Source organism: Chloroflexus sp. MS-G, from assembly GCF_000735195.1.
Taxonomy (GTDB): domain Bacteria; phylum Chloroflexota; class Chloroflexia; order Chloroflexales; family Chloroflexaceae; genus Chloroflexus.
This window is the reverse complement of record NZ_JPIM01000026.1, coordinates 1-45,890: the sequence shown is the minus strand read 5'-3', so window position 1 is coordinate 45,890 and position 45,890 is coordinate 1. Positions and strand designations below refer to the sequence as shown.

At 53.0% G+C, this 45,890-nt stretch carries 37 protein-coding genes and 1 tRNA gene; 16 read left to right on the top strand and 22 right to left on the bottom strand.

The features are described 5' to 3' along the window. Positions 1 to 278 precede the first annotated feature (278 nt). Positions 279 to 1,292, top strand: a complete 1,014-nt coding sequence (locus tag JE47_RS0106880) for an ATP-NAD kinase family protein (RefSeq protein WP_031459049.1) — start codon at positions 279 to 281, stop codon at positions 1,290 to 1,292. Between the two features lie 436 nt (positions 1,293 to 1,728). Next, the gene (locus tag JE47_RS0106875; protein WP_031459048.1) at positions 1,729 to 2,865 is read left to right on the top strand and encodes a M20 family metallopeptidase; all 1,137 of its coding nucleotides are present in this window, start codon (positions 1,729 to 1,731) and stop codon (positions 2,863 to 2,865) included. A gap of 212 nt (positions 2,866 to 3,077) precedes the next feature. Here JE47_RS0106875 and fahA read toward each other — a convergent pair whose 3' ends face one another. The 3 genes from fahA to JE47_RS0106860 all read right to left on the bottom strand — a co-directional run bounded on the left by fahA (position 3,078) and on the right by JE47_RS0106860 (position 5,859). Continuing rightward, positions 3,078 to 4,337, bottom strand: a complete 1,260-nt coding sequence (gene fahA, locus JE47_RS0106870) for a fumarylacetoacetase (RefSeq protein ID WP_031459047.1) — start codon at positions 4,335 to 4,337, stop codon at positions 3,078 to 3,080. Between the two features lie 207 nt (positions 4,338 to 4,544). Next, a complete protein-coding gene (locus tag JE47_RS0106865; protein WP_031459046.1) occupies positions 4,545 to 5,711 on the bottom strand; it encodes a homogentisate 1,2-dioxygenase in 1,167 nt (388 codons plus the stop codon). 72 nt (positions 5,712 to 5,783) lie between these two features. After that, a tRNA-Arg gene (locus JE47_RS0106860) sits at positions 5,784 to 5,859 on the bottom strand. Positions 5,860 to 6,255: 396 nt separating this feature from the next. On the opposite strand from JE47_RS0106860, the gene rpmG reads away from it, so the two are divergent. Both rpmG and JE47_RS0106850 read left to right on the top strand, forming a co-directional pair. Continuing rightward, positions 6,256 to 6,420: a 50S ribosomal protein L33 gene (rpmG, locus tag JE47_RS0106855; protein WP_015941946.1), complete on the top strand. Its 165-nt coding sequence runs from the start codon at positions 6,256 to 6,258 to the stop codon at positions 6,418 to 6,420. A 128-nt stretch (positions 6,421 to 6,548) separates the two neighbouring features. Then, positions 6,549 to 7,937, top strand: a complete 1,389-nt coding sequence (locus JE47_RS0106850; protein WP_051871086.1) for a DUF4129 domain-containing protein — start codon at positions 6,549 to 6,551, stop codon at positions 7,935 to 7,937. A gap of 542 nt (positions 7,938 to 8,479) precedes the next feature. Here the strand turns inward: JE47_RS0106850 and glmS are convergent. Then, on the bottom strand, positions 8,480 to 10,342 hold the full coding sequence (gene glmS, locus JE47_RS0106845; RefSeq protein WP_031459044.1) for a glutamine--fructose-6-phosphate transaminase (isomerizing): 1,863 nt from the start codon (positions 10,340 to 10,342) through the stop codon (positions 8,480 to 8,482). Positions 10,343 to 10,816: 474 nt separating this feature from the next. Continuing rightward, positions 10,817 to 11,377, bottom strand: a complete 561-nt coding sequence (locus tag JE47_RS0106840) for a disulfide bond formation protein B (protein ID WP_031459043.1) — start codon at positions 11,375 to 11,377, stop codon at positions 10,817 to 10,819. 415 nt (positions 11,378 to 11,792) lie between these two features. Between JE47_RS0106840 and JE47_RS0106835 the strand changes: the two genes are divergently transcribed. Then, a complete protein-coding gene (locus tag JE47_RS0106835; RefSeq protein WP_035419131.1) occupies positions 11,793 to 14,336 on the top strand; it encodes a GAF domain-containing protein in 2,544 nt (847 codons plus the stop codon). Positions 14,337 to 14,557: 221 nt separating this feature from the next. Beyond that, on the top strand, positions 14,558 to 16,576 hold the full coding sequence (locus JE47_RS0106830) for a VanW family protein (protein WP_031459041.1): 2,019 nt from the start codon (positions 14,558 to 14,560) through the stop codon (positions 16,574 to 16,576). Between the two features lie 240 nt (positions 16,577 to 16,816). On the opposite strand, the gene murI is transcribed toward JE47_RS0106830, so the two are convergent. The 9 genes from murI to radA all read right to left on the bottom strand — a co-directional run bounded on the left by murI (position 16,817) and on the right by radA (position 26,113). Beyond that, positions 16,817 to 17,605: a glutamate racemase gene (murI, locus tag JE47_RS0106825; protein WP_031459040.1), complete on the bottom strand. Its 789-nt coding sequence runs from the start codon at positions 17,603 to 17,605 to the stop codon at positions 16,817 to 16,819. Between the two features lie 41 nt (positions 17,606 to 17,646). Next, on the bottom strand, positions 17,647 to 18,405 hold the full coding sequence (locus tag JE47_RS0106820; protein WP_031459039.1) for a gamma-glutamyl-gamma-aminobutyrate hydrolase family protein: 759 nt from the start codon (positions 18,403 to 18,405) through the stop codon (positions 17,647 to 17,649). 15 nt (positions 18,406 to 18,420) lie between these two features. Beyond that, a complete protein-coding gene (locus JE47_RS0106815; RefSeq protein ID WP_031459038.1) occupies positions 18,421 to 19,173 on the bottom strand; it encodes a gamma-glutamyl-gamma-aminobutyrate hydrolase family protein in 753 nt (250 codons plus the stop codon). A gap of 191 nt (positions 19,174 to 19,364) precedes the next feature. After that, a complete protein-coding gene (locus JE47_RS0106810) occupies positions 19,365 to 22,016 on the bottom strand; it encodes a GAF domain-containing protein (protein WP_236631154.1) in 2,652 nt (883 codons plus the stop codon). 16 nt (positions 22,017 to 22,032) lie between these two features. Further along, positions 22,033 to 22,611 carry a SpoIIE family protein phosphatase gene (locus JE47_RS0106805; RefSeq protein WP_031459036.1) on the bottom strand — a complete coding sequence of 193 codons (579 nt, stop codon included), beginning with the start codon at positions 22,609 to 22,611 and terminating at the stop codon, positions 22,033 to 22,035. 9 nt (positions 22,612 to 22,620) lie between these two features. Then, complete coding sequence (locus tag JE47_RS0106800; RefSeq protein ID WP_031459035.1) at positions 22,621 to 23,031, bottom strand: anti-sigma regulatory factor; 411 nt, start codon at positions 23,029 to 23,031, stop codon at positions 22,621 to 22,623. Between the two features lie 110 nt (positions 23,032 to 23,141). After that, complete coding sequence (gene dtd / locus JE47_RS0106795) at positions 23,142 to 23,618, bottom strand: D-aminoacyl-tRNA deacylase (RefSeq protein WP_031459034.1); 477 nt, start codon at positions 23,616 to 23,618, stop codon at positions 23,142 to 23,144. Beyond that, positions 23,618 to 24,709, bottom strand: a complete 1,092-nt coding sequence (locus JE47_RS0106790) for a PIN/TRAM domain-containing protein (protein ID WP_031459033.1) — start codon at positions 24,707 to 24,709, stop codon at positions 23,618 to 23,620. Before JE47_RS0106790 ends, dtd begins: the two co-directional genes overlap by 1 nt. A gap of 3 nt (positions 24,710 to 24,712) precedes the next feature. Further along, positions 24,713 to 26,113: a DNA repair protein RadA gene (radA, locus tag JE47_RS0106785; protein ID WP_031459032.1), complete on the bottom strand. Its 1,401-nt coding sequence runs from the start codon at positions 26,111 to 26,113 to the stop codon at positions 24,713 to 24,715. A gap of 290 nt (positions 26,114 to 26,403) precedes the next feature. Between radA and JE47_RS0106780 the strand changes: the two genes are divergently transcribed. After that, on the top strand, positions 26,404 to 27,141 hold the full coding sequence (locus tag JE47_RS0106780; protein WP_031459031.1) for a winged helix-turn-helix domain-containing protein: 738 nt from the start codon (positions 26,404 to 26,406) through the stop codon (positions 27,139 to 27,141). A 387-nt stretch (positions 27,142 to 27,528) separates the two neighbouring features. Here JE47_RS0106780 and JE47_RS0106775 read toward each other — a convergent pair whose 3' ends face one another. Further along, positions 27,529 to 27,864 (bottom strand): DUF4491 family protein, encoded by a 336-nt coding sequence (locus JE47_RS0106775; protein WP_031459030.1) that lies wholly within the window; start codon positions 27,862 to 27,864, stop codon positions 27,529 to 27,531. Between the two features lie 48 nt (positions 27,865 to 27,912). After that, complete coding sequence (locus JE47_RS0106770) at positions 27,913 to 28,326, bottom strand: DUF4491 family protein (RefSeq protein WP_031459029.1); 414 nt, start codon at positions 28,324 to 28,326, stop codon at positions 27,913 to 27,915. Positions 28,327 to 28,581: 255 nt separating this feature from the next. On the opposite strand from JE47_RS0106770, the gene rdgB reads away from it, so the two are divergent. From rdgB to JE47_RS0106750, 4 genes are all read left to right on the top strand, one after another. Beyond that, positions 28,582 to 29,184: an RdgB/HAM1 family non-canonical purine NTP pyrophosphatase gene (gene rdgB / locus JE47_RS0106765; RefSeq protein ID WP_031459028.1), complete on the top strand. Its 603-nt coding sequence runs from the start codon at positions 28,582 to 28,584 to the stop codon at positions 29,182 to 29,184. A gap of 183 nt (positions 29,185 to 29,367) precedes the next feature. After that, positions 29,368 to 30,288: a branched-chain amino acid transaminase gene (locus JE47_RS0106760; RefSeq protein WP_031459027.1), complete on the top strand. Its 921-nt coding sequence runs from the start codon at positions 29,368 to 29,370 to the stop codon at positions 30,286 to 30,288. A gap of 434 nt (positions 30,289 to 30,722) precedes the next feature. Then, entirely contained in the window at positions 30,723 to 31,430 is a 708-nt protein-coding gene (locus JE47_RS0106755) for an ABC transporter ATP-binding protein (RefSeq protein WP_031459026.1), read from the top strand. Between the two features lie 126 nt (positions 31,431 to 31,556). Beyond that, positions 31,557 to 31,754: a hypothetical protein gene (locus JE47_RS0106750; protein WP_031459025.1), complete on the top strand. Its 198-nt coding sequence runs from the start codon at positions 31,557 to 31,559 to the stop codon at positions 31,752 to 31,754. 73 nt (positions 31,755 to 31,827) lie between these two features. Here the strand turns inward: JE47_RS0106750 and pknB are convergent, their stop codons facing one another. Together pknB and JE47_RS0106740 are read right to left on the bottom strand one after the other, a co-directional pair. Continuing rightward, complete coding sequence (gene pknB / locus JE47_RS0106745; protein ID WP_031459024.1) at positions 31,828 to 33,627, bottom strand: Stk1 family PASTA domain-containing Ser/Thr kinase; 1,800 nt, start codon at positions 33,625 to 33,627, stop codon at positions 31,828 to 31,830. Positions 33,628 to 33,669: 42 nt separating this feature from the next. Further along, positions 33,670 to 34,176 (bottom strand): ribonuclease H-like domain-containing protein, encoded by a 507-nt coding sequence (locus JE47_RS0106740; RefSeq protein WP_031459023.1) that lies wholly within the window; start codon positions 34,174 to 34,176, stop codon positions 33,670 to 33,672. Positions 34,177 to 34,614: 438 nt separating this feature from the next. Between JE47_RS0106740 and JE47_RS0106735 the strand changes: the two genes are divergently transcribed. After that, the gene (locus JE47_RS0106735) at positions 34,615 to 35,571 is read left to right on the top strand and encodes a nucleoside hydrolase (protein WP_031459022.1); all 957 of its coding nucleotides are present in this window, start codon (positions 34,615 to 34,617) and stop codon (positions 35,569 to 35,571) included. A 59-nt stretch (positions 35,572 to 35,630) separates the two neighbouring features. On the opposite strand, the gene murJ is transcribed toward JE47_RS0106735, so the two are convergent. The 3 genes from murJ to JE47_RS0106720 form a co-directional block, all read right to left on the bottom strand. Continuing rightward, a complete protein-coding gene (gene murJ, locus JE47_RS0106730; RefSeq protein WP_031459021.1) occupies positions 35,631 to 37,196 on the bottom strand; it encodes a murein biosynthesis integral membrane protein MurJ in 1,566 nt (521 codons plus the stop codon). A 9-nt stretch (positions 37,197 to 37,205) separates the two neighbouring features. After that, positions 37,206 to 38,318, bottom strand: a complete 1,113-nt coding sequence (locus JE47_RS0106725) for an LCP family protein (RefSeq protein ID WP_031459020.1) — start codon at positions 38,316 to 38,318, stop codon at positions 37,206 to 37,208. 223 nt (positions 38,319 to 38,541) lie between these two features. Beyond that, positions 38,542 to 39,363 (bottom strand): biotin--[acetyl-CoA-carboxylase] ligase, encoded by an 822-nt coding sequence (locus JE47_RS0106720; RefSeq protein ID WP_031459019.1) that lies wholly within the window; start codon positions 39,361 to 39,363, stop codon positions 38,542 to 38,544. A gap of 170 nt (positions 39,364 to 39,533) precedes the next feature. Here JE47_RS0106720 and JE47_RS22415 point away from each other — a divergent pair, with 170 nt between their 5' ends. From JE47_RS22415 to JE47_RS0106700, 4 genes are all read left to right on the top strand, one after another. Further along, positions 39,534 to 39,668: a hypothetical protein gene (locus JE47_RS22415; protein ID WP_269077988.1), complete on the top strand. Its 135-nt coding sequence runs from the start codon at positions 39,534 to 39,536 to the stop codon at positions 39,666 to 39,668. A 352-nt stretch (positions 39,669 to 40,020) separates the two neighbouring features. Beyond that, the gene (locus JE47_RS0106710; RefSeq protein ID WP_051871085.1) at positions 40,021 to 42,375 is read left to right on the top strand and encodes a hypothetical protein; all 2,355 of its coding nucleotides are present in this window, start codon (positions 40,021 to 40,023) and stop codon (positions 42,373 to 42,375) included. Next, positions 42,372 to 43,322: an ABC transporter ATP-binding protein gene (locus tag JE47_RS0106705; protein ID WP_031459017.1), complete on the top strand. Its 951-nt coding sequence runs from the start codon at positions 42,372 to 42,374 to the stop codon at positions 43,320 to 43,322. The genes JE47_RS0106710 and JE47_RS0106705 overlap by 4 nt, the downstream gene beginning before the upstream one ends. A 30-nt stretch (positions 43,323 to 43,352) precedes the next feature. Then, a complete protein-coding gene (locus JE47_RS0106700; protein WP_031459016.1) occupies positions 43,353 to 44,429 on the top strand; it encodes an ABC transporter permease in 1,077 nt (358 codons plus the stop codon). Between the two features lie 472 nt (positions 44,430 to 44,901). On the opposite strand, the gene lexA is transcribed toward JE47_RS0106700, so the two are convergent. Continuing rightward, complete coding sequence (gene lexA / locus JE47_RS0106695; protein ID WP_031459015.1) at positions 44,902 to 45,552, bottom strand: transcriptional repressor LexA; 651 nt, start codon at positions 45,550 to 45,552, stop codon at positions 44,902 to 44,904. Positions 45,553 to 45,890 lie beyond the last annotated feature (338 nt).

The window sequence follows — 45,890 nt, the reverse complement described above, 5'->3', positions numbered from 1 at the left end:
AGCTTGTACCTGAATATTCCCTTCTCGAAGGGCATTTTGCTTCATCTCCTTCCACCAGGGAAGAGGAAGGAGACATGGGCAAGATCGGGTCTACCCGCCACGATCTGCGAAGCCATGCCCTGATGAGTGTAGTCAGACAATAGCTCATCAGGGAGTTATCTGCTCGCGTGTATGCGTGGGTTGGGGGACGATGCTGCCAGGTAATAGGGGTACCTTTCAGACACGCTCTTAATAATTGTGTAATGGAGCGCGGGGCGCCTAGCCCCGCGATGTATTCTATGGTTACTGTTGGTATCATCGCGAATCCGGCCTCTGGTAAAGACATTCGTCGGTTGGTGGCGCATGGTTCTGTGTTTGATAATGAAGAAAAGGTAAGTATTGTCAGGCGGGTGCTCTTAGGTCTCGAAGCTGTAGGAGTGCAGCGGGTTTGGATAATGCCTGATCGTTTTGGGATTGGTCTGAAAGCGCTTGATAATCTGCCGTTGACAATTGAAGCGACGTTACTTGATATGCCGGCCTGGTTTACCCCTGACGATACGCTACGCGCTGCGCGCTATATGGCTGAACATCGTGTAGGGTGCATTGTCACACTTGGCGGGGATGGGACCAATCGCTTGGTGGCTAAGGCTTGTGGTGATGTACCATTGATGCCTATTTCAACCGGAACAAATAATGTGTTTCCGTTGATGATTGAAGCGACTACTGCCGGTCTTGCCGCCGGCATCGTAGCGTGTGGACGCGCTAATGATGCAATCATTCGAGCGCCACGCATCGATGTCTACCGCTTGTCTGAACAACGGACAGGTGAGCAAATTGACGGAACTCCACCCGATGATATAGCCCTGGTTGATGCTGCTGTCTATGATGAACGGTTCGTTGCAGCGCGAGCTATTTGGGACAGTTCGCGGATCACTGATCTGGTTCTGACTCGCGCTGAGCCGGGTAATATTGGTTTGTCATCAATCGGTGCGCATTTTCTGGCCGGTGACTATCCGCCGGGTCATGGTCTTTACCTGCGCCTTGCTGCCGACGGTACACCGGTACGGGCGCCAGTTGCGCCGGGTTTAATGCAGACAGTTTATGTCTCTGCATATCAGATATTACCTCCTGATGCAGGAGTGACAGTATGTCGTGAGCGGCCCACAGTATTGGCTTTTGATGGTGAACGTGAATTGGAGCTACATGCCGAAGAATCGGTATTGTTACGCTTTAATCCCCATGGTCCTCGCATCGTTGATCCACGGCGAGCCATTGCGCTTGCGGCCAGTGCTGGATTCTTTAAGCACGTTTAACTTGCTTTACTGTATTTCAACTCGGCTTTATCTACTGAGAAAACAAAACCGAAAAGACAGACCGTACTTGTTTCACTTCGTCCGTCTCTACAACACCGTTCGCTGCGACTACGATCATGGGGCCTGACCCACGCCACGCACACAATTACCTAGGTGCGCGCTGTAAACCCATCGGATGGCGCATCAGTGCACCATCCGAGCGATTGCCTGAGAATGCTGGCCTCTGGCCCGAGTTGCGCAGTGCGCTCCGGAAACCCATCGATTGGTGCATCAGCACACCATCACCCTCCAGCAGCTCCCACTTGCGGGTGTGAACTCGTCCCTTCTCCTCTTCCCTCTTACCTCCATCCCGCTGGCGGGAATGGTGGAAACGTTGAAAATCCTACTTATTACGCTATACTACCTACACAACCATTGCTTAGCTAACGAGGCTGTTATGCTTGATTGTGCAACGATTGCTATTCACGAAGCTCATCTGCTCGACCTGATTGCCCGTCTCGTTCACGCTGAATCACCAAGTACCGACAAACCGCTTCTCGATGCACTGGCCGATGATTTGGTAACGCTGTTTGCCCGTGTCGGTACTGTGGAACGGATTGCCAATCCAAGCGGTGGTGATCATGTACGAGTGATGGTAACGAATGCCGTTGAACCAACGCTGCCCCCAACGCTCGTCTTGTGTCATTACGATACAGTCTGGCCAGCGGGAACTGTTGCCCAACGTCCGTTTACGATCACGGCTGATCGGGCATTTGGGCCGGGTGCTTACGATATGAAGGCCAGCATTGCGATGATCTACGCCGCGCTCGGTGGGTTTGGGCCACCTGCGCCAGTGTTGCGTCGGCCACTAGTGTTACTCCTTACCTCCGATGAGGAGATCGGTAGTCCAACCTCGCGCACGCTGATCGAAACAACCGCAAAGCAAGCAGCTCATGTCCTGGTGCTCGAACCACCAACCGAGCCAGACGGCGCTCTGAAGACGGCACGGAAAGGCGGCGGAGCATTTCGCGTGACAATCACCGGTCGGGCAGCCCATGCCGGGGTTGAACCAGAGAAAGGGATCAGTGCATTGACCGAACTGGCACATCAGATATTGGCCGTAAATGCCCTGGCTCATCCTGCTGTTGGTACAACTGTGAATGTTGGTGTTGCCGAGGGTGGTACGCGACCGAATGTGGTACCGGCTGAAGCGTGGATGGATGTTGATGTACGAGTTTGGACCCAGGCCGAAGCTGAACGGATCGAGACCGGTATGTTAGCGCTCAAACCGGTTACGCCGGGCGTGCAAATCGCAGTCACCGGCAATGTTCGTCGTCCACCTATGGAGCGGACGGCGGCTAGTATGGCACTTTTTACGCAGGCGCAAAAACTTGGTACTGCACTCGGTTTAACCATCCGCGAGGGAAGTACCGGCGGTGGCAGTGATGGCAATTTTACCGCTGCACTCGGCATTCCAACCCTCGACGGATTGGGGTGTCCAGGAGCCGGTGCCCATGCCGAACACGAGCAGATCAGTCGCCAGGGCCTGATTGAACGTACCGCTTTGCTGTGTGCGCTGCTCGAGACTTTGTAACTGCGGTAGGCGAGAGTTCCCGACCGGGACGGTTGTAGGGCAATTCCCTGCGCGGAGGGCGGGTTCCTGACCCCCCTCCTGTTTTGATAGAGGCAATCATCTACAGGTATATGCGCCCAACACTATTGCCGGGAGGTGGATTGATACTACCGTGTCCGACAATCGCTCAAGATCGTGGCAGGAAGGCATTCGGCGCATGCTTCTCTCTCAACCTAATGCACCACCGGATATTCAGCAGGCACAATTGTGCCCGTAACTGCACCAAACCCAATCCGGTACCCTTCACCCTGTGCCCAACCGCGCATCGTCACCGTATCACCATCTTCCAACCAGCGGCGCAAAGAACCATCGGCCAGCCTGATCGGCTCACTTCCCCGCCAGGTCAGTTCCAGTAAACAACCACGTGACTCCCTGGTCGGCCCGCTAATAGTCCCAGAGGCAAGCAAGTCTCCGGGCCGTAGGCTACAACCATTAACGGTGTGGTGAGCAATTTGTTGCGCAAAGCTCCAGTAGAGATAACGACTATCGGTCTGGCAAATCCGAGTGCCATTGAGCCAGACTTCAAGGGTAATTGCAAAATGACCGGGTTGCACCGATTGCAAATATGGCAATGGTGGCGGTTCTTGTGGCTCGCCAGCACAGCGAAATGGGTTCAAGGCGGCCAGCGGCACAATCCAGGGGCTTATCGAAGTGGCAAAGTTTTTTGCCAGGAATGGGCCAAGCGGCTGGTATTCCCAACCCTGAATATCTCGTGCGCTCCAATCATTCACCAATACAAATCCGAAAATATGTTCTTCAGCTTGAGTGATCGGAATTGGTTGGCCTAACGCATTCCCTGGCCCGATAAACATCCCCAGTTCCAGCTCGAAATCGAGCGCACGGGTCGGGCTGAAGATTGGCGCCGGACTGTCAGACGGTTTGATCTGGCCATAGGGACGACGAATGGCCGTACCGCTCACCACTACTGTACTCGCCCGTCCATGATAGGCAACCGGGAGATGTCGCCAATTTGGGAAGAGTGGCGGACTATCGGGGCGCAGCATTTTGCCGACGTTGCTGGCGTGATGCAGAGACGAATAAAAATCGGTGTAATCGCCAATCCGAGCTGGCAGCAACAGCTCGATGTCCGATTGCGGGATAAGTGCGGCATCGCGCAAAGCTGGCGCATCGCGTAGGATCGGTTCATCAGCAGCGAGCAACCGTTGCAATACAGTCCGTACTGCCTGCCATGCCGTTGGACCAGCAGCCATAAAAGCGTTGAGCGAGTCTTGGTTGAAGAGGCTACATTTACTGACTGGTGTCGCTGCTAGCAAGCCAGCCTCGTCGATCACTGCCAGATCGAGAACATAATCACCAATTGCGACTCCTACTCGTGGCGAACCACCACTACGGGGTCGAAACACACCGTAGGGCAGATTTTCGAGCGGAAAATCGCTGTTAGGTGCAACGGGTACAAAGCTGGTGAGTGGCATCATGCTGATGTAAGCGGATCGCTAGACCAAGCACGGCTAGCGATCATTTCTTCCAAGGGCTGTTCTCTTCCATTGGATGAGCAACGGTACGTTTACTGGTACGAATATGTTCAATTCGCTTTCCTGTCTGCGGCGTTACATCACTCTGGGAGGTGGGTCTCGAAATCCACCTCCCCATGGCGTGCTCATACTGTGGCTATGTATTGACTACCCCTCTGGTCCGCCAACACTCCACGAATCCATATACCCGGCTTTTTCCAATTCCAGCGCGGCTGTAGTGACGTGCAATGGGTGGAACGTATCAATCATTACTGCCAGCTCACGAGTCTCTTTAGCCCCGATACTAGCTTCAGTGCTGCCAGGCTGAGGACCGTGCGGCAAACCGGCAGGATGTAACGTTATGTCGCAACGTTCAATCCCGCGTCGCGACATAAAATTACCGTCACAGTAGTAGATCACTTCATCGGAGTTCACGTTCGAGTGATTGTACGGTGCTGGGATAGCCTCAGGGTGATAATCGAACAGCCGTGGCACGAACGAGCACACCACGAAATTGTGTCCTTCAAAGGTCTGATGAACCGGCGGCGGTTGATGAATCCGACCGGTAATTGGCTCGAAATCATGGATCGAGAAGGCCCAAGGATAGAGATAGCCATCCCAGCCAACCACATCGAAGGGGTGATGGTCAAGAATATGACGGGTAAGCTGATTACGTACCTTCACCCGCACCTCGAATTCACCGGTATCGGTAAAGGTCAGCAACTCTGTCGGACCGCGAATATCACGTTCGCAATACGGTGCATGCTCAAGCAACTGACCAAACTGATTACGGTAGCGTTTAGGTGGGGCAATCTGACTGGCCGACTCGATCACAAGGAAACGGGCCGGACTGTTAAGCTGCATCTGCCAGGTAGTACCGAAAGGGATCACCAGATAATCACCCTCGCGAAACGGAAGGCGTCCGAATTGCGAGCGTAATTCCCCACTACCTTCGTGGGTAAACCAGACCTCATACGCCTGGGCATTGCGGTAGAAGTAGGTCATACTCTCGGTAGGGCGACTAATCCCGATCGTCACATCATTGTTACCAAGGAGCGTGATCCGGGCGTTCACCGGGTCACCGCCAGCCGGGACATTCGCGGTTGCAAATGCACGGTGGCGGATCGGACCAAACTCAGCGTATGCTGGCTGCATCGAGCCTATCAATTCGGCACGGATGACTCTGGGTGGTAAAAAGTGATGATAGAGGATTGACTGAATACCGTGGAAACCTTCCAACCCCATCACTTCTTCGCGATAGAGTTTACCATCGGGCTTACGGAACTGCGTATGACGTTTGTGAGGAATCTGCCCCAGGCGCTGATAAAACGGCATCGCACACCTCCTTGTGCTGCGAGTGTCGTCCTGACAATAAACGTTCGCCCGACGGCAGATCGTCGGGCGAGGTGGCGACCCGGGAGGGACTCGAACCCCCAACCAACGGTTCCGAAGACCGTTGCTCTATCCATTGAGCTACCGGGCCATCGGCTTCAATAGTTTAGCATAGCTGGCGCAGTTATGCAACATCAGTGCGGAAAGCGAAAAGAGGAATGAGGAAGCAGAAATGCGGAACAAGCCAGGATGATGGATAACGAAGACCATCGTTCAGACGCCGATACGGCCTTCCCGCACTGTAGACGTATACCTCTCTTCCAGCCACAACGCAGCGTTCAGACATCGATCACGCCCTTCACCACACTGTAGGGATAGGTTCACGACCGTCGGTGCGAGTCCTCCCCTTTCTCGCCTTTGGTGGGAAAGGAAGGAGCCAAGGGGAAGATGAGGGCTACAGTTGCCCATCGCTCAGCGATATGGTATACTTGCGAGTAGTGCGCCGTGAGGCGCAATTTCGTGTGTAGCTCTAGGAAGAGGAAGTGCCATGGCCAGCAAGAAGGGAAACCGCATCGTCATTAAGCTGAAGAGCACCGAGAGCGGTCATACTTATACAACTGAGAAGAACCGGCGTAACGACCCGAACCGTCTTGAGTTGCGCAAGTACGACCCGATCGTTCGCCGTCACGTGCTCTATCGTGAGACGAAGTAAATCCGTTTCGTTTACCGGGGGCGTCGTCGGCGCTCCCGGTATTTTCTTTTCGGACACGATGTCCGCTGCATCACTGCTTGCCCTCTGCTACTTGTCATGTCTTGGCCTACCGCTGAACAGTTGCGCCTATGACACGCCTGTTACGACTCGGTTTTTTAACCGCTTTTGAAGCGACCCTTGTTGGACTACCATTACTGGCTCTGACCACGATTGTGTTGTCATGGCCGGGTTTGTGGAGCGCGGTTATCTTGGGGCGACTTGCCGATGAAATTGGTCATCGTCTACCTCGGTCCCTTCATCGCCTGTTGCTCGTTGCCGCACCTTTCGTTGCTGCCTGCTGGCTGAGTTGGTTGACGTTCGGACTTGATCCGCACCATACGTTAGCTGCGTTGCCACCAGGCCAGCCCCAGAGTGGACTGATTTATCTGACGGTACTAGTCGCCTTTTTTCTTGTCTGGCGTGGTGTGAGGATGGCCGAACACGAGCATGCCACAATCTTAACGCTCGCCGGACGTGGGCTGGTAGCGACGATTGCCGCACTCGTGCTTGGGCCGCTGTTACGGGCAGGCGCGCCGGTTGCGAACGATCTGTTGCTGCTTTACATTGTCGTGTTTGTCGGCAGTGGCCTCAGTTCCCTGGCGCTCAGTTATATGCTTGAAGCTACCCCTGACCAGACCCACACCTTGAATGTCCGTTGGAGTCTGCTCTTGCTGTTGGTCATTGGTGGGGTGCTGATGCTTGGCATAGCACTAGCCGCCTTACTCAGCGGTGAGTTGGCATTCATCGGGATCGTTACACTCTTGCAATGGCTCCTCTTACCGTTCGCGTTGATTGGCGCACTGTTCGTCTATCTGTTTACAGTCATCTTCGACGATATGATCCGAGCGCTCTTTGCGGCATTTGGTCAGGTCTTGGCCCGTATGAATTTACGGCCTGAACCCCCGCCAACTCCAGATACGACAATCATCGATACTAACCCAGTAGAGACAGTGGTCATTATTGCGCAACAGGCCACCTTCGTTCTGGCGTTGATTCCGTTGGTACTGTTGGTGATATTCTTACTCCTCTGGCGACGACGTACCCGACGCGCTGATTCCGATGAAGAGCACCAATCGCTCGATGTCGGGCAGAGTTTGTTAAGCGACCTCCATGATTTGCTTGGTATGCTGCGCCGCCCTTTTCAGCGTCGTTTAAGTGGTCTACATGCGGCATTGGTTGCTCTGCGCAACGCTGATGCGGTAACACGGGTGCGTCGGGCATACGTGCAAGCGCTTATCATGCTCGAAGCACGTGGTTGGCGGCGATCACCAGATCAAACACCGTCTGAGTGGTGTGCAAGTATGGCAGCGGTGTTGCCTGAACCGAAGCCTTTTACCGACCTCACTGTCAGTTATGAACGAGCGCGCTACCGACCAGATGGTGTCGATGAGACCGAGGCCGAGGCTGCTGAGGATGCTTTGCAAGTGTTGCGAGCAGTTTTACCACCCCCAGAATCACGACGTGATGTTAAAGCGTGATCGTGCAAATGTTCGTTATTGAGTGCCTAATTCGGAATACCCTGTCGCAGAAGAAGATTCGGTTGAGGTGCAGCGGCACTGAGCCCGTACATCTATCAGGTTTCATCCGCCATGCCGTGAGACATTGCCTGTGTATAGAGATGTTACCCTTTTTGCGATCCGTATTTTTCTTTCAGACCTGCACAAACGTGGGTTTGGTCTGGGGTAAACATTGCTGTAGCCCGATATTAGGGGTTTTCGGTATTTTCATCTTTTGTTCTTATGAGAGGCAATGCGTCGCAACTAAATGGAGGGACACAACGATACATCTCATCCAGGTGCCTAAAATGCCCCTAACCTACGCAGTCACCTGAATGCGCGGCAGGAACTATCGTGTGTCGCATCAGCAAGCCATCGCGGACGAAGTTCTAGCCCTGTTTCACGCTCCCCCTTCCGCTCCCTGGATGGGAGCGGAAGGGGCTGGAGGAAAGGCGAGGGGTGCCAAGCTTGCACTGATGTCTACGCAGTTACCTACACTCTTGACGTACCTACCGTTCAGTTTCTTACTCGACAGTGACGCTCTTGGCAAGATTACGCGGTTGATCGACATCGCATCCGCGTAACACAGCTACGTGATAGGCAAACATTTGTAACGGTATCACGTTAAGCACCGGTTGCAACAGGGGATGGGTAGTCGGTACACCGATAACGTGGTGGGCCTTTTCGGCCAGCAATTCATCGCCCTGATGACCGATGGCTATCACCTGACCGTGACGCGCACGTACCTGCTCAATGTTGCTGATCATCTTCTCGTAGATGTGATCGTGCGTCGCGATGCAGATAACCGGCATATTCTCATCGATCAACGCAATGGGACCATGCTTCATTTCACCAGCAGGGTATCCTTCCGCGTGAATGTAACTAATCTCTTTCAACTTGAGAGCGCCTTCGAGGGCAATAGGATAGTTGATCTGGCGGCCAAGAAATAGGGCATTACTGACATGATAGTAACGTTCGGCCAGTTCGATGCACAATGGTTTTGTTTGTTCAATCACCTGTGCTGCCTGTCCTGGCAATTCGATCAGCGCCTGGATGTGCTCGCGAATCTGCTGTGGTTTGAGCGTTCCACGAGCCTGGGCCAGCCGGAGAGCAAACAGATAGGCAGCTACCAACATCGATGTGAAGGCCTTGGTCGAGGCCACCCCGATCTCCGGCCCGGCGTGCAAATAGATTGGGCCACCATCGGCCACGCGGGCTGCCTGACTGCCAATCGCATTGACGATAGCGATACTCGGCGCACCCTGCAAGCGAGCCTCCTCCATTGCCGCCAATGTATCAACTGTTTCGCCACTTTGCGTTATTGCCAGTACCAGGGCATCGTGCTCACCATTGCTCTGCAAGACAGGGTTACGATAACGGAACTCGCTCGCGTAATCTACTTCAACTCGCACCCGTGCCAGATGCTCAATCATAAACTTGGCTACTAGTGCCGCATGCCAGGCCGTACCACAAGCGGTAGCGTAGATGCGGCGAATCCGGCGTAAATCGTGGTCGTTGAGACGGAGGTCTTCCAGATAAATGCGCCCATGCTCCTGATCAATCCGGCCACGTAAAACATCCATCAGCGCCCGTGGTTGCTCGTCGATCTCCTTCTGCATAAAATGGCGGTAATCACCCTTGGCTGCTGCGACCGGGTCCCAGGCGATTCTGTGGATTGGTCGTTCCACCGGAGTCCCATCGAGGCGCATAATGGTCACGCTATCGCGGCGAACGACTGCAATATCCCGATCCTCCAGGAAGATCAGATCGCGGGTATAATCGAGAATGGCCGGAATATCTGAAGCGATAAATCGTTCGTCATTCCCGATACCAATGGCGATTCCGCCTGCATTGCCCAGGCGCGCAGCGACGAGTTGGTCTGGTTCGTGGATGCAAAAAGCTACTATCGCGTTCCCACCACGAAGTTCTTGCAGGGTACGGTGCATTGCGCGACCAAGATCGCGCAATTCGTTATAGTAATGACCGAGGAGTTTTGCTATCACCTCAGTATCAGTCTGCGACTCAAACTGATAGCCCAGTTCGAGCAGCCGCCCCTTCAGCGCGAGATAATTCTCCACAATCCCATTTTGAATGACTACAATCGCGCCACTGGCATCGCGATGCGGATGAGCGTTGATTTCGGTCACGCCACCGTGAGTGGCCCAGCGGGTGTGACCGATTCCGATGTGACCATGCGTTGGTTCGTTCAGCAGTCGTTGTTGAAGATTGCTCAATTTGCCGACGCTGCGGCGTAATTGTAAACCGATGACTGGATCGTAAATCGCTACTCCTGCCGAGTCATACCCTCGATATTCCAACCGTTGTAAGCCGTGCAAGACTACCTCAGTCGCTTCTCGTGCTCCGACGTAACCCACAATACCACACATAACGTACTCCTTAGCAATAACTGGCAACACCAACCCATAGCGGCAATCGGCTGAGTTGGAACGCAGCAACACAGATCGCCGCTCTGGATGGATTGCGGCAGAGAATATCAGTTGCAAGAGTGGGGGAAATTGTTGGTGGGTCGTTGCCGACAACGTTGCCCTAGTCGTCACCGACAGGTGTTGAGTTGTCTGCTTGACCGGCGACGCCCAGCGCCGGGGAGGCTTCCGCTGATCTCTCGATGTTCCGGGTTTTTGACACCCGTTAGCTCCGGCTCGCGCCGGGAACCTCCGTCCTCGTCAACTTCACTCTTCGTGAAGTCCATGCGCTTCAATCTGTTGTCACGTGTCGCTGGTACCGCTCTTTCCTCCTGGTTGCGCCCCCGCACAACCCTGTCCTGATTCTCATTGGTAGCCGGAGTATACCATACTTCAGGCAATCGTCTGATGAAAGTTTGCTTATGTGCCGATTAACAATTAAATCATCAGACCTAAGCCGATAAAGGATAGCGCCGTTGCAACGACGATAACGGTAGCGGTAATACGGGCCAGTCGACCACACGCTGGAGCATTTTCGGCTAGGGCCAGGTTTGCCATCATCACACTGATAATTACGAAGGCGATCAGGGCCAGAAATGGTATTTTGATAAAACTCAAAGCGCCAGGGATGTTGATGTAGTCGAAGGCACATGGAACAGCGCCAGCACAAGGAGCCGGTGGGATGATCAGCATGACCATCAGGTAATGATACAGTGAAACGGCAATGCCCATCAACGATAATGGTAGTACGTACAGATATACTTTGCGATCATCACGCCAGATACCGACAAAAAGCAGCACGGTCAACGGGTACATGAGAATGCGTTGATACCAGCAGAGTTCACAGGGAATCCACCCCAACACTTCACTGAAAAACAGACTACCACCAGTCGCCAGCATCGCTGCCAGCAACGCAACATGACGGCAACTCAGCGTAAGCCAATCTAGTAAGCCGGTTGGGGTTATGGCCGTCAATTCTATCGATTGTGCACGATCCATTACAGTGCTCCATTGGTGTATTGCGATTACTATTCGACAGTATTGTATCACCATAGTGGGTTCTCATACCAATTCCGTCTGTGTAAATGGTGTATGATGCTCCGACCTCGTTCTTACGTCCAGGCACTCGTTGATACGCCGATCATGTCCGTCGCCCCCAAACTGGTGGCTAATACCTTCGCGTCACGCACTTGGTGATAACGAGCATCGAAAGTCACTAGCGCCGGAGGTGTGCGGTTCATCAGTGTCGTGACATTATTCGGTCATCAACGGTGACCCGAATCTGACAACGTTGAAAACTTCCATACCATGAGCCGCGAGCAATTGCTTGAAGTCGCAATTAAAAAGATGTATACTTAGAAATATCTCTCAGAGTGAAACGGGTACTTTCTACTGAATAAAATTAGAGCCGACGATGACACGACGATGGACGGCTTCTCAAACCCGTTTGCTCGCCGATGTAGGTGATCTTCTCGTCTCTCTGAATCGGATCGAGGCGCTGCAACAGGTTGCCCATCACCTTGTTCCTCTACTTGCTAACTGGTGCGCCATCATTATTCGCGATGAACGTCAACGACCATGTCGAGTAGCAATTGCTGCTGCTAATCCGGCTAACCAGCCCCTAGCCGACTATTTAACCCAAAAGGCATTGTTTATTGAGCCGATGTCGGTACCGGCACAGGTTTTGACCAGTAATCGTCCTCTTTTGCTAACTGATCTTAATGAGAAATATATTGAGAATCCACAATTTTCACCTGCATATCGCGAGATTTTGCGCAGAATCCGACCACGCCACATTTTAGGGGTACCTATATCCTTCCAGGAAGTAAATGTTGGTGCTTTAGTGTTAACAATTTCTACACCCTCGCGCCGTTGCTTTTCTACAAACGACATTGAGCTGGCTACTGAGCTGGCTCGTCGGATGGCGATCAGTGTTGAGAATATCCTGCTCTACCGATCCACCCAGCGTCGTCTCGAACAATTGCTGATTGTACAGCGAGTAGCAGCATTGGTAAACTCAACCTTACAAACTGATCGGATTTGTCACCTGGTAGTAGAGCAATTACACACCGTGTTTGGGTATCATTTAGTCAGTATTTATCTCTTGCAGGAAGGAGCGTTGCATCTACAGGCTGCGATTGGATATGATAACGGTTTATCAGTGATCCAGTTGCACGAGGGAGTTGCCGGGCGCGTTATGCGCAGCGGTCAGGCTGAGTTTGTCCGCGATGCCAGCCTCGACCCTGATTTTCTGGAGGTCATACCAGGTACCACTCAGTGTATTATTGTTCCCTTACGATACGAACATTCACCGCCAGTCGGTGTTATTATTATCGAGTCGACCGGTGAGCCGGTTTTAGATGATGAAGATTTCTTTCTGCTTTCCCTCCTGGCCGATCAAATCAGCGTAGCCTTTTTCAACGCAACGCTCTTTGATCGCCTGTATGAGGCGAATGACCGGTTCCGCTCACTGATTGAGCTGGCCGGAAGTCTGGTGATCTACCTTGATGCTGAGCTGAGGATTACAGAATTCAACCCAATGGCCGAGCAGATGTTCGGCCGTACCCGTGCGTCGGTGATAGGTCAATCTTTCGCTACAACGTTGCTCAGTATGGCAGAACAACCATTGTTTGCCGCACTGGTTCGTGAGGTTGTTGCCAGTCGTAGCCGTCGTTCGTTCGAAAGCTCCTTTTGGCTTCATGGGCAAAAGCATTGGGTCGAATGGTCAATGGCCTGTCGCTGTGATCCAAACGGCAAGGTGGTGGAATTCGTGCTCGTCGGACAGGATATTACCGGTCAACGCGAGAAGGCGTTGGCGTTGATTCGTGATGAGCAGCGGTTTCAGATGATCGAGCGGCTTGAAAGCATAGCGATTATGGCTGGCGGTATTGCTCACGATTTTAACAATCTGCTCAATATTATCCTCCATAATGCTGATACATTGCAGACCACCTATTCGGCCCAAACGCTGATTGGTCAACATCTGCAACACATTATCAGTGCCACCCAGCAGGCTGTTGATCTCGTGCAGCAGTTATTATCGCTTGCCGGTCAGCGTTCATCGGTGGTGCAACGCATAAATTTGAACTCGTTGATCAATGAGGTTGTTTCGCCGTGGCAGTCATCGCTGGGAAAAAATATACGAGTTCAACTTGAGCTTGAACCTGCATTGCCGGAGATTATGGTTGATCTGGTGCAGATACGTCAGGTCTTGATGAATCTGTTGGTCAATGCGGCTGAAGCATTACCCGAAGGGCATGGAACCATTTGTATTCAAACCGGTCTCCGACTGCTTACAGTGAATACAATACGGCGCATGGTTCCTCCACAGAACATCGAACCTGGTCAGTATCTCTTCTTGTCCGTCCACGACGATGGTATCGGGATCGATCCGACCATTCTTTCGCGCATTTTTGAGCCTTTCTTTACGACCAAACAACACGGTCATGGTCTAGGACTGGCAGGCGTATTTCAGATCGTGCAGCGACACAACGGTGCACTGACCGTTGATAGTCGACCTGTCCAGGGAAGTACGTTTACCGTTTGGCTGCCGGTTTCCTCGTCAACCGCAACGAGACCGACTCTTGGTGTGGAGAGCAACCACACAATATTGGTCATTGATGATAATCCCGAAATCCGAACACTAACTGAACGCATCTTAACCCGCGCCGGTTATCAGGTGCTAGCATTCAACAGTGGTCGTGATGCCCTGAAAGTGATCGCAGAACGCACCATTGCCTGTGCTTTGGTTGATGTGACCCTGGCTGACATGCATGGCTATGAGGTTTGCCGCCAAATAGCGGCTTTGAACCCAAATATCCCGTTGGCTCTGGTGAGTGGTTATCTGGTGGATGCAGCTCATCTAGTTGATGTGCCGGTTGTCGCTACCTTGCAGAAGCCCTTTCGTGCTGAAGAATTGCTAACATTGGTACGACGATTGATCGCAAAAGACGAGTAACACTCATTCCTCGCTGACACGAGTGCTCTCGTTGGGTGAAGTGCCGATGAGATGGAAACAAGCCCTAAGTTGGGTGAGAGGATAGGGCGAAGCGTTGTCTTTGCTAAAACAGCTTAAAATGCAACAATCAATCAATTTGTCAGGTTTGTTTTATTGACATCCATAATTGGCAAGAGTATATTAGGTTGTCGGGCAAATTGCACGTGGCGAGGAGGATTTTGGTGTCGGCTCAGCATTCACAGCCTTTCGATCCAACGTATGAGGGCACTGAAGGTAAGGTATTCTCTCCTGACACAGTTGATGGAACTGCTCGCGAGGGACACGTGCCGTCAGCGCGGCGTGGTACCAACCAACATTCCCGACGTAAAGGGGAATGGAGATGGCGTTGGTTGCTGTTTGTCTTGTTTAGTAGCGTTGCGCTGATCGTTGGTGGATGGCTCTATCTTGATCGCTTCTATGCTGGTCGTGTATTCCCGAATGTGAGTATCCAGGGCGTGCCTGTCGGTAGTCTCACCCGTGAAGAAGCACGGGCCGCGATTGAAGCTCGCTTCGCCTCTTTTTTGGCGCAACCGGTTATATTGACCTACAGCGGACGAACCTGGACTCCCACGCTGGCCGAGTTAGGGGTCACACTGGCAATTGATGAGGCACTCGATGCTGCCCTGGCTGTTGGCCACAGTGATAATCTCTTCACCAATCTTCGGCAGATAAGTGCAATTTGGCAACAAGGGAGTGAAATTCCTCTCCGCCTTCTGATTGACCAGGATGTTATGCAGCGCTATCTGTTGGCCCGAGTTGCCGAAGTAGAGCAACCGGCACTTGACGCCCGGTTAGTGCTTCATGGAACAACCGTAGAGGTTATGCCTGGTACCGTTGGTCGTCAGGTGTTGGTGGCTGAGACGTTGCAAGAGATGCTAGCCGCACTTCAAGACTTGAACCCCGATACCGTGGCGTTGCGTACTCGGACGCTCGAACCGTCACTGCGTGATGATGCCGCCTTTGCCGCTCAAGATCAGATTGCGACCATTCTGGCCGGGCCGGTAACCTTCATCATCGGTAATCGGCCATTTGTCTGGTCGCTTGATGACCTGGTGCACCTAATCCGGGTTGAGCGTGTTTCCGATCCAGCCGGTGATCGCCTGGAAGTGCAGATTGATCGCGATCTCGCTATGGAACGCATCATTGCTCTGGGTGATGCAACAGAAGTGAAGGGTACCAACCCACGGCTTAACTGGAACGTGGGAAAACTAGAAATCTTTCAGGAAGGAAAACCGGGTAGGCGGATCGATGAAGAACAGACGTTGGCAGCAGTGCTTGACGTATTGAATAAACCAGCCGATCAGCGCACAATAACAGTGAAATTTCGAGAGATTCCACCTCCGGTTACTGCTGATAATCTCGATCAGTTAGGGATTACGACCCTCCTTGGGGTTGGCCGTAGTGATTTCACCGGTTCTGCGCCCTACCGGATTACGAACATCCAGGCCGGCATGCGCTTGCTGCACGGTATCTTGATTGCTCCTGGTGAGGAATTTTCGTTCAATCAAACCATTGGACGTATTGATAGCTCAAATGGCTTTGTTGAGGGGTATGCCATTGTGCAAAATCGAACCCAGCTCGAGTGGGGTGGTGGGATCTGTCAAGACAGTACTACCGTCTTTCGGGCTGCATTTTGGGCTGGCTTACCGATCACCGAGCGTTGGGGTCATTCGTTTTATATCAGTTGGTATGATCGGTACGCTTTTGGGCCGTATGGCGATGGGCCAGGTATGGATGCCACCATCTTCACCGGTGGTCCTGATCTGAAGTTTCTTAACGACACCGGTGGGTGGATTTTGATGCAGACGCTGGTCGATACTCGCCGGAATCTGGCCGAAGTACGACTCTATGGCCCAGAAACCGGTCGTAAGGTGTTGCTCGAAGGACCTGTTATTACCAATCGCACGCCACCACCAACCGAGCCAGTTTACGTGGCCGTTCCCGAACGCCCGGTAGGTCAGCCGCGGCAAAGCGACAAGGCTCGTGGCGGGATGGATATTCACTTCACACGCATTGTCCTCGGCCCTGATGGGAAAGAGATCGAGCGCCGTGAATTTGTAACGCGCTTCAAGCCCTGGCCTGACATCTTCGAGTACAATCCGGCTGATCTTGGCCCTGACGGTAAGCCGTTGCCAACACCGACACCACCGTCTCAATCTGAGCCGCTGCCAACGGAAATACCAGACGGGACGACAGGATAACAGCACAGAATCGGCATGTGAATGTTCCCCATTCCTGGGTACGCGGGCCGCTGGCCCGCTTCCGCACGTCAACGAGTGGAATCCTTGTCATTTCTGGGTACGCGGGCCGCTGGCCCGCTCCAGTGTAAACGCACGGCATCCTCGAATGCAGGTTATCTGACGATGCTCTACGGCAACCTCACCACCACAGGAGGGCGACTCCTCGCCTGCACCGTTCGAGTACCGAAACAGCCATGACGGCTATTTGATGATCACATCTGTTGCCTCGATCTGGACGCCACTCAGTGGTAAAGGCGCACCCCAAACCCGATGAAGCGCCGGCGCAATCTGTGCTGGATCGCCGGTAGTGACACAACGAATGTTGCCACTCTCTGAGGGGTGATTGATCTGTTGCGCGATCCGTGCCGTTTGAGCTGCTACTGCCGGGCTGGTATCAATGATAACAACCCCCGGTTCGACACACGTCTCAATGAGTGGTTTCAGCGGAGGGAAGTGCGTACAGCCTAATACAAGCACATCAGCTTCGGGTGCGGATGCAAGATGCTTAAGAATCAGACTCCGGGTGTGCTCACTCGTTAACTCGCCAGCCTCGACCTGTTCAACCAGATCAGGACACGCCAGCGGGTACACTTCAACATCCGCTGCGTAGGCATGAACCAGGCTACGAAAACGCTCGCTGGCGATAGTCCCACTGGTCGCCAGCACGGCAACTTTCCCTCGACGAGTAGCCGCTACCGCCGGTTTTACACCCGGTTCCATGCCCACAACCGGTACCGGTAATGTGCGCCGTAAGAGTTCCACTGCTGCGGCGGTTGCAGTATTACAAGCTATCACCACAATGTGCGCACCGTGATCGACCAACCAGCGTCCGCAAGCCAATGCCCGATCACGGATTTCATCGATAGGACGAGGCCCATAAGGGCAGTAAGCACTATCGGCCAAATAGAGCAGATCGGCGGCAGGGAGCCTTTCACGGATGGCTCGCATCACCGACAGTCCACCCAGTCCAGAGTCAAAAATGCCAATCATATGTAGTTCAGTTGTATCGGATATCAACAGCCTTACGCCGACTACCCATGCTGGGTCGGGCGTTGCCGACATGCAGAAACAAAATCAGTGAAGAGTGCTCGCCAGCGCGGTTCACTGCTATCCCATAGATGTTCGGGGTGGCATTGTACAGCCATCAGGTAGTGACCATCGGTTGTTTCAAAGGCCTCGATGATACCGTCAGGCGCATGAGCGGTGATCTGTAAACCAGGTGCGAGCTGCTTGATGGCCTGATGATGCATCGTATTGCAGCCGATATGCGTGGTTTGCAAGATTGCGGCCAGCCGTGAGTCGGGGCGAATAGTCAGTGTATGGGCTAGCTCGGTCCAGGCCCGAGTGCGGCTGTTTGCACGATGGTCGATGGATGTGTCAAGCTGAGCAGGAATATCCTGGTAGAGTGATCCACCGAGAGCCACGTTAATGACCTGCAAGCCTCGACAAATGCCGAGCAGCGGTTTGCGATCTGCTCGCGCCCAGCGGGTTAATGCGATCTCAACTGCATCGCGTTGGCGATCAACATTTCCCAGCCTGGGGTGCGGTGCTTCGTCATAGTAAGCCGGATCAACATCATCGCCACCTGGTAGCAAGATACCGGCACAGAGATGGTACAAGTGGCGAATCGCCTCCAAATCATCGCTCAGATAGATGATAAGCGGAATACCACCGGCAGCTTCGATGGCGCGCAGGTACGTTGGACGCACAGCTTGCAGATCACGCCCATCGGTACTGTTGCCGACCGACATTGCGGTAATGCCGATCAAAGGACGGAGTTGAGTATTCATAGGTGTTCAATATGGTTATGCGGCGCGACTCTGACGGTGATGATCGCCACAGCTCTGTACAAACGCAGCAAAGAGATGCTGCCAGCGCGGATCAACGGTTGCCTGCAAGGCTTCAGGATGGCACTGCACGCCAATGATAAAGGTCGGCCCTTCACTCTCTAGCGCTTCGATCACGCCATCGGGTGCCCAGGCAACAGCACGTAAGCCGGTCGCCACACGGCGCACTGCCTGATGGTGCAGAGAATTGATCATCAGATGCGTTGTTCCCAACATCCGGGCCAGGCGCGAGTCAGCAGCAATCGTGATCGAATGTGCCAGAAACGTCCAATCTTCGTGCGTATATGACAGATTGTGATCAATAGTTGTGTCGATCTGTGAAGGAATATCCTGGTACAGCGATCCACCGAGTGCTACGTTAATCAACTGCACGCCACGACAGATGCCAAGCAGAGGTTTTCCTTCAGCAGCGGCCCAGCGTGCCAGGCGCAGTTCGGTCAGATCACGGGGTGGATCGATTGTTCCGAGCCGTTCATGCGGTTGATCACCGTAGTGATTTGGTGCAATATCACCACCACCGGCGAGTAGGACACCATCGAGTCGTTCGTAGATGGTGCGCAATGTCGCAGCGTCAAGGAGCGGGGGAATTAAAAGGGGTGCGCCGCCGGCCTGCAAAACAGCGTCGATATATGTTTGGCGATGACCGTATGATGGCGGACACCAATCGCGATCATGGAAGGTACCGCACGATATTCCGATCAAAGGTGTCATCTACACTTCCTCCATATTTGAGGTATTGTTCGTATTATGAATGGGCATTATATCACAGCACGGTGAAATTTCCTCAGCCGGAAGATTGGTTATCCGTGATAAGGACTGTACAGGTTTTCATCCTACCCGGCAGTGGGATGGATGTAATGAATAGCAGCAAACACGGCTAAAAACTGCAATCTTCGTGAACTCTAGCTGTGATCGCCAGCCACCGGGAGGACGAGCGAAAAGGTGCTACCGACACCCACCGTACTCTCCACCCATATCCGGCCACCGAGCAATTCCACCAGCGGTTTGACAATCGACAGACCGAGACCTGTACCACCGGCTTCTACCTTGAGCGGGTTATCGCTACGGAAGAAGCGATCAAAGATACGTGGCAGATCCTCAGGGCGGATGCCAACGCCGGTATCGCTGATGCTCAGCAGGAGATAACGACGGTTATCGCTCAGTGTACTTCGTATTGGTTCGGGCAGATCGACATTCATCACTTCGCGGGCTGCGATAGTGATCGAGCCGCCAGCCGGTGTATACTTCACCGCGTTGGAGAGGATATGAAACAAAATCTGGTGCAGGCGCATCGAATCGGCCCGGATCAGAGGCAGGCCCGGCGGGAGCAAGATAGTTAGTTGATGGCGTCGCTGTGTGATTTGAGGTTGCAGTTCGGCAATGACACCGCTAAGCGCTTCAGCAAGATGCAGCGCACGCCATTCGAGATCAATGCTCCCCGACTCAATTTTGGTAATTTCGAGTACGTCATTGATCAGGTTGATCATACGCTCGGTGTTGTTGTAAATCGTGTTCACAAATTCGCGCTGCGTATCATTCAACTGACCGAGGCCCCCCATAGCCAGCAACTGGGTGAATCCCTTGATCGCAGTCATTGGAGTACGCAGCTCGTGAGACATCGTGCCGATAAACTCATTCTTCATGCGATCAGCTTCAACTTCACGGGTAATATCGCGCAATACCAACAGTGCACCGAGCAGCTCGTCATCGTCTTTGAGTACCGGACTGAGCGCGAAATTGATCGTTTTCCCCGCAATAACCGCAGTCGTAGTAAACGTTCGTGCTGCACCGTCAACGGTTAACGGTCGGCGTAAGAGATCATCAAGTGGCAATTCAGCCGCATGGTTACCGAGGTAGCGATGAATGATGTCATGCAGGTTCCAAAGCAGTAACTCTTCCAATGGTCGATGGAGGATGCGACTGGCAGCCTGATTGATGCTGATCACACCACCGTAGAGATCGCACACGATCACACCATCGAGTAAACTTTGCAAGATTGCAGCGATCTGACTAGTCTCTTTTTGCTGGCGATCAAGAAGTTCGTAGCGACGTTCGGCTTCGGCACTGATCATGCGGAACAGATTAGCGTTATTAATGCCAATCGCAATTGCGCCGGCGCAGGCATTGAGCAACCGCACATGCCCTTCGCTGAAGAAATGGGTCTGTGGGTGCGAGAGGGTCATAACGCCAATGACCTCACCCTGCACAAAAAGCGGAACGGCGATCATCGATCCCTCCCGCTTCCGGCTACTGCCAGGAATGGTGATCCACCGCTCATCTTTTGCCACATCATGCACCAGGACGGTTTGCCCGTGTTGGGCTGCCCAACCGGCAATGCCCTGACCAATCGCAAAGCGTACCGTGTTGTCGGGGGTTACCTTTTTGCCGAGAATAGCACGTGTGACCAGCAGGCTGGGATTATCTTCTTCGGTGAGCAGAATTGAGGCATGTTCGGCTTGCACAATGCGCGCCAACATCGTCAGTGAGTTATTGAGAATCTGATCGAGGTCGAGGGTCTGATTGACCTGAGCAGCGATTGCGTGCAGTGTCGCCAGACGGTTCTTCTCTTCTTCCAGCTCACGAGTGCGTTCAATCACACGCTGTTCAAGGTCGGCATTGAGAGTACGAATCGTGTGATACAACTCTGCATTCTGGAGAGCAATGGCAGCCTGGCTGGCAATGCTCTGGGCCAGGTCTTGCATAAAGCGTAGATCGAGCGGGTTTTGCAGTTCTTGAAGGGTGATAGCACCGATCAAGCCAGTCCCACCTGTCATCGGGATGATCAAGACACCGCACCCGGCGATCAGCCAGTCGTGCGTAGGATCGGCAGACGGAGCAGGCCAGAATACACCGTTCTGAAATGCAGTCTGGAAAACGGGGTTTGTCTCAGGCAAGACGTAGCCGATGGTTGGGCCATCACCATTACCACGGGTGGCAACGACCTTGAGCCGTTGTTGTTCGTCAACCAGCCAGACGGCGACATGGTGTGCTTCGGTCAGACGATACAGGCTATCGATCACAATTTCGAGTAGCTCATCACGGTCGAGCGTTGCTGAAAGACGCTGTGAAATATCGTTGAGTGCCTTCAGTTGCAATGCACGCTGATCGGCTGCTGCTGAAGCAGAATCGAGGCTAGCAGCAATAAACTCGCGTTCCTGGATGAGCTGATTGGTGTGTTCAGACCAGATTTCGATCAGAATAGTTGTGGTTTGCTCAAAGAGATCGGCCAGGGCATCGACGATCGTCAGCTCGGCTGGTTCACGCAGTAATGTCGTGCGTAAGGTACGGTGCAGATAGTGGAGACTCCGTACCATTGCCGGTACATCAGGTTCGGTCTCGCCTGTTATCCAATCGGTAAACAGCTCGCGCAATGGCAACTCGTTGCCTTCCGCCGCAGCAATGAGAGCTAACACAAAGCGTTTTGTGTCAATGTGTGATTGTACCGCTACCGGGCTGGCAGCAGATTCAAGCTGATTTGACCAGTGCTGTAGCAAGGCGGTCTGTTGGTTGTCGAGCCATTGGCTGAGTGTGTACTTCATGATGCGCAAGGCCAACACTATCTGCTCTGTGCTATTCGCAGCGGATCACCACGACTGTTGCATCGTCGTTGTCCTTACCGAAGCGTTGCAAAATCTCGTCGGCAATCTGCTGCGGTGGCTGATAGAGATCGGGTGATTGCTCGGTTGTGAATCGACTCGAAATCCCATCACTATATAAAACGAAGATGTCACCCGAATTGTAAGTATAGGTCATACGCAAGAGTTGTGGTAGGCGATAGCCCACGATTCCGTTTTTCGATATTGGCTTGATCAGCAAATCACTATAGACTTGCACACCAATGTTTCCCACTCCTACAAACTCAGCGGAACGGTCTCTGGCATCGAGACGCAGCAGTGCCATCACTGCGCCACGACTACCGGCAAGTGCGCGATCCGCCTGATGCATCAATTCTGTTAGTTCCAGAGTAGGCTGACGTTTAAGAACACTCACTGCACGCTGCGCAGCTTCGGCAGCCGCTTCTCCACCGCCAAGCCCGTCAATGACCGCTGCTAAGAGGTGGTTGTCCGCGAACGGAAGAATGACATACGCATCGCCACTAACACTTTGCCCCGCTTTCGGGCGGATAGCTGCTCCCCACGAAAATTTCATAATTCCTCATCACTGACGCAATGATCGCCACTTCACTGCACGGACGGTTGTCCCGATCCCTGGGGTTGAACGAATCTCAAACTCATCCATGAGCCGGCGCACACCGGGCAAACCGGCTCCTAGCGAATGAGTCGTGCTATAACCATCGCGGAGTGCCAGTTCAATATCAGGGATGCCCGGCCCATTATCGCGTGCCTCAACCGCTATCCCCACGGTCGTGTTGTCACGCTGAAGACGGGTAAGCACTATTTCGCCGCCACCGGCATGCCGGATCAAGTTGTGAGCCAGCTCGAGAATGCAGATTTCAACGCGCGTGCGGTCGGTCTCACTGAATTGTAGCTCGGTAGCGAGTCGGCGACCACTGCTAAGCGCAACGTAGACATCTGCTTCACGCTGGACGCGAAACGTCATCGATTCCATACTGTCACAATTATACCCGATGGCGCTTAACGATATGTGACCGTACATTTGATTGTGGGTCGGTTTGAACGAGATCATCACTGCCGACAGGGAAAGATACAGACTCCTGCCTAGCTCGATGATCGGGCGCGGCGCGGCATTTGGAGGTCTCCACTATCAATGACCAGGGTTACCGGGCCATCATTGATCAAGGCAACCTGCATCATAGCCCCAAAGACACCAGTCGCAACACGGATGTTATGGGTGCGTAAAGCATCAACAAAGGCATCCACAAGCGGCGCGGCAAGTTCAGGACGGGCCGCAGCCGTAAAACTGGGTCGGCGACCCTTGCGGGTGTCAGCGTAAAGGGTGAACTGCGATACAACTAATGCCTCACCACCAACATCAAGCAAGGAGAGATTGAATTTTCCCTCCTGGTCGCTAAAAATGCGGAGTTGCGCAATTTTAGCGGCCAGCAGTATCGCATCGGTTGCTGTATCGGTATGGCTCACGCCAAGGAGAATCAATAACCCACGACCAATTGCGCCCACAATGTGACCATCGACCGTTACTGATGCTTCACTGACACGTTGAATAACTGCACGCATTACGTTTCCTCAACAGGAACTGCAAAGACCAGACGACCGGTTTGCGTCTGATGAATCCGGGTTACCACGACCTCAATCGTCTGTCCAATCAGATGCCGCGCATTCTCGACGATCACCGGTGTTCCATCATCAAGAAACCCAACTCCCTGCTGACGGGCGTTACCTTCGTTACGGATCAGAATCTGCAATCGTTGATCCTGCGCCACTGGCGGACGCAGGGCATCGCTCAATTGATTGATGCTCAGCACGGTTACCCCTTGCAAACCGGCTACGCGATGGAGATTGTAATCGTTCGTAATGATCGGGCAGCGATGCCGACGGGCCAGCTCGATCAATTTATCGTCAACACGAAGTGCGTCAGGGAGATCATAGTGAACAATCTCGATGGGTAGGGGCGAAGATTGTTGCATCTGGTTCAGTAAATCAAGGCCGCGCCGTCCTTTCTGGCGCCGTAAATCATCGTTCGAGTCGGCCAGCATTTGCAATTCGGTTAAGACGAATGAAGGGATGAGGAGTGTTCCTTCAATAAAACCGGTACGTGCCACGGCTGCGATCCGACCATCGATAATCGCACTAGTATCGATAAGATAGCGTCGCTCAGGTGGTGATGACGGAGGCGATTCAGAAGGGACTGCCGTTATAGTTGACGCTGACGTTCGCTGTTGTTGCCAACGATTGACGAGTTCGACAAATTCGCGTTTTCGTAAATACAGGAGCGATGCACTAAAGTAGATCAGAATTGCAGTGACGATGGTGGGTAACAGGTTTCGATACGGCGCAGGTAGCGTATTCAATGGTACGGTAAGCAATGCGCCGATAAAACTACCGAACACAACACCTAGGACGACTAGAATAACTTCATAGAGAGGAATAGTGCGTGCCTGGCGGAAAAGAGAGCGCAGTGGATCAACAATGACCCGTGGCGCAAGGATCAGCCCCAGGCCGCCACCGGCAAGCGCCAGCAACAGAGTCGCTTGAGTCTGTTCAACCGTTGGATTTGGCCCTGAGAGCGAGCGACCGATCCAGAAACCAAGATAGGCCATCCAGCCAAAGCCAAACAAGCGCACCAGAAGATCGAGACCTAGTCTCATATCTCACCCTTCATCAATGTCCAGCGTAGAGGAAGGTGTCGTTTTGCGGGTGAGGAGTTCAACGGCTTCAGATAGAGACCGTACTGGTGTGATGCGCAGACCAGTTGGTGCTTCGAGCGTAAAGTGTGCTGGCACAATTGCACGTCGAAAACCCAGCTTTACCGCTTCACTCAGCCGACGTTCAAGCTGACTGACACTACGTAATTCACCCGACAACCCTATCTCGCCAAGACAGACGATGTCGGGGTCAATGCGCTGATTACGGTACGATGAGGCAATAGCCAGCGCTACCGCAAGATCGGCTGCCGGTTCGCTGATCCGCAGACCGCCGACGATATTGACATACAAATCCTGATTAAAGAGTGGAATACCAACCCGCTTCGCGAGGACGGCGGTAAGCATCAGCAGTCGATTAAGATCAAAACCGTTGGTCGTCCGTCGTGGTTGAGCATTCCCGGAATGTGATGTCAGCGCCTGCACTTCAACCAGTAATGGACGGGTGCCCTCCAGAGTTACTGCAACTGTCGAACCAGGACTTTGGGTATTGCGCTCAGCGAGAAAGACTTGAGAAGGATTACGAACCTCGCGCAAGCCGTCACCGGTCATTTCAAATACTCCAACTTCATTGGTGCTACCGAAGCGATTTTTTACACCACGCAGGAGCCGAAACTGGTGGAAGCGATCCCCTTCAAGATACAACACAACATCAACGATATGTTCGAGCACACGGGGACCGGCAATTGCCCCCTCTTTGGTCACGTGACCAACCAGGACAATGGGAATAGCGGTCTCCTTCGCCAGTTGCATTAGACGCAAGGCCCCTTCGCGTACCTGGGAAACACTCCCGGCAGCGCTGGTTAACTCAGGGAGGTATACCGTCTGGATCGAGTCTACAATCGCGAGCCGGGGGCGTAAATTGCGGATGTGCTCAATGATCAGATCAAGCGACGTCTCAGCCAGGAGAAAAAGGTCATCGGCGTGAAGGCCGAGTCGTTCAGCGCGCAGCCTGATCTGTTGCGCCGATTCTTCTGCGCTCACATAAAGCGCCGGCCCGACACTAGCCGCGAAGTGCGCGGCAACCTGACCGAGGAGCGTTGACTTTCCCACGCCAGGATCACCACCGATCAGCACGACCGAACCAGGTACAAGCCCACCGCCGAGAACACGGGCGAACTCATCGGCGTAGACCGGGAGGCGTTGGAAATCGGTCAGGGGCACATCACGCAGACGGACAGGTTGATTCTGTCCGGTAGAAGATGCTCGTCCGCCACCGGTAGCTCGAGGTGGAATGACGAGCTGCTCGACCAGACTATCCCATGCGCCACATTCAGGGCATTTTCCCATCCAGCGTGTTTGCTGGGCGCCACATTGTTGGCAGACGAAAACGGTACGTGTCTTTGCCATAACCGTATTATACCACCGGACAAGTGATGCCGAATCGAAACGGAATCCATAATACTCCCATCCAGGCTTTTATGACAAAAATCGGTACCCTTCATCGAATTTTATTATACGAAACATAAATATTATGAAATTGGTAGAAAGTATTGTTGTTTCGCATATAGTATCAGAAACATGTTCACGATATACAGACTAGTACTATAGATTGGTAGGAGTAATGGGTGATTGCTCTTCGGTATGGTAAAGTCGTATAATCGGCGACACTGGGCTGTTCTGACGATAGGATATTCATCATGTTGACGGGTACTGCACTCCTCGTTGAGCGCGATAATCGGCTGCGTAAGGCGATAGTAGCTGAGCTGAACCGCTCACATTGGGCCGTTTTGGCAACCGATGATCTGTATGCTGCACGTGATTATTTGGAACGTGGTGCTTTTGACCTTTTCTTCTTTAATTTGAGCGTATCCCCCTTCTTGAATTGTGATATTTTGGAACATTTTTCGATGAAACGACCGGAAATGGTTTCAGTTTTGTACGGTCGCGGCTTTGAAGTAGCGTTGCGGCGACCTGCAATGGTTGAATATATGCCCCCGCCATTATCATCCAGGAATGTACGTCATGTGTTGCAGCGGATTCACCACCGCTGGTACCGCGCCCCATCGCACACCGGCAAGCGTCTGGCCGAGACCTCATCATTACGCTCATACGCCGTCCGGCCACCGATTATGATTGATGCCCATCAATCGTGTATCACCATTGGGGGCGATGTGATTAAACTCAGTGACGATGAAGTAGAAATCCTGGAGCGCATTGCACGAGCACCGCAACAGATGTTGTCGTTTCAATTGTTGGCTCAGATGTTGTATATCCAAGACATTAGCCACGATGAAGCTCGTGAAATGGTGAAGGGGCGGGTGTATCGCATCCGGCAGAAGATCGAGGAAAATCCCGACGAGCCAACCCTTCTCTGTCCGGTACGGGGGCTCGGCTTTACGCTGCGTTCATCGGTGACGCTGGTGCGGCTGGTTTAACGACTGTTATTATGCAGTTGAGCGCCTATCCGAAACATCACGACGGATAAACCTCGGCGATGGATGTAATGCGGTGCACGAGATTCACGAGGAGGGGTAAGGCGCCGCCTCACCCCTACCGGTATCCACGACGACGATCACAGAGCGCCTATCCGACACATTCTGTTGCAGCAGCAGATCAGTCGGGGCACAGCACTGCTGCGCCCGTCCTTCCATTGATGGGTTGCATCTATTGCACCGTGAGACGGTTATTCGGATAGGCACTAAACGACAACAAAAGTCGGGGCAGGTTGAAAACCTACCCCAACGAACATATCGCCAGTGCTACCACTTCCCACCAGACACATCGGCGGCTCGGACAGCCAGCTTGTCTTGTAAGGTACTCTCCTAGAGGTGCGGCGCCTTGATCTTCCGAATGAGTTCAACAAACGGCGGTAGCGGCTTTGGATTCGGATTACGTGGAAACCACCCCAATTCCGCCCGAACTGCCTGCTCCTTCAGCTCGGTCGCACCCCAGATGAAAGAGGCACCGGTCACCCCTAACAACGCCGACCATCCTGCGTCAGCGACAAAGAGCGATAGCACAACAATACCGATTCCAAACAACATTGGGTATGGCCACCAGAGGTATCCGAGGTAGTATTCCATCCGAATGACCCAGAAAAACCCAAACCCAATGATTCCCAGGCTGAACAGACCAATGGCAATTCCTTCCCACGACATAACGTTCCCTCACTAGCATTTCAATTCACGATAGGAACTATTACGGTATCAGGCAACTTCCGGCTCGCGATCTCGTACCGATTGTTGGGTTATCAATGGTACATCGCCCGGCTCGCGATCAAGTGGGTCGTGAAGCGTCGCCCGTCCTTCGGCCAGATACCGAGCATGACGCGGGTTATGAGGGTTGGCCGGTGCATGGCCATGGCGTACTCGTCGATCCTGGCGTACCAGCTCGAAGGCATCCCACCACAATGCCATACCTACCACACTACATACGCCACCGATTGTTACATTCGGTGCAAAGAGTGCTGCAATGTTCAATCCGAAACCCGCAGCGATCAGAATAAACATTGGTGGCCGAATGTTGGCACATTTCGCCTCTAACCAGCGTACTCCAACGTGCCCCCACCAGATGCTAAGAAAGGTCGCGATGGCTAACCAGAGACCACTTGTTTGTAGCATTGCTCTTCCCTTACAAATCTATACAAATCTTAGCAATCCCTTGCAGTATTCCACAGGAACTCTTCCGTGTCAAGAGAAGAAAAAGACGTATGTAGACTCGGCAAGAAGTCTGTCATCGTGGAATGAACGAGGGTAAGACACCCGCGCTGCGTTGAGATAGAGCTGGTCAGGAATCATCAAAAGTTGCTCACGCCTGTACCTTCGTGTACAATGGCACACAACTTTGTTGGGAATAAATCGGCTTGTGTTAGACCTATGCGCGAACTACTTATCGCTACCCATAATCCGGGTAAATTACGCGAATTTGCCGACATATTTGCCGACCTTAACCTGCGTCTCTATTCGCTGGCCGATGTAGGCATTCAAACCGTGGTAGAAGAGACCGGACAGACCTTCGCCGAAAATGCGCGTCTGAAGGCTGAAGGGTATCGGTCACTTAGCGGCTTACCGACGTTAGCCGACGATAGTGGTCTCGAAGTAGCAGCACTCGGTGGTGCGCCTGGCATCCATTCAGCGCGGTATGGCGGTCTTTCTGGGGCGGCACAATTACAGTACCTGCTCGATCAAATGCGTGATATTCCCTGGCATCAACGACTCGCACGCTTTGTATGCGTCATTGCGTTGGCCCATCCTGAATACCCAACCGAACTTGTTGAAGGCACTCTTCCTGGTGTGATCGAGTTTACACCTCGTGGAACTGGTGGCTTTGGCTACGATCCGATCTTTTATGTTCTCGATGAAGATGCAACACTGGCCGAGCTAAGTGCCGAGCGCAAAAATCAGATCAGTCATCGGGCGAAAGCGGCACGGGCGGCTCGTGAGGTGTTGTTACGTTGGCAACGGGCGACAGATGGCTAACCCTTGGCCTTACGGGGATGGCTGAACATCTCCGTATTTTTTCACCTGAATACCTTTGTTTCTTCTCATCAGAGAAGTAAACAGGGTCAGAAGAGGAACACGCGCTCTAGAAGCTATTTCGCTTTTTCTCAATACAGGTAGCGGTGTATGTGAGATGGCTCATGTACCAAAAGGAGTAGGTCAATGCCGATCCAAAAAATGGACTACATCTGGTTCAACGGTGAGCTGGTAGAGTGGGACAAAGCCACTGTCCACGTGATGGCCCACGTTATCCACTACGGTACCAGCTTTTTTGAAGGTATTCGTTGCTACGAAACGCCGCAAGGGCCGGCTATTTTTCGCCTAACGCCGCACATGCAGCGATTGATCGATTCGGCAAAGATCTATCGCACAGTGATCCCGTACACACTTGACCAGTTGGTGGCCGCCGTGAAAGAGACGGTTCGCGCCAATCGGTTACGCTCAGGCTACATTCGTCCGGTCGTCTTCCGCGGTTACGGCGAGATCGGGTTAAGCCCGCTCAACAACCCGGTGGAAGTGGCGATTGCCACAATTGAATGGGGGAAATATCTCGGCGCCGAAGCGATGGAACAAGGTGTTGATGTCTGCATTTCATCGTGGAATCGCTTTGCTCCCAATACCATGCCGGCCTTAGCCAAGGCTGGTGGCAACTACATGAATTCGCAGTTGATTAAGATGGAAGCCATCACCAACGGCTACGCCGAGGGCATTGCACTCGATGCAGATGGTCATATCAGCGAAGGAAGCGGCGAGAATCTGTTTTTGGTGCGTAATGGGATCGTTTATACACCGCCGTTGACTTCATCGATCTTAAGCGGAATTACCCGCGATACCGTGATAACACTGCTCCGTGATATGGGAGTTGAGGTGCGCGAGCAGATACTCCCGCGCGAGATGCTGTACTTAGCCGATGAACTATTCTTCACCGGCACGGCAGCCGAGGTCACACCTATCCGTTCTGTGGATCGTATTCCGGTCGGATCAGGACGGCGTGGGCCGATTACTGCCGCTGTGCAAGAGACCTTCTTCGGCATTGTGCAGGGAGAGCGCCCTGATCGTTATGGGTGGCTTGAGTATGCCTGAGTGCATCGTTAACAACGGATGAAACACGATAGATGGGCGCAGAGGCGCTGCGCCCCGACCGATGTATCACGCCGGGTAAGGGACGGTAACACCATGCTCCGCCAGGAGTAGCCGACGTTGCCCATGGAGGAGTAGTTCGTGAACCGCCACTCCTGATTTCTTCTATCGCAGGATATTTCGGCCAGGCTTTACGATGCCGAGCATGATCATTGAGGGAACAGTGTCTGGCCGTATCTGCTCGGCGGAACGGGCAGCAACACGTGGAAAGACGCGCTACGGATAGGGTTCGTAAACGCGTCATTCCGCGCTCTCCTCGCTGCTGCCGGGTCAGGAAAGACCGTTGAAATTCCCAATGGTGTCGCTCAGGCTATTGCATATGGTTGACAATATGCCGTATAATATCCATAAACCTGTGCAAAAGATTGCGAGAACATATGCAAACGGTTAACAACTCTATTATCTCTTGCGAGCACGTAACCAAGTCATACCTGGAAGGCGAACGTCGGCGTACAGTGTTGCAAGACGTCAGCCTGCGGATTCAGCCAGGTGAACTGGTAGTATTGCTCGGTAAAAGTGGCAGCGGTAAGAGCACCTTGCTCAATCTGGTAAGCGGCATCGATGCTCCAGACAGTGGTGCAATTTGGGTTGCCAACCAGCGCCTTGATCAACTATCTGAGCGTGAACGAACGCTCTTTCGGCGCCGATCCATCGGGTTCGTATTCCAATTTTACAACCTGGCTCCAACCTTAACGGCGCTGGAAAATGTCCTGTTGCCGCTCGAACTAAACGGCCAGCGCGGACCTGCGGCCCGTACAGCAGCTCTTACGATGCTTGAAGCGGTCGGATTAGCCGATCGCGCCAATACCTACCCTGATCGCCTCAGCGGTGGAGAGCAGCAGCGGGTTGCAATCGCTCGGGCATTGGTGCATAACCCCGATCTGGTGCTGGCCGATGAGCCAACCGGTAACCTAGATAGTGATACCGGTGCGCAGGTCCTCGATCTCCTTGATCGACTGACCCGTCAGGTGGGGAAGACCCTGCTGATGGTGACGCACAGTCGCGAGATGATCGGTGTGGCCGACCGTGTCTTTCAGCTACGCAATGGTCGCATTTTGGAAGAACATTCATCCCTGGTTGGATGAGTAGGCTGTTAACCGTTATGCAGTTTTATTCAGCCACTCGCAATCTTGCTACGCTACATTATGGTTGTGACCAATGGCTGTATAATCAATTGGTACGTTTATAGTCAAAAAGGAGGTGCTTCAGATATGATGCCACACAATTACTATACTACTCCCAAAGCTCCACGTTGGATCAAGACTGAAGCCGGTCAGTGGGCCTGGCTCACCAACGAAGAATGGCGTCAACTCGCCAATCGGGCGCTCAGTGTAAGTGAACGACAGCAACTGCTGGCCGAGGCCGAGCGGATGCGGTTACAGAGTACCTCTATCACCGATCACAACTGATTGATGTGCGTCGGGATAGTGATCATAGTGGGAGGCGATTGCCTCCCCTGCCAGTACTCAAATATTCCCTGTTCTATTCCTCTGCCCTTACCCCCAAGACGATTCGACTTCCCCGCGGAACATAATCGCCGTTGTTTATTCCGACATAGCCATCTTTTGTTTCGCGTGCGGCACTCACGACCTGATTCGGTGCGTATTTGTCGAAGTCGGGTAGGCGGTCGCGTCCTTGGACATCAACATAGACGAGAGTTAACCCAGCGGTATTATTCAGAATGGATTCAGCCTGAGATCGACTTAGCCCGATGGCATCGGGAAAACGCACGACATCGCCCAGGCTTACGTAGAGGGTTACCTCATCGCCTTGAGGAATACGCAAATTCGCACTTGGTTTTTGACTGATCACAAAACCGGCATCTACAGTTTGACTCGGTTCTTCAATGATCTTGACCGTAAAACCGGCAGCGATCATTTGACTTCGCGCAATGTCACTGCGTGTATTGCGGACATCGGGAACTGCTATCAGTAACGGCCCCAGACTGACCGTATAGGATAACGGGCTATTGATCTCTACCAGCGTACCGGGTGCGAGCGTCTGCGAAATGACAATTCCTTGCGGGACATCGCGGTTGTATTCACCAATAGGAGCAGGAATAAGCTGATACTGTTGCAGCAAGCTACGCGCTTCACCATCACTTTGTCCGACAATGTTGGGAACAGTAGTTGTGGCAACAGTCGTTGGCGACGGTGTTTCAGGGGTGCTCTGAACATTCCCTGGCGCATTCGGTGATGGCCGACGAAGATCACCACTGAAAAGAGTGGTCATCATACCACTGCTGACAAAAAAGACAACAGCCAGTACGCCGACGAGGGTGAGCATCCCAACCAGAAAGATCCCACAACCTATTCCTTCTTGACGGGGGGCGCGCATCGTCGCCGGACGCGGACTGGGAACTGGCGCCGGACGACTGGCCGTACCTTGCGCCGGTCGCGGTGGATTGATCGGACGTACCAGCGCTGATGGTGCGATCTCTGGATTTACTACCGTCACCTGTGAACCTAACCGGTCATAAGCTTGTAACGCCTCGGCCAGCTCCAGAGCACTAGCATACCGTTGCGCGGGGTCTTTGGCCAGTGCGCGCAACACAATGGCTTCGAGTGCAAGTGGTATTTGCGGGTTGTAGCGTCGTGGTGGGGTTGGTGGTTCACTGATATGTTTCATCGCCACGGCTACCGGATTATCACCGGTGAAAGGTAAACGCCCAGTGAGCATTTCGTATAAGACGACTCCCAGCGCGTAAATGTCTGATTGAGGAGTTGCCGGTCGGCCCTGAGCTTGTTCTGGAGCGATGTAGTCAACTGTGCCTAGCGCCACGCCGGTTTCGGTCATGGCCGTTGAAAGCCGACTCTTGGCAACCCCAAAGTCGGTAATCCGCACCTGACCTTCATCGGTAACAATAATGTTTTGTGGCTTAATATCACGATGAATTAATCCGGCGCGATGGGCTGCGTGCAGGCCACGTGCAATCTGCTCAGCAATCCGCACTGCTCGTGGAACAGCAAACGGTGCTTCCCGGTTGATCAGTTGTTTGAGTGTTACCCCGGCCACATATTCCATGACGATGTAGTGCTGATTTCCGTCTTGCCCTACGTCGTAGACGTCGACCAGGTTAGGATGACTCACCATCGCGGCTGCATGAGCTTCATGACGGAAACGGGCCAGAAACTCAGGATCGGTCATGAGATGGGGATGAGGTATTTTTATCGCTACCGGTCGGTTCAGTCGTAGATCACGCCCCAGGTAGACACGAGCCATCCCACCTTCACCTAAGAGTCGTTCAATTTGATAGCGGCCGTCAAGAATTTGTGGTTGCATTGTTGTTAGCAAAGATACACGATAATGAAGCACTTGCTAGCGTTATCCTAATTTGACGATGTGAGCCGGATTAGCGACCGGCAGGTTGTTGTCGTCAAGGAGTGCTTCTATCATTGCCAGATTGATAACATCATCACGGTTATAGTCGAGCAGCATTTGTAATGCGACATGGTCGCCATATGCCTCGTAGCGTGCCCAGAGGCGCGGTGCATCACGCCCAGTCAGGCCACTTGAAGCACGACGAATTCCCAACGTCTCTTCCACGCCTTTTAATCCGCCACGCAGTCCTCGACGACGACATTCAGGCAAGAGATCGCGATGAGCGAACTTAGCGCGAAGATCGGCCTGGAGCTGACGTTTAATCACCGGTAAGTCAAAGCTGCTTCCGTTGAAGGTTACGATGGTAGTGATAGATTCGAGGGCTTCATAGAGAGCAACGTCATAGATTCCGCTACCGACCAATTGGATAACTCCGCGGTCGTGACGGTATATCCCGATCACACTCATCGTACCGTTGTAGGTTGTTTCAATATCGAGATAAGCCCGCATGTCAGCTCCTGTGTTGTCATTTGCGATCATTATGGCACGCGCTTCGTAAAGCGTCAACGTCGGTTCTGAGATGAGCCAGAACCTGAGAGTAGAGTAAGGTAGTACTGACCACCATTACGTGTCCCCATGCACGATGACCCCCGCTCCACGCGGTTGCCCTGGGAACGCGGGCCGCTGGCCTGCGTTGTGTAGTGCCTGGCAACTCGTTGGTTGGCGCATCACCCTCCGCAAAGGACCTGAGTGAGTAGAGCCAGCCCCGATCAGTGCTAATCGCCTCACCGGTCGAGCATAGCATAGGAAACAGCGCCCCCTCACATATACTGCGGATGGCTTAGGCATCGATCTCTTCTACACCATCCCCTCCTTCTTCTCGCGCCTCACTTTGTGCTATAGTAATCAACGATCATTGAGGCTATTTGTTCCCTATCAGGAGGTTCGATGAACGCGCCCCGCCGGATTATTCTTGATACCGATCCGGGTATCGATGATGCCTTAGCTATCTTGCTCGCACTGGCCTCGCCCGAAGTGGAATTACTCGGTCTCAGCATAGTCCATGGAAACTGCACCCTGGCCGAAGCAGTGGCTAATGGACTTGCCATCCTCGAACTGGGTGGTGGTCAACACATACCGCTGTTTGTTGGCTGTGATCGTCCGCTACTCCGGCCATTGACAACCGCTCACGACACCCACGGTCAGCGCGGTCTTGGCTACGCGCAACTCCCCCCTGCACGCCTACAACCGGCTCGTGAACACGCTGTTGATTTCATCATTCGCACGGCACTGGCCGCACCTGGTGAAATAACGCTGGTCGCAGTCGGGCCGTTAACGAACGTTGCACTCGCTCTACGCAAAGAACCACGGCTGGCCGGTGCGCTGCGTGAAATCGTGATGATGGGAAGTGCATTGCGCGCTGATGGTAATGTGACACCACGTGCTGAATTTAATGTCTACGCCGACCCACACGCGGCACACATCGTCTTTTCGTCAGGTGTCCCGCTGGTCATTATGCCGTGGGACATCACTCGTCTGGTGCGTCTCCACGAGAGCGAAGTTGATCGGTTGGCGCAGCCAGGCAAACCAATCGGTCGCTTCATCGCCGATGCCACGCGCTTCTATATCGAGTTCCATCGCCGGTACTTCGGCTACGATGGCTGTGCAATCAACGATCCGGCAGCTCTAGCGCTTGTCTTTCTCCCTGATCTGGCAACTTACACCGACGTCTACGTTGCCGTTGAGACCTGTAGTTCACTGACGATGGGTTTCACGGTTGCGGATTTCATGCTAAGCGGCGGTCGGCAGCCAAACGCCCGTGCGGTTGTCGAATTTGATACTCCTCGTTTCCTATCTCTCTTTGTGGAACGAATGCGCACGCTCGAAGAGCGATTGTACCCATGAGAGATGTACGGGCGCAGCAGTGCTGCGCCCTCCTTTGACAGGTCATAGCATTCCCGCATTCACCTACCTGCCACTCCTCTGCGACGCAGGCGCCCGCGAACGATCTGAAATAGAAAGGTAGCCGCTTCGATACGTAAGATCAACGCGAGCAGCACATACACGAGTACACCGGCACTCCCCGCGATGGCAACCTGGATCAGCGGTGACCATTGTCCGCATAGCGAAGCGATCCCACCCACTATTAGCGCCATAATCCCACTGGTCAGTAGACCTTTTATTGTTGCCTCACCAAGACGTAATCCATTGAGCGGCACAAGGCGGTGCAGAAGCCAGCCGGTAATGACCGCATGTCCGATCCACTGCGCTGAATTGCCTAACACCAGACCCAGAAAGCCGAGTGATGTCCATTCAGCGAGCGGCACAGCAACAAGGAGATAGCACAGAATGGCTGCGCCCTGGATCAGGTTAGGAGTCAGGGTATTCTTGCGAGCATAAAATGCAAAGAGCAATATTTGATCAACGGCTGCCGCTGGCAACCCTGGAAGATAGGCTAACAACGCTAATGCGGTAATTGCACTATCCTGGGCGGTAAAGGCACCGCGCTCGAACAACATGGATGTGATTGGCAGGCTAAGGACAGCCAGTCCAGCCGTGGCAGGGAGAATCAATAGCAGCACAATTTTTAGCGCCATTGCCAGCGTATCACGAAAAGCGGTCTCGTCGCCAGCCACACTCTGGCGTGAGAGTGTTGGCAGGCCGGCAAGCGCTACTGCCGAGGCAACCAATCCAAGCGGAAATTGGATCAGGGTAGTGGCAAAGCGCATCGTTGAGATAGCCGCAGGAAAGCCTGATGCCAGCCAGCGATCAATTGTGACACCGATTAACGAGAAGCCAATCCCTAACGTGACAGGCGCATAAAGGCGTAAGATACGACGTACTGCCGGATGGCGAAGATCAAAGCTGAGCCGTAGATGAGCGCCACGTAGTCCTGGCCACTGAATGAGCAGTTGAGCGCTTGCTCCCAGTAAGGTACCAATCGCCAGACTATGAACCCCGATGTGTGGAGCAAGGCTGACAGTCCCGATAATCATTCCGGCGTTGAAGGCAGCCGCGACAAAGGCTGGCAGCAGAAAGCGACGTTGCGCGTGCAAGATTGCCGTAACGATAGCAGAAACTCCCATGAGCGTTACCGCTGGCAGCAACCAGCCAATCAGTGCTGCTGCTTCGGCCCGCAACGCCGATTCGGTTGGTCGCGTTACCACAGCAAGCGCCAGTGGCGCCTGCCACGCCAGCAATGCACTTGCTATGACCAGAATGGTACAGGCAAGGGTGATAATGGTCGAAGCAACATACCAAAACTCATCCCGGTCGCGCTCAGCATATTCACTAAACACCGGCACCAGCGCCGCACTGACTGCGCCGCTAATAAGCAGCTCATAGAGCGCATTAGGGAGTGTCCAGGCCAGCGTAAATGCATCAACGGCCAACCCACGGCTAAAATAGGCAGCGATAATTGGTTCGCGGACTAAACCCAGTACCCTACTGGTAATATTGCCCAGACTGATGAGCAATGCGGCCAGGGCGATGCTACGAAATACGCTGCTACTTGCAGATGTTTCGGTCACGGATTTCAATTATTCGCCACCGGCAGTTGAGACCGCTTCGCCAGTAAATTGTGCGACAATGCGACGTAATGCCTGTGGACGAACGCTAAACGTTGCATTACCATCAAGTTCGACGATTGATGATGAATCGATGGCGTAGCGCAAAATCTGTTGCGTGTCAATCGTGCGGGCAAAACTGGCCAGTTCGAGCATCATACGGTAATTAAGGTCGGTTAGTACATACCCACGAAGCGCACCGGTATAATCGTCGAGACTGGTGAGTTGTTGTAATAAGCCTCGCTCACGAACTCGTTGAAAAATCGCCATCAATACCTGTTGTTGACGCTGGTTGCGACCAAAATCGCTATCCGCATGGCGAGTACGGGCATAGATCAGCGCACGCTCACTGTCCATCCATTGTCGCCCGGCTGCAAACGACACTTCGATCGTGCGGTAGTCATCTGTTGGATAGGCCGGATCGTAAATTGGTTTTGGTACATCAATCTCGATTCCGCCGATAATGTCGATAATCTTCTTGAAACCTTCAAAATTGATCAGGATGAAATAATCAACTGGAATCCCCAGCAGCTTACTCACCGTTGATTTGGCCAGGGCTGCACCACCGCCTGGGCCAAACCGATGTTCGCCGATAGCATACGCTGCGTTGATCCGACCTTCACCGCCAATAGGATAGCTTACCCAGAGATCGCGTGGGATGGAGAGCATACTAACACGGCCGGTATCACGGGCAATATGGACAAGCACGATAGCATCGGTGCGGGTCGGCCCACTTTCATCGGGACGGGCATCAGTTCCCAATAAGAGAATGTTCAATTCTGATCGGCTAAGCTGAAGAGCCTCGGCAGTTGCGGTGGCGGCTGGTGCGGGGTTTGTCGCCAGAGATGCTGTCGGTTGCACAACAGGAGTTGCTGGAGGTGGACCGAAAACTTCCTCGACAACAGCAGGTTGTGGGGTGGGAATAACGGTTGGTTCAGTAGGCAATGTGGCCGGGGTGACAATCATCGCATCAATATCTGCTATAGCCTGGCGCCATTCAAGCCCGATTCGTAGCAGCGTGGCTACAGCGATCAGGCTAATGATAAGTATGGCGCCGTTCAAAATCCGCCTAGGCGAAGTTATCATAACCTCCTACTCCGCATTTCAGATACCCTTTGTCGCGGTCTAGGCAGAGCAGTCGTATTGATTATCACTATTTCTGTTGCTCTGCACAATGATCGTCATGGATCAAATCAGGCATCTTTGCTGTTGTATTTTGCATCGCTTGCTACTATACCATATCATTGTTACTTCTTGAAGACAAGACACAATGATACTCGGCTGAAAAACCTCTGATACCAGGGAGTTGTCACACATCACTCGCATGATCGCCGATGATACCAACATCACCACTCTCGATCCAGCGTAATGCACCACTGCCATCACGCACGATCAATGAACCATTGCGATCAACATCAATCGCTTCACCGCAAATGATATCGGTCAAAGTAGTGATCTGGACTACCTGGCCCAGAGTCAATAAACGGTTCCGCCAGGTTTGCCACAAGAATTCGCTATCACCAGCCTGAAGTTGACGAAACCAGTAATCGTAGCGCTGAAGCAGTGTCTGTAAAAATTGAAGGCGATCAATGGGTGTTGCCGCCGCAATCGCCAGTGCAGTTGCCGGATAGCGTGTAACCTCTGGATCAGGAGCCGCGCTGATATTGACCCCACAGCCGATAATTGCCCATACCAGCCGATTTTTATCCCAACCACCTTCAAGCAGAATACCGGCTGTCTTGGCCCAACCGGTCGCAGTCTGGACGAGTACATCATTAGGCCATTTCAATCCGACACGTAATGGCGTCTCACGTTCAATCGCTTCGATCAGGGCAACCGCCGCCATCCAGATCAATGCAGTCGGAGTGGTCGTAGCGATGGGAGGTGGATAGAGACCCAGAGAAAAGAGCAGGGCACTTCCCGGCGGGGCAAACCAACGCCGCCCAAGCCGACCGCGACCGGCGGTTTGCTCCTCGGCAACAACCAAGACCGGTAACGCCGCCGGTGGCAAAGATTGGATCGCTGTACGGGCTACATCCATCGTCGATCCGACCTGATCGTAACAGTAGATGGTGACCGGAAGCATGGCTTCCGAGGCCAAGCCGGCGCGAATTGCCACAGGATCAAGCATAGTACCTCCATCAATGACAAGACAGCCACTGGGGCCGAAGATGAAAAAATACTAAAAATCCACGAAATGGTATGGACGTGGTAACAATTTTTCGTTATACTACTCACTACTGAAACAATACACTTGCGCCCGCGGGTGTTGACCCATTTCGCAGCGGAAAGGATTCGCGTATGATGACTTTACTTCTTCTGGCGGCTTTCATCGTGATTGCCGGTGGCGTATTAGCATCGCTGCGTCGGGTACAACCCGATCCAATTCGGGTGCGTATTCGCGACCGTTATCCATCGCACCGCTATCGCCGCTAAGCGTAGTTGATTATACCGCAGCCACGATTGCCGCGCCTTTCCTCCTTACCGGAGAAGGGCGCGTTTGTGTTGTGTTGGAACCTTTTTCTGAAGGTGACGTCTACATACGTAGAAGTGAATATCAGCGTCCTAAGCCCAACTCCTCTTTCCTTTCCTCGGCATCAGATTGAGAAAGAGCTGCGGGAAGGCGAGATCGATTGCAAGCCAAAAGATTTGTTGGCAGGCACGCACTCTCTTAATATCGGTGTGCTATCGGATTGCCTGGATTAATGCGGCAGGGTATGAAGTGCTTAGTGATGTCTTTCATCGGTCAGGTAATTCTGACTAACAATCGTGTGATGGAGGAAACCGCATGCACCCATGGCGTGTGAGGCTTTTGTTGCCAGGACTGTTGCTGGTCTGGCTGGTTTTAAGTCATAGCATCGTGGCAACAACTACGGCCCAATCGTCGGATATGCCGGATATGACGCTGGTTGCCCGACCGGCGTTTCAAGGTTTTGTTCGTCCTGGAACGTGGTTACCGGTCGCTGTGGAAGTAACAAACAGAGGCGTTGACCGTAGTGTTGAGATCGTGGTTGGAACGAGTAATGGGCCTTTTCAGAGCACATTTATTAATGTGCCAGGTGGGGGCCGGAAAGGAGTCACGATCCTTGCGTACATCTACGGCAACTCACGGCAACTCAATGTCCGACTATTAGCGGACGGCGCTGAGGTAGCCACGACTTCAGCACGTTTGCAACTGGTCTCGGAAGGTGTACTGGTTGGCGTGATCGGTGATCGTGAAGTTCGTTTACCTGCACAGTTGACTGATGGCATACGAGTGACAAGCGTGCCCTTGTCTCTGATGGAGTTGCCGACAGAAAGTTTAGGGCTGTCGGCCTTTGATGCCCTTATTCTCACCGATGTTGCGGTCAATGAAGTGTCACCAGCGCAGCAGAGTGCGTTACAAGGCTGGGTACAACGTGGTGGCACGTTGCTGGTGAATGGTGATATTGGCATACAACGCACGTTGTCACTCTTGCCACCAGAGCTTGTCGCTGCCACAGTCAGCGCTCGATCAGACCCACTTAGTGATCCGCCGCTAACACTTGTGGGGTTAAACCCGGCTACGGGGACAGCAACCCAACGTGTCTTCCCAGTAACCATACCGTTGATCAAGAGTCAGTTGCCACTGGCTTACGGAATCCGTTACGGTGAAGGTCAAGCAATCGTTCTTGCGTTTGATCTAGCTACCCCCCAATTGATAAACTGGATAGGCTGGCGTGAGTTATGGCAGGCACTGCTTCCCCCTCCATCGTTTATTCCGCAGGGGCTAGGTTTTGGTACCAAACTCTACGCAACATACCTTGAAGAGAATCTCGCCAGCGCATTAACCAGCTTACCGGCACTGGATTTACCTTCCCTGAACGTGATCGGCATGTTACTTGCCTGTTATCTGATCGTGGTCGGGCCGATAACGTACCTGGTCTTACGCCGGTTAGATCGGCTGGCACTGGGCTGGATCGTAATACCGGTGCTGACTGTGATCTTCGCCGCTATTGCCTACAGCATCGGCTATGGTCTGCGCGGGGGAGAAGTCATTATCAGCCAGATTACACTCCTCGACGCGAATACCCCAACACTGGCGCGGGAACGGGCATTCATTGGTATTTTTTCCCCAGATCGGTCTACCTATCGTTTAGGTACCACTGACACCACCGCGTTAGTACGCCCGATTTCAGTGCAAGGACCGTGGAGTACACCATCGTTAACGAATGGCCGTTATGTGCAGGCGGCTGCTGATGGTCAGGTGGTAGAGGGGTTAGAGATTCAACAATGGTCACTCCAGGGTCTGCTCAGTGATCGAATCGTTCGCACGCCAGACCTGACCGCACACATTACAATTGACGGTGACGAGGTAAAGGGTGATGTAACAAACCGCAGTGATCGTTCACTTGAAGACGTGGTACTGATCTACGGGAATCGGGTCGGTATGATCGGTAACCTATCTCCCGGCGAGCAGCGTTCGGTATCACTCGAACAACCATCGCATGCTTTTGATGGCATCTCACTTAGTTATCTGATCTACGGCCCGCAATTTGAAGGTATGGCGAAGATAGGGCAACCGGTTTCCCCAACGATTCAATTACGGAGCCGGATTCTCGATGCTCTTTACGGGTATGGCACCAACACTCGCGGCCTGCAACCATTGGTCTTAGCCTGGTATAGTAATACTATAACCTGGCTGACGCCGCTTGAACGACGAGCAACTATGCAGCAGCTCACGTTGATCCGTGGTACGGCACATTTGCGCACAACCGGCGAGTTAGAACTGCGGAACGGTAGTTTTTCGATTTCAGTTGAACAGAGTGGTGGTTTCAATAGTCCATGCTACACCGGGGATAGGCTCGGCATTGTTCCTGATAGTAACGCAACGGTTATGCGTTTTACGCTACCAGAGAGTCTTGTCGGTTTACAACCTGCATTCCTGGCGCTCAACTTACGCTCCGATGCTTTCTGGAACGGGGATATTGAGTTGTACAACTGGACGAACGGGCAGTGGGAATCGGTTCCGACCCAGGTGTTTCAAAATATCGAGGTCGAGATACCCCAGCCCGAGCATTTTCTCAGTTCTCAGGGGATTATACGATTACGGCTTAAGAATCGCGATATACAGAACTTTAGCTGTGTCTATCCTGATCCTATCGTGCGAGGGCGCCTACCATGACGCTAGCAATCGAAACGATTGAACTAACACACCGCTATAAGAAGCTGATTGCGCTTGATCGGCTCAATTTGCAGGTACCGCAAGGGTGCATTTACGGTTTCATTGGCCCAAACGGAGCCGGTAAGACAACCACGTTGCGGTTGTTGGCCGGCTTACAAACCCCAACCAGTGGTGAAATCCGCCTTATGGGCGAACGGTTATCTAGCAGGCTGGCGCAGCGGTTCGTCGGCTATATGCCGGATTTTTTCGGCGTCTACGATGATCTACGGGTCTGGGAATATCTCGACTTTTTCGCCCGTTGTTATGGGTTGCGCGGGGCCCGCCTGCGCCAGGTGGTAGATGAACTTCTCGAATTGGTTGATCTGAGTGACAAACGTGATGCGTTTGTGCAAACCCTCTCCCGCGGTATGCAGCAACGTCTCTGTCTGGCCCATGCCCTGGTACACGACCCGCCCATCTTGCTGCTTGATGAGCCGGCGAGCGGTTTAGACCCACGCGCACGGGTAGAGTTACGCGAGTTATTACGCACGCTTCGAGACATGGGAAAGACGATCATGCTCAGCTCGCATATTTTGAGTGAACTGGCCGAAGTGTGCGATGCGATTGGCATTATCGATCATGGACGAATGCTGATCAGCGGCCCGTTGGCCGAGGTGCAGCAACAATTAGCCACTGGTTCACGGGTACGCATGCGAATTGCTCGTGAGAGCGATGTAGTCTTAGCACTGACATTACTTCAACATCAACCACTGGTACAGACTGTTAGCACTGTGCCGGCTGATCCACGCTCATTGATTGTCGACTTTACGCAACCAATTGGTGAAGAGCAGTGTGCCACATTCCTTGCTGAACTGGTCAGCGCTGGCGTGGCAATCAGTGAGTTTAGTGCGCGCAGTGAGAACCTCGAAGAGTTCTTCTTACGCTTGACAATGGCAAATACTGGCTGAAAACGTCGTCATCCAGGGGTAGGAATGTCTATGAATGCACAACTCCGGATACCACAGCTCAATCCGATCCTGATACGTGAAGCGCGCACCCGTATGCGTGGTGCCCGTCCGTACCTGATCCTGACCATCTTCCTGCTCGTCCTGATCCTCACAACCTTTGGCATCTATCAGTATATGGTCTCACAGGCACGAAGCGGGACGGTCGTGTTGAGTTCACATATCGGACAGGCCTTATTCAAGGGTCTGGCCTTTACCGAGATGTTCTTTATCGTGTTAGTAGCACCGATATTAACGAGCAGTGCAATCAGCAGCGAACGCGAGCGCTTGACTTATGATATGTTGCTGGCAACGCCCTTACGACCCGGTCAATTGCTATCGGGCAAACTCATTGGCGCCTTAAGCTATCTGTTTCTACTGATTGTGGCATCAATACCGGTGTTCAGCATTGTCTTGATCTTCGGTGGTGTCTCATTGCGCACACTGGTCTTGACGGTCATTCTATTAGGTGGTGCGGCCCTCTTCTTCGGAACGATAGGTCTCTTCAGTTCGGCACTAATAGGTCGCACTGTACCGGCGGTCATCTTAAGCTATGCGATTGTACTGCTTATTTGCGGTGTACCGCTAATTATCGCATCAATCTGGCCACAATTCAGTACCCCGCCGGGGCAAAGCCCACCACCCTGGCTCCTCTACCTCAATCCATTCAGCGCTATCGTTGCCGTAACGACGGTTGTACCAATGATGCCGCAGCCCGATCTGCCATTTTTCAGCGTCAGTGATCCCTTTATGGTTATCCCCTTCTTGTCGCAGTTTAGTACTGGGATCGTGCGTTACGCACCGGAAGGGCCGTTGCTGATGCCGGTCTACCGTGCGACATTGCTAGGTTTTGGACTGGGCACCTTCATCCTGCTCTGGATCAGTTCACATCTTGCGTTACCGACACGGAAATGGCAACCGCGTTGGAGTGATCTAGGGTTTGTTGTCGTTATTGGCGCGATTGCGCTGGTGATGTGGGTAACAGTCGAGTGGTGGTGGATTGTGCCGCCAGTTGAGCCGTGGCTGATGCCGGTTGATGCCCCGCCAATTGCGCCGCCGATGGTCCCGTAGAGCGGTGGTACAACACGGCCCCTCACTATCCCCCTCGCCCTCTTCTGCTCCCACGCGGGTAGAGGAAAGGGGAACGTGGAGTGACTGGCGGGAAAGAACGTTGGTAACCCCTTACGCAATGGTCGAACGGGTACGGTACGATGAGAAATCTGGGTTTTTGATCACGCGCTAAGAAGTGCGACACCCCCTACCTTCCCTCGGCCCACTTTCCGCTCCCGTCCGGCGAGTAGAAGGCAAGAGCGATTGGAGCAGATAAGGGTGTGTGACCACTCGAAATCAAGCTGCAACAAGTCGAAGGCAATAACTCGTGCCGTTTCAACCGCAAGAGAAAACGATACCCGAACCAGGAACACTGCTCGTTGGCCTACCGAGCGAATGAGATCAGACCGAGGCATAACATCGGCCATCTGAGACAAAAAAGATGCTCAATCGCAATTGAGCATCGGCTATTAGAGTATTGTGGAGTAGGCGATTAGATCAAACTGCGCAGGACACCGATCACGCGCCCCCGAATACGAACATTATCAGGATGCGTGTAGATAGGTTGCATCGTCGAGTTAGCCGGTTGCAGGCGGATACGGCCCTCTTCGCGATAAAACTTCTTGAGGGTCACCGCGTTTTCGTCGATCAGCCATGCGGCTACCATCTGGCCGTTCTCAGCCGTTTCTTGCTGGCGCAGTAGCACAATATCACCGTCATCGATCAGGGCATCAATCATCGATTGCCCGCGCACCTTAAGCGCATACACGTTCGTCAATCGCTCAGGTGGGACAACATCAGCGGGGACAACGATCTGCTCTGCTCGACTAATATCAATCTCTTCTGGATCGGGGAGCGGTGAACCTGCGGTAATGGTGCCTAGCAAAGGCACTCGACCAATCTCATTTCGCAACATGGTTGGTGTTAACCCTGGCAGGCTAATCCCGCGGGAGATTTTATCATTGCGCACGATTTTACCGAGTTTTTCCAGGACATCTAAGTTGTATGATACAACTGAGGTTGAGGAGATATGGAGATCACGCTGGATGTCACGAATTGATGGAGAAATACCACGTTCTCTTATAAAACGTACAATATATTGATAAATCTCTGCCTGTCGATCAGACATCTCATGCTTTCGCATGGCCACTTTCCTTTCGTTGACCGCGGCCTCGGTAGACTGCGGCGCAATAGTAGAACTGATGTAGTAATTATAACTTCCGAACACTTGTTTTGTCAAGTACGTTTGTTCGTGAATTAGGGCTTTTTAACGTTTTCACCTGGCTGACAGATGAGAGGAACAACGAGCTACCCAACCCGTTCATCGTGTGTGCAGCAGCGTACAGCGTCCTCTCGTTGGTACGCCGGTGATGTCCGCCGCCGACGCGGTCGGTGCGGGTTCTAACCCCGATCGCATCGTGAGCGCTTGCGATGGGTGTTGGTTCCATCGCAACCACTGCACAATGCGGGCCGGAGGCCCGC

What these genes read in the sequence shown, in the direction of transcription:
- JE47_RS0106880 (WP_031459049.1), top strand. Translation starts at nt 279, where the DNA reads ATGGTTACTGTTGGTATCATCGCGAATCCGGCCTCTGGTAAAGACATT.
- JE47_RS0106875 (WP_031459048.1), top strand. Translation starts at nt 1,729, where the DNA reads ATGCTTGATTGTGCAACGATTGCTATTCACGAAGCTCATCTGCTCGAC.
- fahA (WP_031459047.1), bottom strand. Translation starts at nt 4,337, where the DNA reads ATGCCACTCACCAGCTTTGTACCCGTTGCACCTAACAGCGATTTTCCG.
- JE47_RS0106865 (WP_031459046.1), bottom strand. Translation starts at nt 5,711, where the DNA reads ATGCCGTTTTATCAGCGCCTGGGGCAGATTCCTCACAAACGTCATACG.
- rpmG (WP_015941946.1), top strand. Translation starts at nt 6,256, where the DNA reads ATGGCCAGCAAGAAGGGAAACCGCATCGTCATTAAGCTGAAGAGCACC.
- JE47_RS0106850 (WP_051871086.1), top strand. Translation starts at nt 6,549, where the DNA reads ATGACACGCCTGTTACGACTCGGTTTTTTAACCGCTTTTGAAGCGACC.
- glmS (WP_031459044.1), bottom strand. Translation starts at nt 10,342, where the DNA reads ATGTGTGGTATTGTGGGTTACGTCGGAGCACGAGAAGCGACTGAGGTA.
- JE47_RS0106840 (WP_031459043.1), bottom strand. Translation starts at nt 11,377, where the DNA reads ATGGATCGTGCACAATCGATAGAATTGACGGCCATAACCCCAACCGGC.
- JE47_RS0106835 (WP_035419131.1), top strand. Translation starts at nt 11,793, where the DNA reads ATGACACGACGATGGACGGCTTCTCAAACCCGTTTGCTCGCCGATGTA.
- murI (WP_031459040.1), bottom strand. Translation starts at nt 17,605, where the DNA reads ATGATTGGCATTTTTGACTCTGGACTGGGTGGACTGTCGGTGATGCGA.
- JE47_RS0106820 (WP_031459039.1), bottom strand. Translation starts at nt 18,405, where the DNA reads ATGAATACTCAACTCCGTCCTTTGATCGGCATTACCGCAATGTCGGTC.
- JE47_RS0106815 (WP_031459038.1), bottom strand. Translation starts at nt 19,173, where the DNA reads ATGACACCTTTGATCGGAATATCGTGCGGTACCTTCCATGATCGCGAT.
- JE47_RS0106805 (WP_031459036.1), bottom strand. Translation starts at nt 22,611, where the DNA reads ATGAAATTTTCGTGGGGAGCAGCTATCCGCCCGAAAGCGGGGCAAAGT.
- JE47_RS0106800 (WP_031459035.1), bottom strand. Translation starts at nt 23,031, where the DNA reads ATGGAATCGATGACGTTTCGCGTCCAGCGTGAAGCAGATGTCTACGTT.
- dtd (WP_031459034.1), bottom strand. Translation starts at nt 23,618, where the DNA reads ATGCGTGCAGTTATTCAACGTGTCAGTGAAGCATCAGTAACGGTCGAT.
- JE47_RS0106790 (WP_031459033.1), bottom strand. Translation starts at nt 24,709, where the DNA reads ATGAGACTAGGTCTCGATCTTCTGGTGCGCTTGTTTGGCTTTGGCTGG.
- radA (WP_031459032.1), bottom strand. Translation starts at nt 26,113, where the DNA reads ATGGCAAAGACACGTACCGTTTTCGTCTGCCAACAATGTGGCGCCCAG.
- JE47_RS0106780 (WP_031459031.1), top strand. Translation starts at nt 26,404, where the DNA reads ATGTTGACGGGTACTGCACTCCTCGTTGAGCGCGATAATCGGCTGCGT.
- JE47_RS0106775 (WP_031459030.1), bottom strand. Translation starts at nt 27,864, where the DNA reads ATGTCGTGGGAAGGAATTGCCATTGGTCTGTTCAGCCTGGGAATCATT.
- JE47_RS0106770 (WP_031459029.1), bottom strand. Translation starts at nt 28,326, where the DNA reads ATGCTACAAACAAGTGGTCTCTGGTTAGCCATCGCGACCTTTCTTAGC.
- rdgB (WP_031459028.1), top strand. Translation starts at nt 28,582, where the DNA reads ATGCGCGAACTACTTATCGCTACCCATAATCCGGGTAAATTACGCGAA.
- JE47_RS0106760 (WP_031459027.1), top strand. Translation starts at nt 29,368, where the DNA reads ATGCCGATCCAAAAAATGGACTACATCTGGTTCAACGGTGAGCTGGTA.
- JE47_RS0106755 (WP_031459026.1), top strand. Translation starts at nt 30,723, where the DNA reads ATGCAAACGGTTAACAACTCTATTATCTCTTGCGAGCACGTAACCAAG.
- JE47_RS0106750 (WP_031459025.1), top strand. Translation starts at nt 31,557, where the DNA reads ATGATGCCACACAATTACTATACTACTCCCAAAGCTCCACGTTGGATC.
- pknB (WP_031459024.1), bottom strand. Translation starts at nt 33,627, where the DNA reads ATGCAACCACAAATTCTTGACGGCCGCTATCAAATTGAACGACTCTTA.
- JE47_RS0106740 (WP_031459023.1), bottom strand. Translation starts at nt 34,176, where the DNA reads ATGCGGGCTTATCTCGATATTGAAACAACCTACAACGGTACGATGAGT.
- JE47_RS0106735 (WP_031459022.1), top strand. Translation starts at nt 34,615, where the DNA reads ATGAACGCGCCCCGCCGGATTATTCTTGATACCGATCCGGGTATCGAT.
- JE47_RS0106725 (WP_031459020.1), bottom strand. Translation starts at nt 38,318, where the DNA reads ATGATAACTTCGCCTAGGCGGATTTTGAACGGCGCCATACTTATCATT.
- JE47_RS0106720 (WP_031459019.1), bottom strand. Translation starts at nt 39,363, where the DNA reads ATGCTTGATCCTGTGGCAATTCGCGCCGGCTTGGCCTCGGAAGCCATG.
- JE47_RS22415 (WP_269077988.1), top strand. Translation starts at nt 39,534, where the DNA reads ATGATGACTTTACTTCTTCTGGCGGCTTTCATCGTGATTGCCGGTGGC.
- JE47_RS0106710 (WP_051871085.1), top strand. Translation starts at nt 40,021, where the DNA reads ATGCACCCATGGCGTGTGAGGCTTTTGTTGCCAGGACTGTTGCTGGTC.
- JE47_RS0106705 (WP_031459017.1), top strand. Translation starts at nt 42,372, where the DNA reads ATGACGCTAGCAATCGAAACGATTGAACTAACACACCGCTATAAGAAG.
- JE47_RS0106700 (WP_031459016.1), top strand. Translation starts at nt 43,353, where the DNA reads ATGAATGCACAACTCCGGATACCACAGCTCAATCCGATCCTGATACGT.
- lexA (WP_031459015.1), bottom strand. Translation starts at nt 45,552, where the DNA reads ATGCGAAAGCATGAGATGTCTGATCGACAGGCAGAGATTTATCAATAT.